This window comes from Halococcus sp. PRR34 (assembly GCF_028617175.1).
Classification (GTDB): Archaea; Halobacteriota; Halobacteria; order Halobacteriales; family Halococcaceae; genus Halococcus; species Halococcus salifodinae.
In genome coordinates this window covers 108,443-158,362 of the sequence record NZ_JAQJDA010000009.1, presented here as the reverse complement: position 1 = coordinate 158,362, position 49,920 = coordinate 108,443, and the positions used below count along the sequence as shown (strand labels likewise).

The window sequence follows — 49,920 nt, the reverse complement described above, 5'->3', positions numbered from 1 at the left end:
CTCACAAGAAGATACGCTGTACTGTTTCGGTCACAGTCACTGGAGGTGAAGTCTAAACGGTCTTGCGACGCGACCAACCAATTTGACCCTTCCTTACTCGATGATCTTGACGAAGCAGTAGACCAGTTCACAGTCGCCTGCTATGAGCAGATATTCAGTCATGCTGATGGAGTCGAATTTTCTGTGGATGAATATGATAGTCATATGGGGATTGAGAACGCTATATATGAGACGTTCGTGCTCTCTGAAGACGTCTACAACGCAGTAGAGAACCTAGAGACGTTAGCTGATAGGATCGACAATATTCAGACAGACGTTATCACAACTAGTTTCTCCTGATCCGTATGCAAATACCGATTTGTAAACTGTGATATTACGACAGTTTCGGCTGGGACGTTAGCTATCGGGACTGTAGTTCGGCGCTTCGTCGGTAATCACCACGTCGTGGGCGTGGCCCTCGGTCTGACCAGCCGACGAAACCCGGACGAACTCCGCGCGGCGCTTGAACTCGGGGATGGTTCCCGCGCCGACGTAGCCCATCCCGCTTTTCATCCCGCCGACGAGCTGGAAGAGCTCGCTCTCGACGCTGCCCTTGTACGGCGTCGCGGCCTCGACGCCCTCGGGGACGAAGTCCTCGTCCTCGTCGGCGTCTTTCAGGTATCGATCGCCGCCGCCGGACTGCATCGCGCCGACCGAGCCCATCCCGCGGTACTGCTTGTAGCGCTTGCCGTTCATCGTGACCACGCGACCGGGCGCTTCGTCGGTCCCGGCGAAATATGACCCGAGCATGACGGCGTCCGCACCCGCCGCGATCGCCTTGATCGCGTCGCCCGAGTAGCGGATACCGCCGTCGGCGATGACCGGTATATCGTGCTGGCTGGCGACGTCGGCGACCTGCGCGACCGCGGTGATCTGGGGCATCCCCGATCCCGTGACGACCCGGGTGGTGCAGATCGAACCGGGACCGATGCCGACCTTGATCCCGTCGGCGAACTCGACGAGCTCCTGGGCGGCCTCGCGAGTACCCACATTTCCGACTACGACGTCGGCCTCGACGCCGGCGGCGAGTTCGCGCGCGCTGTCGATCACGTTGCGATTGTGCGCGTGCGCGCAGTCGATGAACAGCACGTCGGCGTTGACCTCGTCGACCGCGGCGGCGCGGTCCTGCTCGAAAGGACCGACGGCGACCCCGACTCGCAGACGACCATCGGCGTCGCGCGCGGCGGTGTCGTACTCGCGGCGCTGGAGGATCCCCTGCATCGTCACGAGGCCAGTCAGACGATCCTCGGTGTCGACGACCGGAACGCGCTCGATCTTGTGTTCGTACATGAGTTCGAGCGCGTCGCGCGCGTCGACGTCCTGGGGTGCGGTGATGACCTCGTCGGTCATCGCCTCGCGAACCTCGTCACGGTCGCCGACCTCGAGGTACGGCCGGATGTCGGTCCCGGAGATGATCCCCAGCACCTCGCCGTCGTCGTCGACGACCGGCGCACCGCTCACGCCTTCCTCGTCCATCATCTCGTCGACCGCTCTGACAGTCTGATCGGGGCTCGCGGTCACGACCTCGCGGATGATGAGTTCGTCGGCGCGCTTGACGCGCTCGACTTCGTCGACGACTTCATCGATGTCCATGTTGCGGTGGAGCACGCCGAGCCCGCCCCGACGCGCCATCGCGATCGCGAGCGCGCTCTCGGTGACGGTGTCCATCGCGGCCGAGAGGACTGGGACTGTGAGTTCGACCGACGTCGAGACGCGCGTGGCCGTGTCGGCGTCGTCGGGCTCGACGCGACTCTCCTTCGGCCGGAGCAACACGTCGTCGAACGTCAGCGCTTCCGGAACGCGGAGTTTCTCGGAGAAAGGTTCTGCTCTGTCGCTTACCATGTAAACGGTCACCGTCCCGGCATGAAAAACGTTGCGAGACCGGGAGTCCCATTCGGTCCGTTCACGACGGAATGTGACGCGTGACTCGACCACCAGAGTCGTGTGGCCACGGCTCACGGAACGTTTATTCCCGTCTCTCGGCACGTTCCGGTATGGACGTCGCCAGTCCACTCACCGCGCGTAGCGCCAATCAGTCGACTCTCGACCTCGCGGACGGCACACTCTTTACACTCGCGCGCAAATTTATCGCTCTGGCGACGATTCCGGTCGGCAAAGCGTGGCAGCCGTGGATGGCTGCCAGCAGTTCCGACTCACACCATCCGTCCAACCCCTCAGCCATGGGAGACGGCCAGCCTGCCCCGTGAGCCACTCCCAACACCCGGTCGCACTCGGGCTCGAGCGTCGCGTCGGCGGCGCAGCCCGCCTGCTGGCGACCGTGATGGCGCTCCCGCTCGTCGACGGGATCTTCCCCGCGCTGGTGCTCGCCGGGGCGCTCGACGGCCCGCTGGGCATCCTGGAAGTCGGTCTCCTCGTGTTCGGTGGCAGCGCGACCGTCGCCGTGATCCTCGCCGAGATGGACGGCACGTGGCGCGCACAGGTCCGGACGACGCTCGGAGTCGGCGTCGTCGTGATCGCCCTCGCCGCGATCGAGTCCGCGCTCGCACCCACGATCGCGAGCCTGCTCGACCTCGCGATCTTCGAGCGGTTCGCGGCGGTGGTCATCCTCGCAGTCGCCGCCAAGACCGCGAGCGCGCGCGTCGGCGAGTATCTCCCACGTCCGGCGGTCATCATCGGGCTCGGGGCGCTCGCCAGTCTCGATCCCGCCGGCGCACGGCTCGTCTTGGTTCCTGACCCGACGTTGGTACTCAAGGGAACGCTCGCCGCCAGCGTTGGCGTGGCGTTCGCGCTCGGGGTCGCGGTCTGCGGGCCGTGGCTCCGGACCGCGGTCGACGTCGATCGGTTCCGGTTCGGTAGCGCGGTTGCGCTCGGCGTGCTCGCGCTCTCGGTGCTTGGACTCGTTCCGGACGACGCACCGCTCGCGCTCTCGGTGCTCGTGGTCACGGCGCTGCTCGCGTTCGATCCCGACAAGAGCGACGACGCTGAGACGGCGAGTCTGAACGGAGCGGACAGGAACGAAGCCCTCGGATCCGATCGAGCAAGCGGCACGATGGCCGACGGTGGCGAGTCGAGCGAAACGAGGCGAGTCTCGTCGGACTCGCTTCGCTCGTCCGACGGTGGCGACGCAGCCACCGATGCCACCGACCCCGACACCGCGACGGACGCGAGTACCGACACCGACGTGGGTTCCGACCGCGCGCCCTGGCTGTAAAGGTTTAGGGCCGTCGCCCCCCGCGTCTTGGTATGGCCGACAACCGCGTCGTCGAAGGGCGGATGGTCACGCCGAAAGCGCTCGCCGAACTCATCGAGGACGACGACGTGATGGACGCCGAACCCATCACCGACGCCGACCGCGAGTGTCCCGACTGTGGGGGCAACGTCCTCGAAGTCGGCTACATGCCTCAAATCACCGAGTTCGTCACCGGCCGGAAATGCCAGGACTGCGGGTGGAAAGAAACCGACGCGGACGAGGACTGACACGGACGAGGACTGACGCGAGTGAGCCGTCAACGACCGTTTTTGCGACACTACTGTGCGTGCGATGACTCGGATTCGGTCGGCAAAGTGAGGTCCATCCCGACGAGCTCGGGCGCACAGGTCGCGAAGTCGAACCCTTCGTAGAACCCCGGCTCGCTCGCGATCAGATTGATGAACGCCGACGGTGGTGCGTTCGCTTCGAGCCACGACACGAGTTCATTCATAATGCGGCTTCCGAGACCGCGGCCCTGGTGGTCCGGCGTGACGGCGATATCGACGATCTGAAAGACCGTCGCGCCGTCGCCGACGATGCGCCCCATCCCCACGAGGTCGCCGTCCGCACGGATCGTCACCGCTGTGCACTCGTTGCCGATCCCCGCTGCCGCGGCATCGAGTGATCGTTCGCGCATTCCTGCCGCCGATCGGAGTCGGACGAACTCGCGCGGCGTCGGTGGTTCCATGGCGATGTCGTACTCCATACGAAGCGCTCGACGGATGAGTGGATAAACGGCTCGGCGTCGTTCGAGGGGTGGGTCCGAGGACGACCGGACCGACCGCGGCGTGTCCGCTCGGTTTTGCCCGGTCGGGCCCGGCTGCGACGACCGATATCGACGCGAGACCGAAATCGGTTTACCCACGACGCCACTGGATTCGCTCGCGGGGTCGTGGCCAAGCCAGGTATGGCGACTGACTCCAGAGGCACCGCGCCCGGTGACGAGACTCCAGACTGATATACAGAGCGGGTGGCTGATCACCGCCCGCCGTGACGACCCTCTGGAGGACCGAGGCGCGCACCGGAGATATCAGTCGATCGGGGGTTCAAATCCCTCCGACCCCATAATTTCTGCGACGAGCGGACGCGAGGAGCGAAATCTGTACGTCGGTGGATTTGAACCAGGGAGTGAAGTGAGCGCAGCGAGCGAAATGACCGTGGTTCAAATCCCTCCGACCCCACTCCTCCTACGGCTGGTCGGTTTTCGACGAATGGAAAAACGAGGTAGGCACACCAAGACGAGCAAAAGCGAGTGACGATCCTCAAATCAAGTGGCGACCTGCCACCGCCGTCACCGCTTTTCCACCCACGCTGTATTGCTCTCCTCGGCCGTGTAACCGAGTCCCAACGCACACCTGAACCGTCGGAGGGTATTCGATATGGTGGTCATAACGTCTGACGCATGTCACACATTGACAGTATCTGTAATAAGCTTTGTCCTGCTGGGAGAGGTAGTGTTCAGATACGGCTGAACAGTGCGGCGCGGTGTGATTTCAGTGATCCATGCGGAAATCCACCGGCCTCGACGGTTGTTTGGACGAAATACAGTTGGATGTTGTGGAGCGAGAAGCAACGCCGCGGCTGTTGATGAAGCTGAGTATTCAGTTGCATCTCGCCGGCCTTTCGCTTTCGAATACTGTCTCGATTCTCGATGTGTTCGGCGTTAGTCGCGCTCGATCCACGATCCATAACTGGGTTCACAAGGCGGAGTTACAGCCAGAGTCCGGCAAGACGCCGGATCACGTCGCGGTCGACGAGACCGTGATCCGACTCGACGACGAGCGCTACTGGCTGTACGCTGCGGTTGATCCCGAGTCGAACGAACTGCTGCACACGAAGCTTGAAACGACCAGAAACACCGCTCTCGCTCATGGCTTCTTCGCCGAACTCCGTCAGAAGCACCACGTCGACGACGCCACGTTTCTCATCGACGGCGCAACACCGCTACACGAAGCCGGCCGCCGCCACGGCCTCGATTTCCGCGACGAACAGCATGGAAATCGTAACGCCGTCGAACGTGTCTTTGTGAGGGAAAACGACGCACCGCCTCGTTCTCGAACTGTTTCAGTCACGCCGATCCAGCAACTGCCGACGAGTGGTTGCGATCGTTCGCCGTCGCATGGAATCTGCGTATCTGAACACTACCGTCGGATCAAGGAACAACGTTTAATACAGTCTTTTCGCTATATACTGGGAGAGTTCACCATGGTACAAGCTATCTGGCTCGTCGCGTTCGTACTGACCACCTTCACCGTCGCGTACCTCGGCTACTCGCGCTACCTCGCGCAGTTCGTCGAGATCGACGATGAGAACGAGACACCGGCTCACAAGTACAACGATGGCCAAGAGTACGTCCCTTCGTCGAAGCCCGTACTTCTCGGTCATCACTACTCCTCGATCGCGGGCGGTGCACCAATCGTCGGCCCCATCACCGCGGGGGTCGTCTGGGGCTGGGTGCCCGCGTTCCTCTGGGTCGCGATCGGCAATCCCCTCTTCGGCTCGGTTCACGACTTCATGGCGCTCTCGTCCAGTATGCGCCACGAGGGCAAATCGATCGGCTACATCATCGGCCAATACGTCGGCGAGCGCGGCAAGGACATGATCCTCTGGTTCGCCTTCCTCACGATCATCCTCGTGGTCGCGGTGTTCGCGCTCGTGGTTTCGGTGGTTTTCAACGCCTACCCCCAGGCCGCCACGGCGAGTCTCATCTACATCGCGCTCGCGCTGACGTTCGGGGTGTACCTCTACCAGCTCGACCTGCCGTTCCTGCCGGGAACCGTGGCGTTCGTCGCCGCGGTCTTCGCGGGGATCTGGGTCGGTCTCCAGTTCCCGTTCGCGCTCGTTCCTGGCGACTATCCCGCAGGAACGATCGTGCTGCTCTCGTCGACCCCGCTCCCCCCGGTGCTCGACAGCGCCAACATCGCCATGTGGATCCCTGTCGTGATGATCTATGGATTCATCGCGAGCGTGCTCCCGGTCTGGATCCTGCTCCAGCCCCGGGACTTCCTCACCTCCAGCCTGCTCTACGCCGGCGTCGGGGGCGTGCTGCTCGCGGTGATCCTCGGGACGGTGCTAGGCGTCGGGAACACTCTCGAAATCGAGCTCCCCGCCTACGCGGGCTTCTGGGGCGGCGCGCTCGTCGATACGCGATTGCCCCTGTTCCCCTTACTGTTCGTGACGATCGCCTGTGGGACCATCAGCGGCTTTCACTCGCTCGTCTCCTCGGGGACGACGGCGAAACAGCTCGATAAGGAGTCCGACGCCCGTACCATCGGTTATGGTGGGATGCTCGGCGAGGGGCTTCTGGCGACGGTCGCGCTGATCTGCGTCTCGGTGTACGCGACCGCACCGGCGAGCGGCGGAATCGCGCTCGCGCTGCCGAACTTCGCGACCGGGGGCGGCGAGATCCTCAACGCCACCTCGGGCGCGCTCGGAGTCGCCATCCCCCAGACCGCCGCGGCGGCGTTCATGGGTCTCGTGCTCGTGAGTTTCCTTCTGACGAGCACCGATACCGCGGTGCGGCTCGGTCGATACATGCTCGAAGAGATCGTCGGGACGCCCGAGACGAGCACGCAGAAGGTCGCCACGAACCGCTACGTGACCTCGGCACTCCAGGTGATCCCGGCCTACATCCTCGTCTCCAGTGGCCGGTGGGCCGACCTCTGGCCGCTGTTCGGGGGCGCGAACCAGACCCTCGCTGCACTCGCGCTGCTGGTGGCGACGGTCTGGCTCGCGAACTGGTCGGATTCGAAACAGTTGCTCTCGACCGGCCTGCCGATGGCCGCGATGTTCGTCGTCACCACTACGGCGCTGCTCTATCTCGCGCTCTATCAGAACCTCTATCAGAAGTTCATCCTCGGTCAATGGGGTGAAGCGGGGCCGACCCTGCTCGCGCAGGGGTCGACGGTGGTGCAGATAGTCATCGCGCTGGTCCTCGTCTGGCTCGCGCTGTCGCTCGCGTACATGGGCCTGACGAACATCCGAGCGGCTCGCGAGACCGGTACGGTTGCCGCCGACGGGGGTGAGCCGAGCGACGACTGACGATCGAACTCCGTCTCACTTTTTCGGCGACGCCGTTCGAACTACGCACCAGTCACTATCGCGAGCACCCGATAGAACCCGAAACCGACGGCGGTCGAACCGACGAGCGTCACCAGCCACGCGGCGACCGTCACCCCGATCTTCCGGCCGGACACGCCGGCCGATCCCACGACCAGGCCGCTGCCGATCACGCTCGAGATGATGATGTTGTTGAACGAGATCGGGATGCCGAGCGCGATCGCTGCCTGGGCAATGATGAATCCAGGGATCAGTGCGGCGATCGATCGCCGAACGCCGAGCTGGGAGTACTCTCGCGAGACTGCCTGCAACAGCCGTGGTGATCCCATCCACGCCCCGAGAAGGATCCCGGTCGCACCGAGGCCAAGCAGGAGGATACTTGGCGTGCCAAGCGAGTCGAACAGGGGTTCGAGCGGGCCGGTGGCGAGCCCGACCTGGCTCCCGCCGCTCGAAAACGCCACGATCGCGCCGAGTCCGATCAGGAACTTCCTGATGCCGGCATCGACCGATGAGCGCATCTCGCGGCGGAGCGCGAGAAAGACGAGCGCACCGAAGGCGAGACTCGCGACAACTCCGACGAGATCGTACGACCCGACGAGATCGATGCCGCCACCCACCCGCCGCGAGACGAACCCCGCAAGCGTCCCCTGGCCGTCCGGACCGGGAAAGATCGCCAGTCGAACGTTGGCGAGAATGACGCCGACGATGCCCGCGAGCGCTGGGACGCCGATCTCGTCGGGAACGTCCTCACGTCGCAGCAGCGTCGCGGTCCCATAGGCGATCGACGCGGAGACGAACGGGACCGCGATCCAGAAAGTTCCGAGACGTTGGTACGTTCCAAAGGCGGGGTCACCCCCGAGGCCCAGCCCTGCCCCGACGATCGCGCCGGTCGTGGCGAACGCCGCCGGGATCGGGTATCCTGTACGGACGCCGACCGCGATGAACGCCGCCGCGGTGAGGAGGCCGGCGGCGGCCGCAAGCGGCGTGATCGAGACACCGTTGATGAGGTCCTGACCCACCGTCTCGGAGATACTTCCTCCCTGAGCGATCGCACCGAGCGCGGCGAACACGCCGATGAAGAAGGCCGCACGCATCGTCGGGAGCGCGTTCGCCCCCACCGCCGGGGCAAAGGGCGGCGAGTTCGACGATGCGCCGAGCGCCCACGCCATCCCGAGACTCGCGATCACCGCCACGACCACCACGAGCAGTGGTGCGGAGGTCTGCAAGACGGGGACGAACACCACTACCGCTCACCTCGGTGGCGATCGTCGTCGAACGGCGCGACCAACCGATCATCGCACAGTCGTTCCATGATTGTGAACAATATGCATGCTGAACGAAAGAACTGTCGCTTGCGGCTGGCGACCGATCGACGCAATCGCTGTCGCTCTCGGCGTTCGACACAAAAAGCCTATGCACGCGAGGCGGCCATCTCCTCTATGAGCCGGACGGATTCGGCCGCCGCCCCCGAACTCGATTTCGGTGCGAGCGGGTTGGTGCCGGTCGTTGCCCAGGACAGCGACAGCCGCGAGATCCTGATGCTGGCCTACGCCTCCCCCGAAGCGGTCGAACGCACCCGCGAGACCGGGCTGGCCCACTACTACTCGCGCAGCCGCGAGGAGCTCTGGCAGAAAGGCGCGACCAGCGGTCACGTCCAGAACGTCACGGAAGTGCGGGTCGACTGCGACGGCGACGCGCTGCTCTACCTCGTCGAACAGGAGGGTGGAGCCTGTCACACCGGCCACCGGAGCTGTTTCTACCGCACGCTCGACGGCGAGAACGTCGGCGACCGCGTCTTCGATCCCGACGCCGTCTATGAGTGAGAGTGTCGCCGAGTCCGACGACGTGGTCGCCGATCTCGAAGCCGCCCACACGGCCTACGAGGAGGTCGTCGACCGCATCGCCGATCACGGCGAGAGCGACGTTCGGGCGGTCGCGGCGGCCCACGACCGGGCGACGACGCTGCTTGATCGGTACGACGGACGCGCCACCGGAACGGGCGACTTCGAGGCGTTCATCGAGTTCGAGGAGGCCTACGAGTCGTTCGTCGACGACCTCACCGACGATCTCCCACACCGCGACGCGTTCGAGACGACCGCCGAGCGCTTCGACAAACGCCGACTCTCCGAGAGCGATTTCGCTGCCGCTCGCGAGACGCTCGCGCCCGCTGGCGATCTCGCCGGCCTCCTCGTCGAGCGCGACACACGGGCCACGGCGTACCGCGACGCCCGCCGGGCGGTCGACGACCGGCTTGCCGAGCTCGACGACCGTCTCGACGAACTGGAACGCATCCGTAAACTCGGCGACGCCGATCTCGACGCGCCCGTGGCCGACCTCCGCGACCCGATCGCCGCGTACGACGAGCGCGTCGCCGATGCGTTCGCGACGTTCGAGCGCGAGGCGAGCGCACGCGAGTTCCTCGACCTGATCGCCACGACCGAACGGTATCCCCTCGTGGCGTTCCCCTCGCCGCCCACGGAACTCCGTGAGTACGTCGAAGCCACCTCTGTTGGAGCTGAACCCGTCCCGACGCTGATCGAGTACGCCGATTACTCCCGCTCGAAGCTCTCTCACTACGTCGACGATCCACAGGAGCTCAAGCGCCACGTCGCCGTCCACCGAAGCTACCTCGAACGCCTCGACAGCGATCCGCTCGAAATCGGCTGGCCGCCGCCGTCCGCCGACGAACTCCGATGGCAGGCCCGCGAGCTCGTCTCCGTCGTCGGCCGGTTCGCGTCCGAGGAAGCAGTCGCGTCGCTCCGTGAGGTGCGCGCGCTCGCCAGCGAGGATCGGTACGAGCGCCTCCGCAACGCTGCGCGGGCACGCGCCGACCTCACGGCCGACGAGCGCGAGAAACTGTCGAGCGGCGCGATAGAGCGCGAACGCGATCGGGTTCGAACCGAGCGCGATCGGCTCGTCGCGGCGCTCGACGAGCATCAACCGCTCTGATCGCAGGTCGCACGAAACTCCGAGAAGGGAACCGAACGCTATGCGTCGGCTAGCGCGGCTTCGAGCGTCGTTTCGAGATCGTCGGCGAGATCGCGAGCGCGATCGGCCTCACGCGCCTCGGCGTAGATCCGCACGACGGGCTCGGTGCCGCTCTCGCGGGCGAGCACCCACGCGTCACCGAAGTCGAGTCGGTAGCCGTCGGTCGTATCGAGATCGCCCGAACTCGCTTCGGCGTGGCGCGCAACCGCGGCGAGCAACGCCTCGCGTCCGGCGTCCGACCCGTAGTCGACCGTGGTCCGGACGTTGTGGTAGTCGCCGACGTCGGCGACGACCTCGCTCGCCGGTCGTTCGGCGATGAGTTCGAGGAATCGGGCGGCGGTGTACGCGCCGTCGCGTGCGAGTCGGTAGTTCGGGAAGAGCACGCCGCCGTTGCCTTCCCCCGCGACTGGCACTGACGCGCCCTCGCTTTCGAGTTCGCGCACCCGCGAGATGATCCGTGTGCTCCCGACCGGGGTGCGTTCGAGCGTTGCACCCGCCTGCTCGGCGATGTCGACGAGGCGCTGTGAGGCCGTGACCGCCGAGACGGTCGTCGCGTCGCCGTCGAGTACGCCGGCGGCGAGCACCGCGAACGTGGCGTCGCCCTCGATGTACTCGCCGCGTTCGTCGAAGAAGATCGCCCGGTCGGCGTCGCCGTCGTGGGCGATCCCCACGTCGGCGTCGGCGGCGCGCACCAATCCGCCGAGATCGGTGAGGTTCTCGGGCACTGGCTCGGGGTCTCGCCCGGGAAAGTGGCTGTCCGCCTGAGCGTTCACCGTGACGACCGAACAGCCGAGCTCGCGGAAAATCTCCGGGCTTGTCAGCGCGCCAGCGCCGTGGCCCGGATCGAGCGCCACCGTCAGGTCCGCGTCAGCGATCCGATCGCGGTCGACCGCGTCCACGACCTCCTCGACGTACGCCTCGCGGACACCCTCGACCGACCGCGCGTCGCCGGTTTCGTCCCACCGTGCGCGGGCGCATCCGTCCTCGTCGAGCGCCGTTTCGATCCGCTCTAACTCCGCGACCGGGAGTTCGATCCCGTCCGCGCCGATCAGCTTGATCCCGTTGTACTCGGGTGGGTTGTGCGAGGCGGTGATCATCACCGCCGGCACGCTCTCGCGTTCAGCGTACAGCTGGACGCCCGGCGTCGGGAGCTCACCCAGCCGGTCGACGTCACAGCCGACGCTCTGGAGTCCGCTGACGACCGCGTTCGCGAACATCCCACCGGTCGCGCGCGTATCACGGCCCACCGCGACCCGTTCGCCGCCCACGACCGTGCCGACCGCCATCCCCACCCGGAGGCAAAACCTCGGCGTCACCGTCTCGTTCGCCACTCCACGGATACCACTCGACCCGAACAGTTCCATTCGGTCGACGCTCCGAACCCGAGTCACAAATCGCTTCCGGACCCCACCTTTTGCTGTCGTTCGGAAGGCGCGGAGCGCCTTCCGTGATGACGAGACGCCGAAGGCGTCTCGAACCACGCTCGTTCGCTCCCTTCGGTCGCTCACTCGCTGGCAAAATGTGGATCAAAAGCCAGCGTCACCCCACTCGCTACGCTCGGGGGTTCCTCGGCCCGCTCGCTCACTCCGTTCGCTCGCGGTTCGATCACTAGCGACTACCGCAACCGCCCCGCTCCGCACAGCTCCGTCGAAGCCCTCGGCGCGCGCTCACTCCGTTCGCTGCTCGCTTCGCTCGCGCGCCTCGCCCTTCATCCGCCAGGTACCGCAACCGTCCCACAAATCCTTCGAGTCAGCAGTCGCTCACACCACTTGCCGAAACACGGAAAATCGCCGCTTCACGGATCGAGAAATCGTCAAGCGGTCAGTCGCTGTTCGGGAGAACGTCCACGCAGGCCACGTGATCGCCGGCTTCGAGGTCCATTACCGTCACGCCCATCGTGTTCCGACCCACGGTCGAGATGTCGCCGACCCTGGTCCGCATGATCTGGCCACCCTCGCTCATCACGACGAGGTCGTCGTCGGCGGTGGCGGCTTCGACCGTGCAGACCCGACCGTTGCGATCGTTGGTCTTGATGTCCTTCAGCCCCTTGCCGTAGCGCGACTGGGTGCGGTACTCGCCCATCGGTGTACGTTTACCGTACCCGTTCTCGGTGACGGTCAGCAGGTCGGCGTCGTCGCCCGCGGCGACCAGGCCGGCGACTGCGTCGCCTTCGGTGAGTTTGATCCCGTTGACGCCACGCGCGCTCCGGCCCATCTCTCTGGCCTCTTCCTTCGGGAATCGGATCGCCATTCCCCGTTGGGTGGCGATCAGGAGATCGCCATCGTCGTCGGTGACTTCGACGTCGATGAGTTCGTCATCCTCCTCCAGCCGGGTGGCGATCAGCCCGTTGGAGTGGATGTTCTCGAAGTCCGTCGCGCAGGTGCGCTTCACGTACCCCTCGCGCGTGACCATCGTGAGGCACTCCTCTTCACCGAGGTCATCTGTCGCCACTACTGCGGTGATATCCTCGCCGTCCTCCAAGTCGACGAGGTTGATGGCCGATTTCCCGCGGGCGGTCCGGCCCATCTCGGGCACCTCGTAGACCTTCAGGCGATAGACGTACCCCTGATTGGTGAACGCGAGCAGGTAGTCGTGGGTGTTCGCCCGGAACACCGCCGAGACGCGATCGCCGTCTTTGAGTTTCGTCCCGATGATCCCCTTCCCGCCCCGGCCTTGGGCGTCGAATTCGCTTGCGGGCATCCGCTTGATGTAGTCGTTCTCGGTCATCACCACGATGACCTCCTCGTCGGGGATGAGGTCCTCGCGCGTGACAGTCCCATAATCCTCCACGATCCGCGTTCGGCGGCCGTCGGCGTACTCTGCTCTGACCTCGCGGAGTTCCTCCGTGATGACCCGGTCGAGCTCGGCGTCGCTACCGAGAATGGTTTCGAGGCGCTCGATCTCGGCCTCCACAGCCGCGTGTTCGTCCTCGATCTCCTCGGCTTCGAGCGCGGTCAGGCTGCCGAGCTGCATCCGGACGACGTGGTCCGCCTGGCGTTCGGAGAAGTCGTAGGCCTCGCGGAGCGCCGCCTTCGCCGCGTCGCGGTCTTCGGCGTCCCGGATGCGCTCGACGACGTCCTCGGCGTGTTCGAGTGCGGTCAGTCGTCCCTTCAGAATATGCGCGCGCTCCTCAGCCTCGTTGAGGTCGTGTTCGGAGCGCCGCCGGACGACCTCACGGCGGTGTTCGAGGTAGTGCGAGAGGAGTTCCTTCAGATCGAGCACCTGTGGCTCGCCGTCGACCAGCGCGAGGTTAATCACCCCAAAGGTCTTTTCGAGGCAGTGTTCGAGCAGCTGGTTCTCGACCACATCCGTTAGCGCGCCCCGCTTGAGATCGACCGCGATCCGGATGCCGTCCCGGTCGGACTCGTCCCGGAGATCCGAGACTCCTTCGAGCGTGCCGTCGTTGACGAGATCGGCGATGTGCTCGACGAGTTTGGCCTTGTTCTGCTGGTAGGGAAGTTCGGTGATGACGATCCGCTCGCGGTCCCCCATCTCCTCGATCTCGTAGCTCGCGCGCATCCGGACTCGCCCGCGACCGGTGGTGTACGCCGAGTGGATCGGCTCGCGTCCGACGATCTCCGCACCCGTCGGGAAGTCCGGGCCCTTGACGTACTCCATTAGGTCCTCGACTCCACAGTTCGGGTTCTCGATGAGGTGGATCGTGGCGTCGATCACTTCTCCCAAATTGTGTGGCGGGACGTTCGTGCTCATCCCGACGGCGATGCCCGACGAGCCGTTCACGAGGAGGTTCGGGTACGCCGAGGGGAGGACCGCCGGTTCTTCGAGGCGGTCGTCGTAGTTCGCCTGGAAGTCGACGGTGTCCTTGCCGAGATCCGCGAGCAGTTCCTCCGAAATCGGGCTCATCCGGGCCTCGGTGTACCGCATCGCGGCGGGCGGGTCGCCGTCGACGCTCCCGAAGTTACCCTGGCCGTCGACGAGCGGCGCGCGCATCGAGAAGTCCTGGGCCATCCGGGCGAGCGCGTCGTAGATCGCGCTGTCGCCGTGAGGGTGATAATCGCCCATCGTGTCGCCCACGACGGAGGAGGACTTTCGGTGGCCGGAGCCGCTGGTGACGCCCTCCTCGTGCATCGCGTAGAGGATGCGCCGGTGGACGGGTTTGAGGCCGTCGCGGACGTCGGGCAGCGCGCGGCCGGCGATGACGCTCATCGCGTAGTCGATGTACGACTGTTCCATCTCGTCCTCGATCCGGACGGCCTCGATGTCTGCGGCTGCGTCCGGATCGGGTTGGGGAATGTCTGAGCTCATGATTCAGTTTTCAGGGGGAGTTTCGAAACGACTGTTCGCGGCGACCAGCCGCTGCGGCGGTGCGGTTGCGGGGCTGTCCTGGTGGATGAAGGGCGAGGCGCGTGAACGAGCGAAGCGACTGAGTAGCGACCGTAGGGAGCGCGCGCCGAGGGCTTCGGCGGTGCTGTGCGGAGCGGAGCGGTTGCAGTAGTCGCTAGTGATCCCACCGCGAGCGACCGCAGGGAGCGAGCGGGCCGAGGAACCCCCGAGCGTAGCGAGTGGGGTGACGCTGGCTTTTGATCCACATTTTGCCAGCGAAGGAGCGAGCGCCAGCGAGCGACTGAGTGCAGCAAAAGGTGGGGGTGCATCGTTAGATATCCACCCAGTCGGCGTCGGTCGCGTGGCTCTTGATGAACTCCCGGCGTGGTTCGACGGAATCGCCCATCAGCACCGAGAACATCTTGTCGGCGGCGGCGGCGTCCTCCAGCGTGATCTGCTTCAGGATGCGGTTTTCGGGGTTCATCGTGGTCTCCCAGAGCTGATCGGGGTTCATCTCGCCGAGGCCCTTGAACCGCTGGACCTGATCCGGGCTCCCGCCACAGATCTCCTCGACGATCCGGTCGCGCTCGGCCTCGGTCATCGCGTCGTACGTCTCGCCGCCGTTCCGCACCCGGTAGAGCGGGGGTTGGGCGGCGTAGACGTAGCCGGCCTCGATCAACGGCGTGAGGTAGCGATAGAGCAGGGTGAGGTAGAGTGTCCTGATGTGTGCGCCGTCGACGTCGGCGTCGGTCATGATGACGATCTTCTGATAACGCACGTCCTCGATGTCGAACTCCTCACCGACGCCCGCACCGATCGCGGTGATGAGGTTCCGGATCTTGTCGTTTTCGAGAATCCGGTCTAACCTGTGCTTCTCGACGTTGAGTACCTTGCCAAAGAGTGGGAGAATCGCCTGGAACTCCCGATCACGACCCTGTTTTGCGCTGCCGCCCGCCGAGTCGCCCTCGACGATGAACAGTTCGGCCTCCTCGGGCTCGCGGGTCTGACAGTCGGCGAGCTTTCCAGGGAGGGCAGTGGATTCGAGCGCCGACTTTCGCCTGGTGAGCTCCTCCGCCTTTTTCGCCGCCCGGCGGGCCTTCGCGGCCTCGACAGCCTTGCCGATGGCGGCCTTCGCGGTGTCGGGGTGTTCCTCGAAGTAGGTGTCGAGATGTTCGTGGACCGCGCTCTCGACGATCCCGCGTACTTCGCCGTTACCGAGCTTGGTCTTGGTCTGGCCCTCGAACTGCGGATCGGGATGTTTGACCGAGATGACGGCAGTAAGCCCCTCGCGGATGTCGCTCCCCTTCAAATTCTCGCCGTCGAGTGGTCTGAGGAGACCGTTCTCGCCGGCGTAGTCGTTGACGACCCGCGTGAGCGCGGTCTTGAACCCGGTGAGGTGAGTACCTCCTTCACGGGTGTTGATGTTGTTGGCGAAGGCGTGGATCGACCCCTGGAGTTCGTCGGTGGTCTGCATCGCGACCTCGACGGCGACCTCGCCGTCGTCGACCGTGGCGGCGTCCTCGAAGTAGATGACGTCCTCGTGGAGCGCGCTTTTCGACTCGTTGAGATAGACCACGAACTCCCGGATCCCGCCGTCGTATCGGAACCGTTCGCGCGAGCCGTCGCGCTCGTCGTGGAGCTCGATCTCGACCCCGGAGTTGAGGAAGGCGAGCTCGCGCAGGCGATTGGCGAGCGTCGAGGCGTCGAACGACGTGGTGGAGAAGATGGCGTCGTCCGGCCAGAACTGGAGTTCGGTGCCGGTCTCTTCGTCGGGTTCGAGGTCACGGACGCGCTCGATCTCGCCCTCAGGTGCGCCGTGATCGAAACGCTGCTTCCAGACCGCACCGTCGCGTTTCACCGTCACCTCGACCCACTTCGAGAGCGCGTTCACCACCGAGACCCCGACGCCGTGGAGGCCCCCGGAGACCTGATAGGACTCCTTGTCGAACTTCCCGCCGGCGTGGAGCACGGTCATGATGACTTCGAGGGCGGATTTGCCGTCCTCGTGCTCGTCGACCGGGATACCACGACCGTCGTCGGTGACGCTGACCGAGGGGTCCTCGTCGTCGTGGATCGTGACCTCGATCGAGTCGCAGTGGCCAGCGAGCGCCTCGTCGATGGCGTTGTCGACCACCTCGTAGACCAGATGATGGAGACCGCGAGCGTCGGTCGAGCCGATGTACATCGCCGGGCGTTTCCTGACGGCCTGGAGCCCTTCGAGTACCTGAATCTGTCCGGCTCCGTACTCGTCGTGAGACATTGAATCTACCGTCGATAGGCTACCGGGAACAATAAAACCCTCGCACGCGCGCGAGCGCGCATGTCGCCGCAGTCGGTCGGTTTTCCGTAGTCGTTGGCGTGGTGTGGTGTCCTCTCGGATCGCTGTTCGTTCCGCAAACGTATAAGCGAACAGAGAGGCGTCGTCGGTGTCGTCACGAACGATTTCGTGCTCCGTTTCGCTGGTAGTATTTCCGTCATCTCATCGGATCGAAACCGCTTCAGTTTCACTTTCGGGGAGCTATCGCGGGGTTTTACACCTCCCGGCCCGCAGAGCGGGCAATGCCCTCGCTCCAGTCGACGCTCGACGAGGAGGGGGTCGCCGCCGAGCTCGCGGAGGGCCAGCGTGCGATCTCTATCGCCGAGTTCTTCGAGAAGAACAAGCACATGCTCGGGTTCGACAGCGGAGCCCGAGGACTCGTTACTGCGGTGAAGGAAGCCGTCGACAACGCTCTCGACGCCGCCGAGGAGGCCGGCCATCTCCCCGACATCTACATCGAGATCGAGGAGGTCGGCGACTACTACCGGCTGGTGGTCGAGGACAACGGTCCCGGGATCACCGCCGACGAACTCCCGAAGGTGTTCGGCAAACTCCTCTATGGTTCCCGGTTCCACAAGCGCGAGCAGGCCCGGGGCCAACAGGGGATCGGCATCTCGGCGGCGGTGCTCTACTCCCAGCTCACCAGCGGCAAGCCAGCGAAGATCACGAGTCGGACGCAGGGCAGCCAGGACGCCAAGTACTTCGAACTCATCATCGACACCGACACCAACGAGCCCGAGGTCTCGGTCGACGAGACGACGACGTGGGATCGGCCGCACGGCACCCGAATCGAACTCGAAATGGAGGCGAACATGCGCGCGCGCTCCCAACTCCGGGATTACGTGAAACACACCGCGGTCGTGAATCCCCATGCCCGGATCGAGCTCCGTGAGCCGAACGGCGAGTTCAAGGCCGAACGCGCGACCGACCAGCTCCCCGCCGAAACTGAAGAAATCCGCCCGCACCCCCACGGCGTGGAGCTCGGCACGCTGCTCAAGATGCTCGATTCGACCGACTCGTACAGCGTCTCCGGGTTCCTCCAGGGAGAGTTCACCCGTGTCGGGGCGAAGACCGCGACGAGCGTGATCGAGCGGTTCAACGACCATCACTACGGCCGCGAGATGGCGTGGCAAACCCCGAAATCCCACGACGACAGCGACATCGAAGCCGCCGTCACGGACGCGGTGTCGAACAAAGGCCGCGAGGCGACCGCTGCGTTCGCGGTGGCGGTCGCCGATCGGGTGGCCGAGTGCGAACGGCTCGCCCACCACGACATCGTGGAAATCGTTGCGAACGCGGCCGGCACCGCCGAAGCCGACACGGGGACCGTCTTCGGGGCCACAGTGCAGGAGAAGGCCGTCGGCGCAGCCTGGAACGCGGTCCGAACCAACCTGAACGCCGACCTCTACGCGCTGGTCGACGGCGCGACGAGCACGCGGAAAGACGATGCTGTCATCGAGTCGTTCGCCGAGCGCCTGGCGGCGAAGTTCGATACGGAAGACGAAGGCTGGAGCCGCGACCGCCTGACCCACGATACCCTCAGCGGATACGTCGATCGGGCCGCGGATATGACTGCCGAGCGCGACGACGTCTCCTTCGGCGAGACCGCCCGCGAGAACGTGGTCGACTCGATCTGGGAGGTCTGCAGCACCGTTCCGGACGACCCACCGAACGTACGAGCGGTCGCCGACGACCGCGACGTCGCGAGCGCGCTGCTCGACGCGATGCGCGAGACCGACATCATCGCGCCGCCGACGGGCTGTCTCTCACCCATTACGGCGGATCTCGTGCGGTCGGGGCTCGAAAAGGAGTTCGACGCCGATTTCTACGCGTCGGCAACGCGAGACGCCGGCGTCCATGGCGGCGATCCGTTCATCGTCGAGGCGGGGATCGCCTACGGCGGCGAACTCGCCGCGGAGGGCGGCGTCGAACTGCTGCGCTTTGCGAACCGTGTCCCGCTAGTCTATCAGCGCGGGGCGTGTGCGACCACCGACGTCCTGAAAGGGATCGGCTGGCGAAATTATGGACTGGACCAGCCGGGCGGCTCGGGCCTCCCCAACGGCCCCGCCGTCATCATGATCCACGTCGCCTCCACGAACGTCCCGTTCACGAGCGAATCGAAGGACGCGATCGCGAACGTCCCGGAGATCGAAGACGAGATCGAGCTCGCAGTCCGGGAGGCCGCCCGCGAGCTGAAGAGCTACCTCAACAAGCGCCAGTCGATGCAGCAACGCCGAGAGAAACAGGACGTGCTCTCGACGGTCCTGCCCGAAATGGCCGAAAAACTTGCTGACGTGACCGAGCGTGAGCAGTTGCAGATCGACGACTCGCTCGCGCGGATCATGAACAACGTCCTCGTCGAGCGCCACGTCGAGAACGGAACCGTGAAGCTCGTCGTCGAGAACCATTCGGGAACCAACGAGTCGCCTGACGTGACCGAGATCGTCTCGGCGGAACCGTCGGCAGTTTCGGACGGCGCACGCGTGGTCGAGATGGACGGCGAGTGGTTCATCAAGTGGTCGCCGGAGGTCAAAAGCGATGACGAGAGCGTCCTCGAATACGAGATCGACGGCGACGCGAGTTTCGACCTCGACGTTACCGGCGTCGAGCGCGAGAAATTCACGAACAACGCCTGAACACACCGATACCACCACTTCCATGAGCACCGAAACCCCACCCGAGATCGACGAGTCGGCGCGCGAACGGCTGATCGACCTCGCCGCCGACTTCTACGACCAGTTCGCCGCGGGCGAGATCCCCGAAATGGAGATCCCGACGCGAACGAAATCCAACATCGAGTACGACGAGGAGGGCGATGTCTGGGTGTACGGCGACCGCCAAAGCACTCGCAGCGCGAACTCGGTTCGCGGCGCGCGCAAGCTGCTGAAGGCGATCTACACCATCGACTTCCTCGCCGATCAGCTCGACGAAGACCGCTCGTCGACCCTGCGAGAGCTCTACTACCTCTCGGAAAGCTGGGACAACGAGGAGGCCCAGTTCAACGATCAAGACGAGTCGAACCAGCTGATCGAGGATTTGGAGATCGTCTCGGAGGTGACCCGCGAGGACTTCCATATGCGCCCGGAAGAGTCGGGTGCGAAGGTGATGGGGCCGCTACGGATCCGCGAGCAGACCAACCGCGGCGACCGCGAGATCCACTGTCAGGACGACGTCGGTCAGGGTGGCTACCAGATCCCGAACAACCCCGACACTATCGAGTTCCTCGACCACGACGCCGAGTTCGTCCTCTGTGTGGAGACCGGCGGGATGCGCGATCGACTCGTCGAGAACGGGTTCGACGAGGATTTCAACACCATTGTCGTCCACCTCGGCGGCCAACCTGCACGCGCGACCCGTCGGCTGACCAAACGTCTCCACGACGAACTCGATCTTCCCGTCGTGGTGTTCACTGACGGCGATCCATGGAGCTACCGCATTTATGGGTCGGTGGCCTACGGCTCGATCAAATCCGCCCACCTCTCGAACTATCTCGCCACGCCGGAGGCGCAGTTCATCGGGATCCAGCCCGAGGACATCGTGGAGTACGACTTGCCCACCGATCCGCTTGCGGATTCGGACGTGAACGCCCTCGAAAGCGAGCTCACCGACCCACGGTTCCAGACCGATTACTGGCGCGAGCAGATCGAACTCCAGCTCGACATCAACAAGAAGGCCGAACAGCAGTCCCTCGCCGCACGCGGGCTCGACTTCGTGACCGACACCTATCTGCCCGAGCGACTCGATGCGATGGGCGTGCTGTAAGTAGCGCTCGCTTTCGACGTGGCGCTACGGCGACCGGAAGCTTATGATTCGGGGACGACAATCACTACGTATGGCCACTATCGTGAAGACGGAGGGAGTGCTCGGTGGGAAGGCACGCCTCGACGGGCATCGAATAGCGGTCATCGATGTCGCCGAACGGGTTTTGGACCACGGCCAAGCGCCGGAGCACGTCGTCGACCAACTCGACATCACGCTTCCGGAGGTGTACTCAGCACTCGCGTACTACTACGAGAACATCGAAGAGATGAACGCCGTCCGCGAACGCCGGCGCGAACTCAACGAGACGTTGAAACGTGAGTCGAAGGCTCCCGAAACGGTAGAGCAGTAGCGGATGGACCCGCTTTCGTTTCGAGCCGACGAGCATGTCGACAGCGCGTTCGTCACCGCACTCAGGGCCGAAGGCTACGCTGTCTCGGCGGTGGACGAGGGCTACGAGCGCGGTATACTCGACGAGGAGCACCTCGTCGTGTGTCGGGAAACGGAACAGGTCATGCTCACAAACGACGATGACTTCGTCGAGTTGGCAGAGGACGTAGCACACGCCGGAATCATCCGATACACCGATCAGAGTCATTCTCCGGGCGAGTTCGTGCGGGCTATCAGACGTATCGACGCACACTTCTCGCCGGACGCAATGTACGACCACATCGAGTGGCTGGAACAGTGGCTCTGATCGACTACTGGCACGAGCAGATCGCACTCCAGCTCGACATCAACGAGAAGGCCGAACAGCAGTCCCTCGCCGCACGCGGGCTCGACTTCGTGACCGACACCTATCTGCCCGAGCGACTCGATGCGATGGGCGTGCTCTGACTGCGCGGCCGGCTTTACGGCTTCGCCCGCCGCACGATGGCCGAGTCACGACTACACCGTCCACACCCTCCCCAACCGACTCCTTCGCTCGGCGACCCTCGCTTCGTTCGCGCCACCTGTCGCTCAGTCATCCCTCGCACGATGTGTGCGTTCGGTGTTCGCTGTTGCTCACACCGAACGCGAGCGCGCGCCGGCCATGTTTGTCGAGCTGTCGAAACGGGCGACACCGACGATGGACGCCAGCCGCGGGGTTAAAGACGCTCGCTCGCACACGGCGAGGCATGTCAGGATCGGATCTCGCGGCACAGGTCGAGGACGTGCTCGCGGTCGATGCGAACGACTTCCGCAGCCGCGCCGAGGACGAAGCCGAGGTCATCAAGCGCGAACTCGACGCGGGAACGTTCGACAACCCCCAGGCGATCGTGGGGCTCGAATACGAGTTCTACGGCGTCAACCGCGAGACGAGCGAACTCGCGCGCGTTCCCCGTCGTCTGCTGGAGTTCATCGGGTTCGAGAAGGAACTCGGGCTTCACAACGCCGAGATGCGCACCAGTCCACAGCCGCTCAACTCACATGGGTTGGCGGCCCAGGAGGCGGAGGTGAGCGCCCGACTCCGGACTGCCCTCGACTGCGTGCGATCGTCGGGGCTCCGGCTCGTCAGCGACGGGATGTGGACGATTCCGCCCGAGGGCGAGCCCGCGGGCGAGTATCTCTCGCGAAGCGTCGAGGACCGTGGCGTCCGGATCGCCTCGAACATGAGCGATTCCGTCCGGTATCACGCGATGGCGAACACCGCGGGCGCGGACGCGGTCGGGATGAACCTCGACGCGCCCCACGTCTCGCTCTCGGCCAAAACCGTGATGCCCGAGAGCCTGATCACGTCGATCCAACCCCACTACCAGGTCTCACACGCCGCCGACCTCCCCGACTACTTCCGGTATGCACTCCGGATCGCGGGCCCGCTCCTCGCGCTCGGCGTCAACTCCCCGTTTTTCCCGCCGGAACTCTACGACGACGTGCCGGCCGAACGGATCGTCGAGGACGGCTGGATGAGCCACCGGATCCACGTCTTCGAGGCGATCTTGAACCCCAACAGCGGCACCGGGAAGGTCCGGTTCCCGCACGACCTCGACTCCACCGAACAGGCGGTGGATCGGATCGCGGCCGACGACACAATCGTCCCGATGCCGATCGAGGAGTCGAACCGCTTCGACGACGCGTTCGCCACCTTCCGGCAGAAACACGGCACCTACTGGCGGTGGGTGCGGCCGGTGTTCGAGGGATCGAGCAAGTCCTCGGCGAACGCCCGGATCGAGTTCCGCCCGATCGCGGGCCAGCCGACCGTGCGAGACACCATCGCGTTCCAGGCCGCCTTCGCGGGGCTGATGGAAAGCCTGACGCGCCGCGAACACCCGGTCGCGGGCCTCGACTGGCAGGCCGCCCACGAGAACTTCTACGCTGCGATGCACGACGGCCTCGACGCCGACCTGACGTGGGTGACGAACGACGGCCGCGAGACCACTGCCTACGACGAGATCTACACCGACATCTTCGATCACGCGAAGGACGGCCTCACCTCGCGCGGCCTCTCCGAGGACGAGGCCGCGAAGTACCTCTGGCCGCTCCGCCAGCGCGCCCGCCACGGGACGACGCCGGCGGACTGGAAACGCCACGAAGTCCGCCGCCGGCTCGACGACGGTGACGATCTCGCAGCGGCGATCCACGGGATGCAGCGTGCGTACATCGACCGCCAGACCGAGACCATCATCGGCGACAGCAGCTTCGCCGACTGGATCGCCGACTGAGTTGGCGATGACCGGGCTGGAACGTGGAACGGTCGCACTCGTCCCGCACGATCCCGGCTGGAAACGAGAGTACACGGCGGAAGTCGAACGCCTCGAACCGCTCGTCGACGAGCAGCTAATCGAGTTCGAACACGTCGGCAGCACCGCGATCGAGGGGCTGGCGGCGAAGCCGATCATCGACATGCTGGCGGTCGTCGAGGATCTCGACGGGGCGGCTGACCTCGTTCCGGTGCTCGAAACCCACGGCTACGAACACCGACCGAACGACGACGTGTCTGGCCGACTGTTCCTCGCGAAGGGACCCCGAACCGACCGCACACACTACCTCTCGGTCGTCGAACGCGAAAGCGATCGATACACCGAGCAGATCGCGTTCCGGAACTTCCTCCGATCCCACCCCGAAGTCGCGGCGGAGTACGAGGAACTGAAGCGGACGCTGGCCGACGCACATTCCGACGATCGGGACAGTTACACCGCGGCGAAAGCTGCGTTCATCGAGCGGGTCCTCGAACGAGCGACGGCCGAGCGGTAGCCCACCCGAACAACAGGCTTATTCGCGCGACGCGGCGATTCTCTACAACGACCCGATGAGCACCGAGACGACCGATCCAACCGAAAGCGAGGCGTTCGAGCGGACCTGCGAGGCGCTGATCGAGCAGATCCTCGACGGCGACCTCGAACGCGACGGCGTCGAGGCCGCAAAGCGCGAGGCGTGTGGCGAGTTCTCCTCGCCGAAAGTTCCCAAGAACTCCGAGCTCCTTGATCGCGCACCGGATGGGCAGCGCGAGGAGCTGGAGGAGGTGCTCCGGCGCAAACCTGTTCGAACTGCCTCGGGGGTTTCGCCCGTAGCGATCATGACCTCGCCGCAGGGCTGTCCCCACGGCAAGTGTCTCTACTGTCCCGGCGGCCCCGACTCGGAGTTTTCGAGCTCGCAGAGCTACACCGGCCACGAGCCCGCCGCGGCGCGCGGCGTCCAGAACGAGTACGATCCCTACGGCCAGGTCACACTCCGGCTCAATCAGCTCCGCGAGATCGGCCATCCGGTCGACAAAGTGGAGCTGATTCTGATGGGTGGAACCATGACCGCCCGGAGCCACGACTATCAGGAGTGGTTCGTCAAGCGCGCGCTCGCGGCGATGAACGATTTCGATCCCGACGCCGAGCCCCATCCCTCCGAGACCGAGAGCTTCGCGCAGGACCCCGAGGAGCGCGAGTTCGAATATCTGGAGGACGTGATCGCCGAAAACGAGCGCGGCCGGGTCCGGAACATCGGCACGACCTTCGAGACCAAACCCGACTGGTGTGACCCCGAGCAGATCGACCGGATGCTCGATCTCGGCGGGACGAAAGTCGAGGTCGGTGTCCAGACCACCTACGACGAGATCAACCGCGCGATGCACCGGGGCCACGGCACGCAGGCCTCCGTCGATGCGAACCGCCGACTCCGCGACGCGGGGTTCAAAGTCGGCTTCCACATGATGCCTGGCCAGCCCGGGATGGATCGGGAGATGTGCATCGAGGATTTCAGACGGCTGTTCGAGGAGTCCGAATGGCGGCCGGACTACCTCAAGATCTACCCGATGCTGATCGTTCGCGGCACGGCGACCTACGACATGTGGCAACGCGACGACTTCGAGCCGCTCGGCAACGAGGAGGCCGCCGAGCTGGTCGCCGAGATCAAGTCGATGATTCCGAAGTACGTTCGGCTCCAGCGGGTCCAGCGCGACATCCCGGCGGACTTCATCGATGCGGGCGTCTGGAAGTCGAACCTCCGACAGCTCGCCCGGAAGCGGATGGACGAGCACGGCTGGACGTGTGACTGCATCCGGTGTCGTGAGGTCGGGATGAACGACGAACCGCCCGCGAACGTCGAGCGCGACGTTCTCACGTACGAGTCGGGTGGCGGCACGGAACACTTCATCAGCTACGAGGACCCGGATCGCGATCTGCTGGTGGGCTTCTGTCGGCTTCGATTCCCGAACGACCCTGTGCGACGCGAGCTACAGAACGCGGCGATCGTGCGCGAACTCCACGTTTACGGATCGATGGTACAGGTCGGGGAGCGCGAGGCGCGAAGCGCCTCGGACGGGTCGAGCGGGCAAAGCCCGCGAGACGAGAGCGCGGACTGGCAACACCGAGGCTACGGCGAAAAGCTTCTCCACCATGCCGAGTCGATGGCCACCGACGCTGGTTTCGACAAACTCGGCGTCATCAGCGGTATCGGTGCGCGGGAATACTATCAGGATCGCGGCTACCATCAGGACGGCCCGTACGTCTCGAAGCGGTTGTGAAACGTGGCGGTAGGTCGCGCGTGACCGCCGGCGTGGAGGCGTTGCGGTGCGGTTCCTGGCGTCTCGACGAACAGAGCGAGTCGAGGCTCAGGAGAGCTTTGCTCTCCTGGCGTCTCGTGTGAGTGAAACGAGCACGAGGCTTGTCGGAGATTTCTCTGACAGCGGATGAAGGGCGAGCGACGGGCGGTGCGAACGAAGTGAGCACCGCCGAACGCACGAACGGGGAGGGACGACCCGTGAGCGAACGAAGCGACTGAGGGCTTCTACGGTGCTGTGCGGTCACGTGGTGGTGCACCAGTAGCCCTGCCCCGAGCGAACGGAGTGAGCGAGCGGGCCGAGGAACCCCCGTAGGGGGTGACGATGGCTTTTGATCGACCTTTTGTCAGTGAAGGAGCGGAGCGACTGAGCGCAGGAAAAGGTCGGTGTGAATACTACCACGATCGTGGCTACCACCTGGACGGCCCGTACGTTCGAAGCGGTTGTGAGAAGTTCCGACCGACATCTCCATCGAGCGGATCGACGACGGACCGATCAGATCGACCGACGGCGGGGCACCCGTCACGAAAAACGCCTGTGTGAGCAGTATACATACCCGAGATCGGCCAGTTCATTTATTATGATGGGGGGAAAGTACGGTAGTGGGGCAAGGTCATACGGGTGATGCCACGCAACGGACCGCAACCCCGTGGTGCGGAGTCGGTTTCACGATTCGGACACTGATTCTGGACGACTCGTCGTGATCGCTGAGCGCGGGACCAGAGCCATCGACCGACGGCGAGTTAAGCGATCCGTGCGTATCGATACTTCGATGACCGACCACGGGAACGGGCGGGGCGATTCGATCGCCATCGTCGGCGCGGGCGCGGCGGGCGCAGGGGCGGCGTACGCACTGCGGAACGCCGCGATAGACGTCACCGTTTTCGAGAAGAGTCGCGGGGTCTGCGGCCGCGCCGCGACCCGCCGCAAGAACGGCTGTCGGTACGATCACGGTGCGAACTACTTCAAGGACCAGGACGCCCGAGTGACCGAACTCGTCACCGAAACGCTCGATACCGACGGCCTGGCGGAGGCCGAGGGGCCGATCTGGACGTTCGACGCCGACGGCACGGTGAGTGAGGGCCGTGACACCGACGACCACAAGTGGACCTACCGCGCGGGGATCACCCAGCTCGCGAAACGGCTGTTCGATCGGACCGAGGCCACGATCGAGAAATCGACTCGCGTCGGCGCTGTTGAGCGCGTCGACGGTGGATGGACGATCGCGGACACCGACGGCACCGATCTCGGGCGATACGACGCGCTGCTCCTCACCCCGCCGGCACCGCAGACCGCCGACCTGCTTGCGGCCACCGAGTGGGACGACGACCTTCGTGGAGACCTCGAAACCGCCGTCCGGGACGTATCCTTCCGGCCGACGATCACCGCCGTTCTGCACTACCCCTTCGAACTCGATCGGCCGTACTACGCGCTGGTGAACACCGACAAGGACCACGCAATCGGATGGTGCTCTCGCGAGGAGTGCAAACCGGGCCACGTCCCCGACGGCGAGAGCCTCCTGATCGTCCAACTGGGGGCGGACTGGTCGGCCGACCGGATCGACGATCCGCCCACGGAGGTCATCCCAGACGCTGCCGATCTCACTGCCGATCTGCTCGACGACGATCGGCTCGCCGATCCGGACTGGACCGACTATCAGGGCTGGCGCTACGCACAGCCAGGCGACGCGGTCGCGGCCGAACCGCTCGACCGCGCCGCAGAGCACGGCGTGTTCTTCGCAGGCGACTGGGTGGCGGGCGAGGGACGGGTCCACCTCGCGCTCCGGAACGGGCTCGATACCGGTGATAGAATCGGCAAGCGACTGCTGTCGTGACCACTGGCTACCGGTACACGACGCCGGCTCCCGTCACAAATGAGAACCGCAGGCCACGTCCTCCCCAACCGATTCGCTCCGCTCATCCCTCGCACGAGTCGCGCGCTGACGGAGCAGCGCGCTCCCGCGCGCCACCGCAACCAAAATTGAGAGGCAAAAACGACGTTCCGATCGGCGGTGTGACCGTTCGAATCGATCGCCGATGGGGTTATGCTACTGGCGCACATGGTCCGACCGATGAGCGAAGAGACGCCGACTCGACAGGACCGGTTCGCAACCAGGCTCGGCCTCTTTCTCACGGCTGTCGGCGTCCGAGGACTCTCGCGCGAGCGCGTCTTCGGTCTCGTGGGAATGAACCGACTGCATGCGGCCGAGCACATCGCGGTCAGCGTCGGGGGCATCGCTGCGGGGGCGTCCCGGCGCGGACGGTCGTACTCGGGTATCGTGGCCGTCGCCCTCTTCGCCGAGGTCGCGCTCGGAGTTCTGCCGTGGACGAAGGAGTGGTTCCGGGACCTGTTCAACGCCGATCTCCGGACGACCGCCGTCCAGCTGGTGGTGGCGCTCGTCTCGCTCCGGGCGTTCCGAAGCGACGGCGAGTGAGGTTCGGCGAATCGACGCCGACGCCGACATCGACGTCCCGCGCGTAGCGACACCCATTTTTCCGGGCCGTCCGGAGGCCGGGTATGGACCCGAAGCGCGAGCTCACCAGCGTCGACCTCGCCGCCCTCGTCACCGAACTCGGGACGTACGCGGGCGCGAAGCTCGACAAGGCCTATCTCTACGGCGACGACCTTCTCCGGCTCAAACTCCGTGATTTCGACCGCGGCCGGGTCGAACTCCTGATCGAGGTCGGCGAGACCAAGCGCGCCCACGTCGTCGATCCCGACAACGTCCCCGACGCGCCTGGCCGTCCACCGGGGTTCGCGAAGATGCTCCGGAACCGACTCTCCGGTGCGGATTTCGCTGGCGTCTCGCAGTTCGGCTTCGACCGGGTTCTCACGTTCGAGTTCGAGCGCGAGGACCAGAACACGACGATCGTGGCCGAGCTGTTCGGTGAGGGCAATATCGCCGTGCTCGACGCGAACGACGAGGTGGTCGACTGCCTCAACACCGTCCGGCTCCAGTCGAGAACCGTCGCACCCGGCGCGACCTACGAGTTCCCCTCCTCGCGCTTCAACCCGCTCGCGGTCGATGGCGACGGGTTCGCCGCACGGATGGCCGAGTCGAACACCGACCTCGTGCGGACGCTCGCCACACAGTTGAATTTCGGCGGGCTGTACGCTGAAGAACTCTGCACCCGCGCGGGCGTCGAGAAAGAGCTCGCGATCGAGGACGCGGGCGAGGAGGAGTTCGACGCACTCTACGAGGCGACCGAACGTCTCACCGACCAACTGTCGAGCGGCGCGTTCGAACCACGGATCTACCACGAGGACGACGAGCCCGTGGACGTGACGCCGTTCCCCCTAGAGGAGCGCGCCGACCTCGACAGTGAAGGATTCGACTCGTTCACCGCGGCGCTCGACACGTACTTCGTGGCGCTCGACACCACGGAAGACGAGGAGAGCGGCGGTCGGGAGCGCCCCGATTTCGAGGACGATATCGAACGGCAAGAACGGATCATCCAACAACAGGAGAACGCGATCGAGGACTTCGAGGACCAGGCCGACGCCGAGCGCGCGAAGGCCGAGTCGCTGTACGCGAACTACGACCTCGTCGACGAGATCCTCTCGACGGTGCGGAACGCACGTGAAGAGGGCACCGGCTGGGAGGACATCGAGGACCGCTTCGTCGAGGGAGCCGATCGCGGAATCGCGGCCGCCGAGGCCGTTTCGGGCGTCACGCCGAGCGAGGGGACCGTCACGGTGGAGATCGACGACCGATCGGTCGAACTCGACCCCCGAGACGGGGTCGAGCAGAACGCGGACCGACTCTACACGGAGGCAAAGCGCGTCGTGGGCAAAAAGGAGGGTGCGGAGGAGGCGGTCGCCGAGACCCGTGCGGAACTCGAAACCCTCCAGCACCGCCGCGACGAGTGGGAGTCCGGCGACGAAAGCGGGACGGAAGCGGCCGACGCCAAGGAGGATCAAGAGGATGTCGACTGGCTCACCCGGCGGTCGATCTCCGTCAGGCAGAACGAGCAGTGGTACGAGCGATTCCGATGGTTCCGCACGAGCGACGACTTCCTCGTGCTCGGCGGGCGCAGCGCCGACCAGAACGAGGACCTCGTGAAGAAGTACCTCGAACGCGGCGATCGGTTCTTCCACACCCAGGCCCGCGGCGGCCCGGTCACGGTGTTGAAGGCAACGGGGCCGAGCGAGCCCACCCAAGAGATCGAGTTCTCCGAGTCGACCCTGGAGGAGACCGCCCAGTTCGCCGTCTCGTACTCGTCGGTCTGGAAAAACGGACGGTTCGCCGGCGACGCGTACATGGCGAGCCCGGACCAGGTCTCGAAAACGCCCGAGAGCGGCGAATACCTCGAAAAGGGCGGGTTCGCGGTGCGGGGCGATCGCACGTACTTCGAGGATACCCCCGTGGGCGTCGCGATCGGAATCGTCTGCGAGCCCGAGACCCGCGTGATCGGCGGGCCGCCGGCGGCGATCGAGCCGCGCGCCGAAACGTCGATCACTGTCGAACCGGGCCAGTACGCCCAGAACGACGCGGCGAAGCGCCTCTACCGCGAGTTTCGTGAACGGTTCGCCGACACGTCGTTCGTCCGGAAGGTGGCGAGCCCCGACCTGATCGCGGAGTTCCTCCCGCCCGGCGGCAGCCGAACGGTCGAAGACTGACTGAGGAGGGCCGCGTCGTCGCTACGGATTCAGCGCGATCGTTCCGCCTCGGCCGGCTCACGCCAGTGGTTTCCAGCCTCGTCTTCGCTTTCGAGCAGCCGTTCGAGCCGGCGTTCGAACTCCGCATCGCCGATCTCACCACGGGCGTAGCGCTCGCGGAGCGCCGCCACCGCGTCGGTTTCACCCGCTGTTTCCGTGTCGGTATCGTCCGAGAGCGAGCGGCTCGTTCCGTCCGGTCCGGATCAGTTCGCGTCGGTGGAACTCTTGTTTCGTCTTTGCCATCCGATCCGTCATCCACAACTGAATGCGACGGGAAGAACTGGCGATTCAGGGCCTGAAACGACCGATAACTATATCTCCTCGTCGGTCGTATGGTCTGGCAGAGATTGCACCGCCAGCGGCGAGTAGCGATCTCGGAAACACCATGATCAGCGACGCACTCAACTACCTCAGAAACAGCGACGACGCACTCGTCACCGTCCTCATCGGGGGACTGCTGTCCGTGTTCGGCTTCCTCCTGATTCCCGTTTTCTTCGTGAACGGGTATCTCGTCCGCGTCCTCCGTCGGACTGCTGCGGGCGATGAGACCGCACCGGTCTTCGACGACTGGGGACGGATGGGGATCGAGGGGCTGAAAGCCACCGTCATCGCGATCGTCTACGGGTTCGTCCCGTTCGTCGTCGGTGCGGTGCTGGTCGGCGGCTCGGCGGTCGCCATCGCCACCGGTGGCTCCGTCGACGGCGGATCGGCCGCAGTCGGCGCGGGCGTCCTCGGCCTCCTCGTCGGCCTCGCGATAACGTTCGTCCTCGGGCTCGCGGCGTGGTACGTCATCCCCGCCGCGACCGCGAACTTCGCCGAACGCGGGACGCTCGCCGCCGCGTTCGACTTCGGCACGCTCCGCCCGATCCTGTTCAGCGGGGCGTACGCGACCGGCTGGCTCCTCGCACTCGGCGTGATCGTCGGCGGCGGGATCATCGCCGGGGCGTTCAACGCCGTGATCCCGATTCTCGGCGCGGTGCCGGGACTGTTCGTGAGCTTCTACGCCTCGGTAGCGGCGTACTACGTCATCGGCCGGACGTGGGCCGACCTCCGGACGGTCGAGACTCGCGAGACTGCCGACGAACAGCCCGCCGTCTGAGCACTCAGCTCTGCCCAAGACTTTTTCACACCCAATCGGACGCCACCCCGACGAACGACAGCGCACTTACCCACCGAGCGCCCAGTCTCCGCATGCGCATCGACGGCCGCACCCGCATCGAGGGCGGGCGCGAGCGCTGGACGCTCGTGCCCGAGAGCCTCGACGACCTCTGGCATCTCTCCTACGTGCTCGAACCAGGCGACCTCGTTGCCGGCGATACTACCAGACGTATCCAGCGCGACGACGACCGGATGCGCGACACCGGCGGTGAGCGCGAGCCCATGTCCGTGACCATCACCGTCGATGAGAGCGAGTTCCACAAGTTCGCCAACCGACTCCGGGTGTCGGGCACCATCGAGTCGGCCTCCCGAGAAGATCAAGTGGGTCATCACCACACCCTGAACGTCGAGGAACGCGAGGAGATCGAGATCGAGAAGATCTGGCAGCCCGACCAGCGCGAACGGATCGAGGAGGCCGTCGAGGCCACCGAGAACGCCGACGTCGCGATCGCCACCGTCGAAGAGGGCGCGGCCTCGATCCACACCGTTGCGCAGTACGGGGCCGAGGAGTACGCCTCGATCACCGGCCCCACCGGAAAAGGCGAGTACGCCCGCGAGCGCTCCGAACTGTTCGGGGAGCTCGCGAGCGCGCTCTCACACATCGACGTCGACGCCATCCTGCTCGCAGGGCCTGGCTTCACGAAAGAAGACGCCCGAAAGTACATCGAGGAGAACAGTCCCGAGGTCGCGACCATGCTCGGCGCGACCGTCGACACCAGCGCGATCGGCGACCGCGGCGTTCACGAGGTCCTGAAGCGCGGCGCGGTCGAGGAGGTTCAGGCCGAAACCAGAATTGCCGAGGAAGCCGAGAAGATCGACGAACTCACCTCACGGATCGCCCAAGACGCTGCGGCGACCTACGGAATCGAGGCCGTCGCTGAGGCCGCCGACTACGGCGCGATCGAGGAGTTGCTGGTGCTCGACGACCGGCTCCGCGAGGAGCGTGCCGGCGAGGGCGAGTGGACGATCGACGTGAACGACGTCATCGAATCGGTTGAACAGCAGGGCGGTGCCGTCACGGTGTTTTCGAGCGAGTTCGCGCCTGGCGATCAGTTGGGCGCGCTCGGCGGGATCGCGGCGCTGTTGCGGTATCGGTTAGAGTGAACTCGCCGAATCACTCGATCTCGACGGTCAGCCCGTCGCGCGCGAACCGAACGTCGCCGTCGTAGCGCTCGCCGATGGATTCGAGCATCTCCTCGTGGCGGCCTTCGGTGTGGGGATAGAGATGCGTGAGGTAGACCCGACCAAGTTCGGTTCCCGAATCGGCCAGCGTCGTGCCCAACTGACTCGGCGTCGGGTGGTTCGAGACGTCGACCTCGTCGGGGAACGAGCAGTCGTGGGCGAGCACCGCGGAGCCGTCAGCGAAGTTCGCGAGCCCTTCGAACGCCTCGCTGTCGGCTCCGAAGGTGAACGCTGGCGGTTCGCTGTCGTCGTCCGCCTCGCTCTCGCCTTCGGCCCCGTTTTCGTGCGTGAACCGATAGGCGAGACAGTACATCGAGTGGCGCGTCTCGGTCGCGTCGACCGAAAACCCCGCAAGCTCGAACGACTCGGGGCCGACCTCGCGTACCCGGAGGTCGATCCGGCCGTCCATGTACTCGTGGACCGAAAGCAGCCCGTCGAGGAGTTCCTTGGTTCCCTGCGGGCCGACGACTTCGAGGTGCTCCTCGCCCGCGAGCCACCTGGCTTTCATCAGGGGCAGCAGGTCGGCGACGTGATCGAGATGGTGGTGAGTCAGGAGGACTGTGGAGACGCCCTCGTAGCCCGCGTCGGTCCGCGCGAGCGCGTTGAGGACGCCGCTACCACAGTCGACGAGCACGCGGTCGTCGCCTGATTCGACGAGAAGTCCGGTCTGGGCCCGCCGGCCGGTCGGCATCGCCGCGCCGGTTCCGAGGAAGGTCACGCGCATGGCGAAACCGGGGGAGGGGCGGTGAAAAGCGTTGTTCGCCGACCTCGAGATGTCGCTTTCAAGCCGAACCCTCATGAGCGTCACCGGCCCACCACCCAGCAATGAGTAGCTCGTCGGCCAAATCCCGTGGCTTTTTCGCGTACTACCGGGAGTACGCTCGCTCCGGGGTCCACGCGGCGAGCGCGGCGGCGCTCACCGCCTTCGGATTGCTCGCGACCTACACGGGTAATCGGGGGTTCATCCTGCTGGCGATCGCGGTCTACGTCCTTCCGCCGGCGTTTCTGTATCTCACCGGCGAAGGTGAGCGCGTCCCGACGGTCGTCGGCGACGGGGATCAGAGTGGCGGGAATCGTGGCGACGGAGCCACACGTGAAGTCGATCCGGGAGACGAGGATCGATCGTCGTCCGTGGACGCCGATGCTGAAGGCGGGACCGACGATCGACACCAAGTCGACGACACCGACACCGCACCGCCAGAGGCTGAAAACGGTGCGAACCGCGGCACCGACAGGCAAACCGGGGCCGACGCCACCGAACCGAACCATCACGAGGTATCCTCCAGTGGGGAGAGTCTCGCCGACGACATCGGCACGGACGATGCGTCCAGAGACGAGGACGGTTGGAGTACGGTCGAAACGCCGACTGACGAACCTCTCACCGGCGTGGTCGCGACCCACGATGGCGCGTTCGCGGTCGGCGAGAACGGTGTCGTGCTCGCTCGCGAGACCGACGGCTGGGAATTCGCACTTGAACATGGCCCGAGCGCCGACGGAGAGTCACTCCGCGGCGTCGACGCCACCGACGACGACCAAACGATCTGGTTCGCGGGCGACGGTGGCGCGCTCGGGCGCTATGATATCGAGGAGGGTCGCCTCACCGATCACTCGGCCCCGAAAGACCAAACGAGCACGTGGACCGCCGTCGCGGTCGTCGGTTCGGCAGGCGAGGAGCGGGTTCATCTCGCGAACGGCTCCGGAGAAGTCCTTCGAGGCGCGTACGACGGCGGCGCTGTCGACTGGGACGAAATCCGCAAACCAGGCAGCGGCTCCAGCATCACCGACCTCGCGTTCGACGACGCGGGCTACGCCTGTGACAGCAGCCAGGGCGTCTACGCCACGACCGACGGCGGCGCGAGCTACGAGACGATCGGGATCGAGGACGCAAACACCGACTTCGCCGCGCTCGCGGCCACCGACGCCGAACTCGTCGTGGCGGGTGGCGACGGCACGGTCTTTCGCTACGATGGCTCGGTCTGGACGACGCTCCGCGCCGGTGAAACCGCGCTTCGAGCCATCGATCTCGCGAACGAGATGGGGCTCGCAGCCGGCGACGCTGGGGGAATCTTCGAGCACGCCGACGGCGGGTGGGAGTCGGTCGAGACACCGACCGACGCCGATCTCTCGGGCGTCCTCGTCGGTGCCGGCGAACGCGATCGTCCGGATGTCGCTGTCGGGACGAGCGGGACGATCGTCGAGCGCGACCGCGACTGACGGCCCACCGTCAGGAGGGCGTTCACTTTCGCTCCGGTGGCCGAACCCACTTCCCGTCGCGGGTTCGAGGGAGAGTCGATGGACGGGCGCGAGCTGTTGGCCGAGACCGACGTCGATTTCGATCCTGAGTCGGTCGAGATCACCGACGGCGACGTGCTCGATTCGCTCGATCCCGTTGTACGGAAGTGGTGGGTCGAGCAGTTCGGCGAGTTCGTCCCCGAGAACGACGGGTTCTTCACGCCACCCCAGAAGGAGGCGATCCCCCACATCCAGGCCGGCCGGAACGCGCTCGTCTGCGCTCCCACGGGATCGGGAAAGACGCTCGCGAGCTTCACTGCGATCCTCGACGACCTGTTTCGTCAGGAGCGAGCCGGCGAGAGGGCGGACGAAGGGGGCGGTGACAGCGACCGCGACGCTGGCCTCGACAACTCGGTCTACTGTCTGTACGTCTCACCCCTGAAGTCGCTCGCCAACGACATCCACCGCAATCTCGATGTCCCGCTTTCGGAAATCACCGAGCGGCTCGAAGCCCGCGGCGAGGATGTGGAGGTGCGCCACGCGATCCGTCACGGCGACACCAGCAGTGCCGACCGCCAGCGGATGCTCGACGAGACGCCACACATACTGAACACCACTCCGGAGACGCTTGCCATCCTGCTCAACGCGCCGAAGTTCCGGGAGAAGCTCTCGACTGTCGAGTACGTGATCGTCGACGAGATCCACAGTATCGCAGGGGGAAAACGTGGAACGCACCTCGCGGTCTCGTTGGAGCGGCTCGAAGCCCTCACCGAGACTTCGCCGACGCGGATCGGCTGTTCAGCGACCGTCGAACCGCTCGACACTATCGCGGAGTTCCTCGTCGGGCGGCGAGCGAGCGGCGAGAGCCGCGCATACGAGATCGTCGACGCACGGTTCGCCCGCGAGTTCGACCTCGAACTCCGGTGTCCGACCGACGACCTCATCGACACGCCTCGCGGCGAGGTTCAGGGCCGCTTTTACGACGCGCTCGACGGGCTGATCGACGAGCACACCAACACGCTCGTGTTCACCAACACTCGATCGGGGGCCGAGCGCGTCCTCCACACTCTCCGAGAGAACTACGGCTTCGACGAGTCGGACTCGGGCTGTCACCACGGCAGCCTGTCGGCCGACCGTCGTCAGGCGGTTGAGGCAGGACTCAAAGCCGGCGAGCTCTCGGTGGTTACGACCTCCACCAGCCTCGAACTCGGCATCGACATGCCCCACGTCGATCTCGTCGTTCAGGTCGGCTCGCCCAAATCGGTCGCCGCCCTCCTCCAGCGCGTCGGCCGTGCGGGCCACCGGCTCGGCCGTGAGGTCAAAGGGCGGGTGTTCGCACTCGACCGCGACGAACTCGTCGAGTGTGCGGTGATGCTCCGGAAGGCCGAGCAGAACTTCGTCGACCGGGTCTTTGTACCGGAGCGCGCCCACGATGTCGCCGCACAACAGGTGTACGGGATGGCGATCACCGGGCCACACCCCGAGAGTGAGATCCGGGAAATCCTCGTGTGTGCGTACCCCTACCGGAACTACACCGACGAGGAGTGGGAGATCCTCATGCGATATCTCACCGCCGGTTACGCGGGGATGGAGGACCGCAACGTCTACGCGAAGATCTGGCGGGACGAAAACGATCCGCCCGACGGCGAGCACCACTACGACTTCCCGGTGGGCGAGCCCCTGATCGGCAAACGCGGCCGGCTCGCGCGGGTGATCTACATGACCAACATCGGGACGATCCCCGACAGCTTCTCGTGTGACGTCGTGGTTCGCGGCGGCGACGAGTGGGTGGGACAGCTCGACGAGAACTACCTCGACACCCTCGATACGGGTGACGTGTTCGTGCTCGGTGGGAGCCGATACGAGTACCGCTACCGACGCGGATCGAAGGTGTACGTCGATCCGACCGGCGCGCGCCCCACGGTGCCGTCGTGGTTCGCCGAGCGTCTCCCCCTCTCCTATGATCTCGGTCGCGAGATCCTCGACTTCCGGGGCGAGCTGCTCGATCGGCTCGACAGTCGGGGCGTGCGTGGCGTCCGATCGTGGCTTCGGGAGTTCCCGCTCGACGAGAACGCCGTCCGGGCGATCGCACGCACCTTCGACGAGCAGGTGCGCTACGCCGGCCCCGAAAGCGTGAGCACTCGATCCCGGCTCGCGATCGAGACCGAACTCGATCACAACGAGCGGGTCCGCCGATATCACGTTCATTCGAACTACGGACGACGGTTCAACGACGGCCTCTCGCGCGTGCTCGCCCATCGGTGTGCGGAGGCGACGAACGCGAACGTCACGGTGGCGGTCGCGGACAACGGGTTCAGTCTCGGGCTTCCGCTCAACCGGAAGGTCGATTTCGTGGGGCTGCTTCGGGATATTGAACCGGGCGACGTTCGCCACGACCTCCGGGCGAGCCTCGACGGGACCGATCTGCTGAAGCGGTATTTCAGAATTAACGCGACGCGCGCGCTCACCGTTCTGAAACGGTACAAGGGCTACGAGAAATCCGCGAGCCAGCAGCAGGTCTCCAGCGAAATGCTGCTCGGGTTCGTCGAGGATCTCGACGACTTTGCGGTACTCGAAGAGACCTATCGTGAACTCCTGGAGGACAAACTCGCGGTCGAAGCCATCGAGGACGTACTCGCGGCCGTCCAGGCGGACGAGATCGAGATCACGGTCGAGCGGGTTGACTCGCCGACGCCGATGGCGTTCGGGCTGGCGACGCTGCTGGCGAGCGATGTCGTCCTCGCGGAGGACGAGAGCGCTGTGCTCCAGGAGTTCCACCAGCGCGTGCTCGACGAGATCGGCGACGGCGAGGACGTCCTGGCCGACGACTGAGCAGCCGAAGCGGACGACGACGAAAAACGACTATCGGGTCCTGCGCCGAGGCGTCTCCGTTGGCTGTAGCGGGTCCAGCCGTCGAACTCAGTCCTCACCGGATGGCGCTGCCGGCCGTCCATTCGGGGTTTCGCGCTGGATGAGCAGGACGCCCGCCAGGACCAGCGTGCCGCCGGCGAGGATTCCGGGGGAGAGCCGTTCCCCGAGCACCAAAACGCCGAGGACGACGGTCACGACCGGTTCGGCGGTGGTGACGACGCTCGCACGACTCTCCTCCACGTATCAAAGCCCGTTGACGAACAGCAAGATCGGTGCCACCGTCCCGACGATCGCGAGCCCAGTGATGATCGCCCACTGCTCGACGGTTCTGGGGACGAACAGCCGGCCCGCGGCGACGCCGTAGGCAAGCATACAGACGCCAGTAGTGGCGATCGCGCCCGTCGCGAGCTGATCGGCGTTCATGTCGTCGACGGCGAGACGACTTCCCGTGGTGTAGGCGGCGTACCCGATCGCCGCGATCGACACGAGCGCGAGACCGGCCGGATCGATGCCGGCGGTGTCGAGGCTCACGATGAGCACGACTCCGGATAGCGCGAGGACGAGTGCGACGCCCTTCAGCGGAGTCAGCGATTCGTCGAGCACTACTGTGGAGACGGCATAGACGTACACTGGGTAGGTGTAGAGCGTGATGGTCGCGAGTCCCGCCGGGACGTACACGAGCCCCCAAAAGTACGCGCCGGTCAGCACCGCATACGCGATCCCGAGCCCGGTCATCGTCGCGAGTTGCCGCCGGTTCGGACGAGGAGCGTGATCGCGAACCGCAAGATAGCCCACGAGAAGCGCCGTCGCGACCGCGAACCGAACCGTGAGAAGCGTCGCGTTGTTGAGACCGGCGGCCGTCGCGAGCTTGCCGAAGATCCCGATCGTGCCGAACCCGACTGCGGCGAGAAACACCATCGGAACCCCTTTCTTCGCCGTCACGTCCGGAGTATTGCCAGCCCCGACATGGAGGTTTCGGTGGTCGGCCGTCGTCGCTCCCGCCGGCTTCGAACCAGTCGGCGAAGCGTGAGTCGAGTGGACGAACTCGACGGACGAACCGCAGGTCGCGTCACGCGACCCGCGGCCGGCCGCCGATCCGCGTGTCGACGCGTTCGAGGAAGTAATCAAAGACCGAGCCGAGGGTGAACCCGTACGCCCAGTGGGCGACGAGGCTACAGACGACGTAGCCCGCGAGCGCGAGACTGGACTGGCCGGTGTAAAAGGCTCCGACGAACCCCGTCCACGTGATCGTCGCGAACGAAACCCCTCGAAGCGCGAGCGTCGGGCCGGGGAGATACTCTTGGACCGAGACGAAGAGGAGGGGCCACGTCGTCATCCCGCCGCCGAAGAAGATGACGTAGCCGACGAGGTTGTCCGACCCCAACCCGATGAGCGCCGCGAGCCCGCCGAACGAACTGCTGTCGAACCAGCCGAGGTTGAGCGCCACAAATAGCACCGCCGACAACATCACGGTGCCGGCCGCGCCGGCGATCGCGCCGATCACGCCGTCCTTGAAAATCCCGACGAGATCGCCGGCAGCGTCGGTCGGCGACTCGTCCACGAGCGTGAACGCGTCGTCGGACTCGTCACTCGCACGATCGTCGACGTTCGTCGGGCCAGTGTCTGCCATGTGTTCACTTCACACGCTGGCGTCAAAACAGTACCGCCCGCACCGCGGACTACTCGGCCCACTCGACCATTCGGGCGTAGCGTTCGTCGGTGGCGAGCGCCGCCCGGTCGCCGACGAGCACGAGCCCCTTCTTCGCTCGCGTGAGCGCGACGTTCACTCGCCGGAAATCCTCGAAGATCGGTGAATCGAGGTCGCCCGTGGCGACGAACGAGACGATGATGATCTCCTTCGCCGAACCCTGAAACCGATCGACGGTGTCGACGGTCACGTCCGGTACTTCCCGCCGGATTGCGGCGGCCTGGGCGCGAAACGGCGCGATCACGCCGATATCCGTGCGCGCGACGCCTGCTGACGCGTACGCTTCGACGATCTCGGCGACCGCCTCGACCTCCGCCGGGTTGGTGTTGCCGCGCACTGTCCCATCCGGATCGACGAACGTGACGCGCTCTTGGAGGTGGTCGGGGAGCGCGTCGCTCGTGACACCCGGAAGGTCAGAGACGTGCTGGCCGGCGACGGCGGGCGAGGCTGGTCTGAGTCGGCCGTCATAGAACTCGTCGGAGGAAAACGCCTGGATGCGCTGGGCCATCCGATACTGGGTGTCGAGCAACACCGCCGCCTCGGGATGCGTCTCGATCAGCCGCTCGAACAGCGAGCGCGAGAGGTCGGCGATGCCCGAGGTTGCTCCGCCTGCCCCATCCATCGTCTTGGCTGCGGTCGCTCCCGAGCCGTCGGTCGCGGTCGTGGTTTCAACAGTCCCGGTGGCGTCGGCGGACTGGACCACTGGCGGGAGCTGCTGGTGGTCGCCCACCAAGACGAACCGGTCGGCGAGTGTGACTGCCGCGAGCGTCGCGGGCTCGGTGAGCTGGGAGGCTTCGTCGATCACCGCGACGTCGAACGATCCCTCGCGCATGATTCGTGAGCCACAGCTCGCGGTTGTCGCCGCCACCACCGGGGCATTCCGGAGTTCGGCCGCGCGCTCGTCGGGGTCGCCGCGGGATTCTAACCTGTGCTCCTGGATGTCCTCGCGCACGCCGTGTTCGGTACCCACCCGAACGAACTCCTCGAACCCCTGATCGCGGAGCGCGTCGAGCGCGTTGTCGACCGCGCGGTTCGTGAAGGCCGACAGTAGAACCCGTTCGCCACGCTCAACCAGTGCGCGGACCGTGCGCGCGATGGTATATGTCTTCCCGGTGCCTGGCGGCCCGTGGATCAGCGCGCAGTCCTCGGCCCCGACCGCGCGGCGCACCGCCCGGTCCTGGGCCGGGTTGTTGTCGATGAACGTCTCCTCGATGTCCTGAAACGCGGGATCGCGCCGGTCGAAGAGGACGTCCTTCTGCGATTCGTCGCCCGCGAGCAGCGCGTCGTGGAGTGCGGTCAACATTCGATCGGCCCCGATCTCGGAGGGATAGACGTCGAGTCGACGGAGTTCGACCGGCTCGTCGGCCGTGACGACGATCTCCTCGCCCATCGAAACGACGCGCGCCATCTCGGCGTTTCCTCGTACTGGGTGGCCGTCGCTCGCGAGCACCACGTCGCCCTCGCGGATCTTCGAAACCGGATCGTCACACCTCGCACGAAGTTCCCACCGCCCGTCGACCTCGATCTCTCCTGCGGGTTCGAGGTCGATCAGCGCGCGGTCGGCGTCGGCGCGCTCCGTCGCGGTCTGGGTCCAGAGCTTCGCGTACTCGTTGTGGACTGCGCCGCGCTCGGCTTCGATCGCGCGATAGAACCGATCGAAGTACGCCCGCTCTCCCTCAGGAATTGCTTCTCCGATTTGCCCAGCTTTCGACTCCTGATCGAGTCGGCCCGAAATGACCATGCAGGTGTCCTGCTCGAAACAGTAGTTACAGGTCGCGTTTGCCTCATACCCTGTCGGAATCTCGCCCGCAACCGCCATCGCGGCGAGGTGGTTGCGCTCGCGGAGAACGTAATCGAGCAGTCCGTCGTTCAGCGAGAAGTCCTTCGTTGGCGAGAGGTCGCCGCTCTCCTCGTTTCGATCGAGCGCGGCGTTTTTGGTGTAGAGCAGCGTCCCGGTATCGGGTGGTTCACCCCGCTCGTCGAGCAACAATGCGTAGCACGCGACCTGGACCTTGTCCTGGAATCGCGGCTCGCTGTTCGTATTCTTGCCCGTTTTGAGTTCGACCGGTGCGCCCCGGCGGACGGCGTCGGCCCGGCCCTTCAGCCCGTAGCGCTCGGAGATCAGGGTCTGCTCGGAGCGCCACTCGTCCCCGCCGTCGAGCGTGCCCTGGCTGAGCCACCCGTCGATCGCTCGGGCGTGATCGCTGACGTCTTCCCTCACTTCGTCGGCATCGCGGTCGAGCAGCCCGAGATCGAGCCCGACTTCCGCCACGCGGTCGTCGATCGCGGCCTCGACCTCGCCGCCCCGCAGGAGATCCGAGAACACCTCGTGGACGATCGTCCCCTTCACGACGGGGTAGTTCAGGGGAACGCCCGAGAGCGTGTTGAGGTAGTGCATCCGGGGGCACTGGACCCACGAGCGTACATCAGTAACGTTCACGAGGTAGTCGGGTTCGATCACGACCCGCGAATCGCCCGCGGTCGCGTACTGGATCTCGCCCCGGAACTCCTCGTGCTCGACGCCGAGCGCGAGCACCTCCATTCCTGTCTGTGCATACTCGGCGATCTCGCTCCACTTCCCCCAGAGGGTGAGCGTCACGGGCTCTGCCTGGCCCCGCTCGGGTCGGAGCGTGAGTTCCGCGAGATCGCGCTCGCCGTACTGGGTGCTCACGCTCCGTGTTTCGCCGACATCGACGATCGGCCCGCGTAGCTCCGCCACACCCGAGACGGGAGTGGCGAGCGAAAAACGCTGTCGGTGAACGGGGGCCGAACCGAAACGGGCTTTGCCGGCTCGGGGTTCGGTTCGGCGTGGATCGCCACGCCCTCCAGTTCTACCCGCTCTATCTCACCCGTTTCGCCGGTGGGTTCGGGTTCGTCACGCTCATCACGCTGTTGCCCGAGTACATCACCCTCTACGATCCGTCGGGGCTCGTCGTCGGACTCTTCACCACGGCGTTCACCCTCGCCCAGACCCTCGCGGTCGTCCCGCTCGCGTGGGCCGGCGATCGGTACGACAAACGGTACGTGCTCCTCGTCGGGCTCGCCATTGGGATCGCGGTGTATCTCGGCTTCACGCTCGTGGCGTCGAGCGCCGGGTTCGTCCTCGCGCGGGCGGCCCAGGGGATCACGGTCACCGCGACGAGCCTGATGGGGCTCGCCCTCGTCGGCGAGCTCGCGACCAAGAAGACTCGCGCGAACCACATCGGGAAGGCGAACGCCGCGCGCTTCGCCGCCGGGATCGCGGGCAGCCTCGGCGCGGGCGCGCTCTACTCCGCCGCCGGGTTCGGCGCGGTGTACGCCGTCGTCACCGGGCTGCTCGTCGTCGCGGGCGTGGGGGTAGTGGCGTTCGTCTCGCCCGACGAGACCCGCATTGAGGGATTCCCGTTCACCGATCTCGCGCTCAACCGTCGACTGTTGACGCTGTCGAGCTTTCGCGCCCAGTACGCGGTCGCGGTCACGCTCGTCCGGACGTGGGTGCCGATCTACGCCGGCGTCACGGCCGCGAGCGGCGGTCTCGGGATGGTCTCGATCGCCGTCGGCACCGTGGTCGCGGCCGAGAAGTTCACCAACATGCTCTGTCAGCCGTTCACCGGCCGGCTCTCCGATCGGTTCGGTCGCGCGCTGTTCGTCTTCGTCGGCGGCGGGTGCTACGGCCTGGTCGCGCTCGCGGTGCCGTTCACGCCGACGATCGCCGCCTGGCTCTCGCTGCCCGCGTCGCTGCCGGTGCTCGGGGCGACCCCGCCAGCATTCATCCCGCTCGTGATCTGTAACGGGCTGCTCGGGGTCGCGGACAGCATCCGCGAGCCCGCGAGCATGGCGCTGTTCGCCGACGAGGGGACCGACGACGGTGGCGTAGCGAGCAGCTTTGGCATCCGCGAACTCGTCTGGCGGCCCGGCTCGATCCTCGCTCCGCTGCTCGGCGGAGTGCTGATGGCGCAGGTCGGGATGGCGTCGGTGTTCTTCGTCGGCGGGACGGTGGCGTTCGCCGGTGTCGCGACCTTCCTCGGCGTGCTCTCGTACTCGCACGGCTCCGGCGCGCTCACGCAGTGGTGACCTCTCTGACGGGACTCGGTACGAGCCGATGTCTGCGGATCTACCGACCAGAAGTCACGGGCCTCGCGATCATCCATTCAGTATTGGAGTCGGGACGCTACGATCGTCGCCTTCGGTTTCTCACCAAGGTCCGGACGCGTACCCACCGCGGTGCTCCACGCCGTCACTCGGGAACGCCCTGATACTCGTAGTCGCCGAACCCGAGCAACGGGAAAAATATGAACGAGAGGAACCCCAGCCCGAGGCCGAATCCGATACCCTGACCGAAGGCTTTTGCGACATCGATCGGGATCTTGATTGCTGCAACTATGTTCACAACTGGGATGAGAAATACAATGAGCCACCACCACGCATTCCCACCGATCTTGACCATGACATAGAAGTTGTATACCGGAACGATCGCTGCCCATCCCGGCCGACTGGCCTTCTGGAACGTCCTCCACATGCCAGCGATCGTGAGGACTGCGAACGCTATGGCAACGAGCGAAAACACGATTCCCAGCACTGAACCGCCGCCACCGTTCTGGAGCGGAACGAGTGATAAGTTTGCGAGTGATGACATGAGATGACTCCACAGACCGCTTTGCATTAAAATTTTGTCTGTTTGTTTGATATGGTGTGGCACGAACGGCAAGGCCGGGCAGCAAATTCGCCTCAGCAAGAACGACTCAGCAGCGGTACTACTACCGCTGTCGACTCGTCATACCAGTCTCGACCCGGAACGGTAGGCCTATTTCACGCCGGCGAGTCGGCCCTGGTATGCAGACCGTCCTTCTCGCCGCCGGTGAAGGCACCCGGATGCGCCCGCTGACCGCCGGGCTCCCGAAACCCATGCTTCCCGTCGCGGATCGCCCATTGTGTGCCCACACCGCCGACGCTGCGATCGAAGCCGGCACCGACGAACTGATCCTCGTCGTCGGCTACGAGGCCGACGTCGTCCGCGAGCACTTCGGCGAGGAGTACCGCGGCGTGCCGGTCAAGTACGCCACTCAGGACGAACAGTTGGGCACCGCCCACGCCGTCCGGACGGCGCGCGAACATCTCGACGGACGATTCGCGGTGCTCTACGGCGACGACCTCTACGACCAGGCGAGCATCGAGGCGCTGTTCGCCGCCGGCCCCGGTATCACCGCCTATCGCGCCGAGAACCCCTCGAACTATGGGGTGCTCGACACCGACGGCGACCGGGTGACTGGCGTCACCGAGAAACCCGACGACCCCGACACGAACCTCGTGAGCGCCGGAGCCTGTGTGCTCCCGAGCGAGGCCCGCGAGTGGCTCGACGTCGAACAGAGCGAGCGCGGCGAGTACGAACTCACCGACGTCCTCGATCGGGTGTTCGCCGAGTACGAGGTCTCGTACACCGAACTCGGTCGCTGGATGGGCGTCGGCCGGCCGTGGGAGCTCTTGGCGGCCAACGAGTGGAAGCTCGCCGAGCTCGATGGGGCGATCCGAGGCGACGTCAGCGACGATGCCGACCTCCGTGGCCCGGTCGTGGTCGAGGAGGGCGCGGCGATCGAGCCAGGCGTCGTGATCGAGGGTCCGGCTCTGATTCGGTCTGGCGCGCACGTCGGCCCGAACGCCTACGTTCGGGGCGCGACCCTGCTCTGTGAGGACAGCGAGGTCGGCCACGCCGTCGAGATCAAAAACAGCGTGATCATGCGCGAGACCAACGTTCCCCACCTGTCCTACGTTGGCGACAGCCTGCTCGGCCGCGACGTCAACTTCGGTGCGGGCACCACCGTCGCGAACCTCCGCCACGACGACGAATCGGTAACACAGACCGTGAAGGGCGAGCGCGTCTCGACGGGCCGTCGGAAGTATGGCGTGGTGGTCGGCGACGGCGCGAAGACCGGGATCGAGACCACACTTTCGCCTGGCGTGGTGCTCTCGCCCGGCGCGCGCACCGAGCCGAACGAGTGGGTCTCGCGCGATCGGTAATCGCCGGAGAGACGATATTTATCCCGGCGGCCGATCCAAGGACATCATGATCGACCCGACATCAGACGTCGGCGAAACCACCGCCGAAACCGCACCGACGTGTGCGACCTGCGGCGATTCGATCGTCGACACGCCCGACCACCGCGTAGTGACCCGAATCGAGGACGACGAAGTCCGAACGAGACATTTCTGTGACGAGGCGTGTCTCGTGGTCGACGACTGAGTCCCCGCTCGTTTCGTTCGGACCTCCGGCCCTCGGAGGCGGTTTTCTCTGCGCCACTCGCTATCAAACAGGGTAAAGAATTAAGGATCACCTAACCGTCTATCTGGTGGGAGGAGCTACCAGATGTCAATGGAAGCCGTCGTGTTTCAGGGCGAGCACGACGTAGCGATCGAAGAAGTCGACGAACCGGCGATCGAACACCCGAACGACGTGCTGATCGACATCACGACGACGTGTATCTGTGGATCGGATCTCCACATGTACGAGGGCCGGACCGCCGCGGAACCGGGAATCGTTTTCGGCCACGAGAACATGGGAATCGTGACCGAGGTCGGCGAGGGAGTCAGTGATCTCGAAGAGGGCGACCGCGTCGTCGCGCCGTTCAACGTCGCCTGCGGGTTCTGTGAGAACTGTGAGAACGGCTACACCGGGTTCTGTACGAACGTGAATCCGGGGTTCGCCGGCGGTGCGTACGGCTACGTCGCGATGGGACCGTACAAGGGCGGACAGGCCGAAAAGCTCCGCATCCCGTATGCGGACTTCAACGCGCTCCAGCTCCCCGAGGGAGACGAACACGAGGACTCGTTCTCGCTGCTCGCGGACATCTTCCCGACCGGCTGGCACGGCACCGAGCTCGCGAACCTCCAGCCGGGCGAGTCGATCGCCGTGTACGGAGCGGGTCCCGTCGGGCTGATGGCCGCCTACAGCGCCAAGCTCAAGGGGGCCTCCAAGATCTACACTGTCGATCGCGTGCCGAGCCGGCTCGATCTCGCCGAGGAGTACTGTGACGCGACGCCGATCAACTTCGAGGAGAGCGATCCGGTCGAACAGATCAAAAGCGACCACGGTGGGGGCGTCGATCGTGGCGTCGACGCCGTCGGCTACCAGGCGATCGATCCGGACAAGCAGGCCGACGACGACTACGATCCCGCCCGGGAGAACCCGGCGATCGTTCTCAACAACCTCATCCGGACGGTGAAGCCGACGGGCGAACTCGGCATTCCCGGTCTGTACGTGCCCGACGACCCCGGCGCGCCCGACGAGATGGCCGCCGAGGGTCGGCTTGGGATCGACTTCGGACTGCTCTTCGAGAAGGGTCAGCGACTCGGCACCGGTCAGTGCAACGTCAAGGAGTACAACAGACAGCTCCGCGATATGATCATCGAGGGGCGTGCCGATCCGAGCTTCGTCGTCTCCCACCGCGTGGGACTCGATGAGGCTCCCGAGATGTACCAGCGCTTCGACGACCGTGAGGAGGGCGTCACCAAGGTCCTGCTCGAACCGTAGCGATCGTCATCGCGACGGCTACGATTTTCCGTGTCGTCCGCGACGACCCGCGATAGCAGTCGAGAGTACAGAGCGACAACTGACTGGGGGCGATCGCGGCCGGAGCGACAAAACACGTATTGTTCTTCCGGCAGTAGCCGTGGTGAGTAACGATGTGTCAGTACTGCACGTTCATGGCCGATGGCTGGACGGCGCTGCTCGAATACGACGACGTGTACCAGGCCACCAGCCGGAACGCCACCAGCGACGCGAACTACGGGTTCCACGAGTCGTGGGACGAACTCCGCGACCAGATCGCGCCGTAGTCGGTCGTCTCACGACGGAAACGGATCGTCGAACGCGTCCTGACTGTCGAGTTCGCTTTCGCTCACCAGACAGTCGTCGAGTGTAGCGGTGAGCGACTGCTCGTCGAGATCGCTGCCGATGAACACGAGCCGAGTCCGTCGGTCGTCCTCGGCGTCCCACTCGCCGATCGGCCCGGCCTGGACTGCTGGTCCGGCCTGGTCGAGCCCCATCACGGCCTCGCGGCCGGCGAGTTGGAACACCCCTTTCGCCCGGATCACGTTCCCGGTCCACGTGTCGAGCCAGGCGTCGAGTCGTTCGGGGTGGAACGGCCGCTCGCGGGTGTACACGAAGGAGGTGACCCCGTGTTCAGCGGCCGCCGACCGATCATCGGCGGCGGTGTGGTCATGGTCGCTGTGGCCATCACCGTCGTGGTCGTCGTCACCGTTCTCATCGGCGAGTGCGCGCTTCCAGCCGGCCGAGCGCGTGGCTGCCGCGAAGTCGAACCGTCCGGTGTCGAGCACCTTGGAGGGGTCGATGTCGGCGTACGTGGTGCGGACGATCTCGGCGCGAGATTGGAGCGTCCGGATTGTCGCCTCGATCTCCTGTAACTGTTCGTCGGGCACCATATCGGACTTGTTGCACAGCAGGACGTCACAGAACTCGATCGCCTGGATCAGCACGTCCGCGAGCGGGCGATCGGCGTCGGGTTCGGCCTCGTCGGGCAGCGACGCCCCCGCGTCGAACTCCTTCCAGAACCCGTAGGAATCGAGGACTGACACCATCGTATCGAGGTGGTAGTGATCGGTCGGGTCGATCTCCCCGTCGTCGGCTCCCTCCAGAAACGTTCGCGCGACCGGGATCGGTTCGCTGATACCCGACGATTCGACCACGAGGGCGTCGAACGATCGGGTTTCGGCGAGGCGGGTGGCCTCGGTCACGAGGTCATCCTGGAGCCGACAGCAGATACAGCCGTTCGAGAGGTCGACGATCCCTGGGTCGTCGACATCTTTGGCCGAGCGGGCGAGGCGCTCGGCGTCGACGTTGATCTCGCCCATGTCGTTGACGATCACGGCGACGTCGCGACTGCCGGGATCGTCGAGCACGCGGTTGAGAAGCGTCGTTTTGCCCGCACCGAGGGGTCCACTCACGACGGTGACCGGCAGCGTTTCGGCGTCCGGTTCGTGTACCATCGTGTGTCCCGATGGCACGGAGAAACTATAATCTTGCAGCCGTCGTGTCGTCTCGACTGATATTCGGGCGGCTGGGATTCGAAGACGGGACTACTCGATGAGCTCCTCGAATCGATCGATGCCGGCGCGTGCGACCGTCATGTCCTCGTCGACTTCCCCGCCGCTGGAGCCGATCGCCCCGACGATCTCGCCGTCGCGTTCGAGCGGGAACCCGCCGCCGAAGATCACGATCCGCCCCTCGTCCGTGGTCTGAAGTCCGTAGAGCGATTCGCCGGGTTCGCTCGCCTCGGCGAGTTCGTGCGTCGGCATCTCCAGTCCGGCAGCGGTGTACGCCTTGTTTCTGGAGATGTTCACGCTCGGCAGCCACGCACCGTCCATCCGGTGCTGGGCGATGAGATTCCCTTCGGCGTTTGTGACGGCGATCACCGACGGCACCCCGATCTCGTCGGCTTTCGCTTCGGCTGCTTCGATCAGTTCCGTCGCCGTATCGAGTTCGATCGTGCCGACCATTGCATTCGCTGCTCGGGCGTTCGGCATATGAATATGCAACCAGCGTTCGCAAGCCGCGAACTGACCCACCCGAGCTACGTTGGTCCGTCGCCAGCCCGTTCGATTTATTATGCCCGAATACGCCACTGTCGGCGGGTACGTTTGACTCGCCATGTCTCGAAACACGGGCTACGATCCCACATACGATGATTACACGTCCGAGGAGTATCCGCCGGACTGGGACGGTCGCCGAAAGGAGGTGCTGGCTCGCGATGGCTACACCTGCCGGGGCTGTGGCGTCGCGAACACACGCGTCGACGACGTCTATTTCGACGTCGATCACGTCGTTCCGAAGTCCGGTGGCGGCGGCCACGAACTCTCGAACCTCCAGACGCTGTGTCCGTCCTGTCACGCCGAGAAACACTCCGACAACGACGACCTCGCGAGCCGAGCCCGGAAATGGGAACAGCGGAACACGCGGTCGCTGGCGGTTCGGCTCCTGCGAGTCGTTCTCGTGGTGCCCGTTCTGTTCGGTCTTCTCTCGGGAAGATCTGGCGACTCGCGGACGATCGCCGACGATCACGGCCGCGAACTCGAACTCACGGCCGTCGAGTCCGTCCCGGACCTACCGGCCGATCGCGGCGTTACCGTCGATGTGCGGGTCGCAACGCTGTGGGATTCCTCCGCGGAATCGATCCAGCAGGTCGGTCTCCTCGCGCCGGCCGACAGCACCCGTGAGGACGACGTTACGCTCGTGAAGTTCGTCGTCTGGACGGGCAACGCGCTCCCCCAACTGCGGGCCAACGAGAGCTACCGGCTCGTCGGCGCGCTCACCGACGAGTACGACGGCGACGTCCAACTCGTGCTCGACGGCCAAAGCGAGATCCGGCCACTGGCCTGAACATATCGTTCCGCTCAGTAGGGGATCGTGTCGAGCCAAGTAACGTCACGTATCGAGACGTTCGGCAAGTTTTTCAATCCTCGTCGACGCTTCGGTAGCGAGCTCTGCGACGATG

43 protein-coding genes, 1 tRNA gene and 2 pseudogenes (1 of these 46 running past the window's edge) are annotated in these 49,920 nt (G+C 65.3%); 30 read left to right on the top strand and 16 right to left on the bottom strand.

The window, feature by feature from the left end; all coding sequences use genetic code 11:
- A partial coding sequence (locus PHA81_RS12690) for a hypothetical protein (protein WP_273836980.1) occupies positions 1 to 339 on the top strand: 339 nt, incomplete at its 5' end.
- A 57-nt stretch (positions 340 to 396) separates the two neighbouring features.
- Here PHA81_RS12690 and guaB read toward each other — a convergent pair.
- Entirely contained in the window at positions 397 to 1,881 is a 1,485-nt protein-coding gene (gene guaB / locus PHA81_RS12685; RefSeq protein ID WP_273836979.1) for an IMP dehydrogenase, read from the bottom strand.
- 152 nt (positions 1,882 to 2,033) lie between these two features.
- On the opposite strand from guaB, the gene PHA81_RS12680 reads away from it, so the two are divergent.
- From PHA81_RS12680 to PHA81_RS12670, 3 genes are read left to right on the top strand one after another with little or no spacing between them, the layout of a single operon-like run.
- Positions 2,034 to 2,246, top strand: a complete 213-nt coding sequence (locus tag PHA81_RS12680; protein WP_005043174.1) for a hypothetical protein — start codon at positions 2,034 to 2,036, stop codon at positions 2,244 to 2,246.
- Entirely contained in the window at positions 2,243 to 3,211 is a 969-nt protein-coding gene (locus tag PHA81_RS12675; RefSeq protein WP_005043172.1) for a DUF5794 domain-containing protein, read from the top strand. The genes PHA81_RS12680 and PHA81_RS12675 overlap by 4 nt, the downstream gene beginning before the upstream one ends.
- 32 nt (positions 3,212 to 3,243) lie before the next feature.
- Positions 3,244 to 3,477 (top strand): DUF5795 family protein, encoded by a 234-nt coding sequence (locus tag PHA81_RS12670; protein ID WP_005043170.1) that lies wholly within the window; start codon positions 3,244 to 3,246, stop codon positions 3,475 to 3,477.
- A 50-nt stretch (positions 3,478 to 3,527) separates the two neighbouring features.
- Here PHA81_RS12670 and PHA81_RS12665 read toward each other — a convergent pair whose 3' ends face one another.
- Positions 3,528 to 3,956, bottom strand: a complete 429-nt coding sequence (locus tag PHA81_RS12665) for a GNAT family N-acetyltransferase (protein ID WP_005043169.1) — start codon at positions 3,954 to 3,956, stop codon at positions 3,528 to 3,530.
- A gap of 180 nt (positions 3,957 to 4,136) precedes the next feature.
- On the opposite strand from PHA81_RS12665, the gene PHA81_RS12660 reads away from it, so the two are divergent.
- The 3 genes and pseudogenes from PHA81_RS12660 (at position 4,137) to PHA81_RS12650 (ending at position 7,291) form a co-directional block, all read left to right on the top strand.
- Positions 4,137 to 4,315 (top strand) — tRNA-Trp (locus PHA81_RS12660).
- A gap of 438 nt (positions 4,316 to 4,753) precedes the next feature.
- Positions 4,754 to 5,388 (top strand): annotated as a pseudogene (locus PHA81_RS12655) (IS6 family transposase).
- A gap of 67 nt (positions 5,389 to 5,455) precedes the next feature.
- Positions 5,456 to 7,291 carry a carbon starvation CstA family protein gene (locus PHA81_RS12650; protein ID WP_049910085.1) on the top strand — a complete coding sequence of 612 codons (1,836 nt, stop codon included), beginning with the start codon at positions 5,456 to 5,458 and terminating at the stop codon, positions 7,289 to 7,291.
- A gap of 41 nt (positions 7,292 to 7,332) precedes the next feature.
- On the opposite strand, the gene PHA81_RS12645 is transcribed toward PHA81_RS12650, so the two are convergent.
- Positions 7,333 to 8,478: an inorganic phosphate transporter gene (locus PHA81_RS12645; RefSeq protein ID WP_049910084.1), complete on the bottom strand. Its 1,146-nt coding sequence runs from the start codon at positions 8,476 to 8,478 to the stop codon at positions 7,333 to 7,335.
- Positions 8,479 to 8,748: 270 nt separating this feature from the next.
- On the opposite strand from PHA81_RS12645, the gene hisI reads away from it, so the two are divergent.
- Together hisI and PHA81_RS12635 are read left to right on the top strand one after the other, a co-directional pair.
- A complete protein-coding gene (gene hisI, locus PHA81_RS12640) occupies positions 8,749 to 9,132 on the top strand; it encodes a phosphoribosyl-AMP cyclohydrolase (RefSeq protein ID WP_005043166.1) in 384 nt (127 codons plus the stop codon).
- On the top strand, positions 9,125 to 10,258 hold the full coding sequence (locus PHA81_RS12635; RefSeq protein ID WP_005043165.1) for a hypothetical protein: 1,134 nt from the start codon (positions 9,125 to 9,127) through the stop codon (positions 10,256 to 10,258). The genes hisI and PHA81_RS12635 overlap by 8 nt, the downstream gene beginning before the upstream one ends.
- A gap of 38 nt (positions 10,259 to 10,296) precedes the next feature.
- On the opposite strand, the gene glmM is transcribed toward PHA81_RS12635, so the two are convergent.
- From glmM to gyrB, 3 genes are all read right to left on the bottom strand, one after another.
- Complete coding sequence (gene glmM, locus PHA81_RS12630) at positions 10,297 to 11,661, bottom strand: phosphoglucosamine mutase (protein ID WP_005043163.1); 1,365 nt, start codon at positions 11,659 to 11,661, stop codon at positions 10,297 to 10,299.
- A 457-nt stretch (positions 11,662 to 12,118) separates the two neighbouring features.
- A complete protein-coding gene (gene gyrA / locus PHA81_RS12625) occupies positions 12,119 to 14,563 on the bottom strand; it encodes a DNA gyrase subunit A (RefSeq protein WP_005043162.1) in 2,445 nt (814 codons plus the stop codon).
- A gap of 349 nt (positions 14,564 to 14,912) precedes the next feature.
- Positions 14,913 to 16,841, bottom strand: a complete 1,929-nt coding sequence (gene gyrB / locus PHA81_RS12620) for a DNA topoisomerase (ATP-hydrolyzing) subunit B (RefSeq protein WP_005043159.1) — start codon at positions 16,839 to 16,841, stop codon at positions 14,913 to 14,915.
- A 299-nt stretch (positions 16,842 to 17,140) separates the two neighbouring features.
- On the opposite strand from gyrB, the gene PHA81_RS12615 reads away from it, so the two are divergent.
- The 11 genes and pseudogenes from PHA81_RS12615 to rqcH all read left to right on the top strand — a co-directional run bounded on the left by PHA81_RS12615 (position 17,141) and on the right by rqcH (position 30,246).
- Positions 17,141 to 19,534: a DNA topoisomerase VI subunit B gene (locus tag PHA81_RS12615; protein WP_005043157.1), complete on the top strand. Its 2,394-nt coding sequence runs from the start codon at positions 17,141 to 17,143 to the stop codon at positions 19,532 to 19,534.
- Positions 19,535 to 19,556: 22 nt separating this feature from the next.
- Entirely contained in the window at positions 19,557 to 20,660 is a 1,104-nt protein-coding gene (locus PHA81_RS12610; protein WP_273836977.1) for a DNA topoisomerase IV subunit A, read from the top strand.
- A gap of 70 nt (positions 20,661 to 20,730) precedes the next feature.
- Complete coding sequence (locus PHA81_RS12605) at positions 20,731 to 21,009, top strand: DUF433 domain-containing protein (RefSeq protein WP_273836976.1); 279 nt, start codon at positions 20,731 to 20,733, stop codon at positions 21,007 to 21,009.
- Between the two features lie 3 nt (positions 21,010 to 21,012).
- Complete coding sequence (locus PHA81_RS12600; protein WP_005043154.1) at positions 21,013 to 21,354, top strand: DUF5615 family PIN-like protein; 342 nt, start codon at positions 21,013 to 21,015, stop codon at positions 21,352 to 21,354.
- Positions 21,355 to 21,356: 2 nt separating this feature from the next.
- A pseudogene (locus tag PHA81_RS12595) lies at positions 21,357 to 21,494 on the top strand (DNA topoisomerase VI); the annotation flags it as partial.
- 281 nt (positions 21,495 to 21,775) lie between these two features.
- A complete protein-coding gene (locus PHA81_RS12590; protein WP_005043152.1) occupies positions 21,776 to 23,299 on the top strand; it encodes a hypothetical protein in 1,524 nt (507 codons plus the stop codon).
- A 7-nt stretch (positions 23,300 to 23,306) separates the two neighbouring features.
- A complete protein-coding gene (locus PHA81_RS12585; protein WP_005043151.1) occupies positions 23,307 to 23,831 on the top strand; it encodes a GrpB family protein in 525 nt (174 codons plus the stop codon).
- 55 nt (positions 23,832 to 23,886) lie between these two features.
- Positions 23,887 to 25,590: a tRNA uridine(34) 5-carboxymethylaminomethyl modification radical SAM/GNAT enzyme Elp3 gene (locus tag PHA81_RS12580; protein ID WP_005043150.1), complete on the top strand. Its 1,704-nt coding sequence runs from the start codon at positions 23,887 to 23,889 to the stop codon at positions 25,588 to 25,590.
- 808 nt (positions 25,591 to 26,398) lie between these two features.
- Positions 26,399 to 27,460 carry an FAD-dependent oxidoreductase gene (locus tag PHA81_RS12575; RefSeq protein ID WP_005043149.1) on the top strand — a complete coding sequence of 354 codons (1,062 nt, stop codon included), beginning with the start codon at positions 26,399 to 26,401 and terminating at the stop codon, positions 27,458 to 27,460.
- A 237-nt stretch (positions 27,461 to 27,697) separates the two neighbouring features.
- The gene (locus tag PHA81_RS12570; RefSeq protein ID WP_241430332.1) at positions 27,698 to 28,060 is read left to right on the top strand and encodes a hypothetical protein; all 363 of its coding nucleotides are present in this window, start codon (positions 27,698 to 27,700) and stop codon (positions 28,058 to 28,060) included.
- A gap of 83 nt (positions 28,061 to 28,143) precedes the next feature.
- Positions 28,144 to 30,246, top strand: a complete 2,103-nt coding sequence (rqcH, locus tag PHA81_RS12565) for a ribosome rescue protein RqcH (protein WP_273836975.1) — start codon at positions 28,144 to 28,146, stop codon at positions 30,244 to 30,246.
- Between the two features lie 29 nt (positions 30,247 to 30,275).
- Here the strand turns inward: rqcH and PHA81_RS12560 are convergent, their stop codons facing one another.
- Positions 30,276 to 30,416, bottom strand: coding sequence for an SHOCT domain-containing protein (locus PHA81_RS12560; protein ID WP_005043147.1), 141 nt, complete (start codon positions 30,414 to 30,416; stop codon positions 30,276 to 30,278).
- A gap of 254 nt (positions 30,417 to 30,670) precedes the next feature.
- Between PHA81_RS12560 and PHA81_RS12555 the strand changes: the two genes are divergently transcribed.
- Both PHA81_RS12555 and PHA81_RS12550 read left to right on the top strand, forming a co-directional pair.
- Complete coding sequence (locus PHA81_RS12555) at positions 30,671 to 31,384, top strand: DUF4013 domain-containing protein (protein WP_005043146.1); 714 nt, start codon at positions 30,671 to 30,673, stop codon at positions 31,382 to 31,384.
- Positions 31,385 to 31,476: 92 nt separating this feature from the next.
- Positions 31,477 to 32,547 carry an mRNA surveillance protein pelota gene (locus tag PHA81_RS12550; RefSeq protein ID WP_005043145.1) on the top strand — a complete coding sequence of 357 codons (1,071 nt, stop codon included), beginning with the start codon at positions 31,477 to 31,479 and terminating at the stop codon, positions 32,545 to 32,547.
- A gap of 10 nt (positions 32,548 to 32,557) precedes the next feature.
- Here the strand turns inward: PHA81_RS12550 and PHA81_RS12545 are convergent, their stop codons facing one another.
- Positions 32,558 to 33,349, bottom strand: coding sequence for an MBL fold metallo-hydrolase (locus PHA81_RS12545; RefSeq protein ID WP_005043144.1), 792 nt, complete (start codon positions 33,347 to 33,349; stop codon positions 32,558 to 32,560).
- 101 nt (positions 33,350 to 33,450) lie between these two features.
- Between PHA81_RS12545 and PHA81_RS12540 the strand changes: the two genes are divergently transcribed.
- Positions 33,451 to 34,839, top strand: a complete 1,389-nt coding sequence (locus PHA81_RS12540) for a hypothetical protein (RefSeq protein WP_005043143.1) — start codon at positions 33,451 to 33,453, stop codon at positions 34,837 to 34,839.
- A 78-nt stretch (positions 34,840 to 34,917) separates the two neighbouring features.
- Positions 34,918 to 37,689: an ATP-dependent helicase gene (locus PHA81_RS12535; protein ID WP_005043142.1), complete on the top strand. Its 2,772-nt coding sequence runs from the start codon at positions 34,918 to 34,920 to the stop codon at positions 37,687 to 37,689.
- 87 nt (positions 37,690 to 37,776) lie between these two features.
- Here PHA81_RS12535 and PHA81_RS12530 read toward each other — a convergent pair whose 3' ends face one another.
- The 4 genes from PHA81_RS12530 to PHA81_RS12515 form a co-directional block, all read right to left on the bottom strand.
- Positions 37,777 to 37,968 carry an EamA family transporter gene (locus tag PHA81_RS12530; protein ID WP_049910057.1) on the bottom strand — a complete coding sequence of 64 codons (192 nt, stop codon included), beginning with the start codon at positions 37,966 to 37,968 and terminating at the stop codon, positions 37,777 to 37,779.
- Positions 37,969 to 37,971: 3 nt separating this feature from the next.
- Positions 37,972 to 38,670 carry a DMT family transporter gene (locus PHA81_RS12525; RefSeq protein ID WP_049910055.1) on the bottom strand — a complete coding sequence of 233 codons (699 nt, stop codon included), beginning with the start codon at positions 38,668 to 38,670 and terminating at the stop codon, positions 37,972 to 37,974.
- 127 nt (positions 38,671 to 38,797) lie between these two features.
- Entirely contained in the window at positions 38,798 to 39,358 is a 561-nt protein-coding gene (locus PHA81_RS12520) for a DUF6789 family protein (RefSeq protein ID WP_273836973.1), read from the bottom strand.
- A 49-nt stretch (positions 39,359 to 39,407) separates the two neighbouring features.
- On the bottom strand, positions 39,408 to 42,155 hold the full coding sequence (locus PHA81_RS12515; protein ID WP_005043140.1) for an AAA domain-containing protein: 2,748 nt from the start codon (positions 42,153 to 42,155) through the stop codon (positions 39,408 to 39,410).
- Between the two features lie 89 nt (positions 42,156 to 42,244).
- On the opposite strand from PHA81_RS12515, the gene PHA81_RS12510 reads away from it, so the two are divergent.
- Positions 42,245 to 43,489, top strand: coding sequence for an MFS transporter (locus tag PHA81_RS12510; protein WP_273836972.1), 1,245 nt, complete (start codon positions 42,245 to 42,247; stop codon positions 43,487 to 43,489).
- 163 nt (positions 43,490 to 43,652) lie between these two features.
- Here the strand turns inward: PHA81_RS12510 and PHA81_RS12505 are convergent, their stop codons facing one another.
- Entirely contained in the window at positions 43,653 to 44,051 is a 399-nt protein-coding gene (locus PHA81_RS12505; protein ID WP_049910083.1) for a DUF5684 domain-containing protein, read from the bottom strand.
- A 197-nt stretch (positions 44,052 to 44,248) separates the two neighbouring features.
- Between PHA81_RS12505 and glmU the strand changes: the two genes are divergently transcribed.
- The 4 genes from glmU (at position 44,249) to PHA81_RS12485 (ending at position 47,245) form a co-directional block, all read left to right on the top strand.
- On the top strand, positions 44,249 to 45,430 hold the full coding sequence (glmU, locus tag PHA81_RS12500) for a bifunctional sugar-1-phosphate nucleotidylyltransferase/acetyltransferase (protein WP_005043137.1): 1,182 nt from the start codon (positions 44,249 to 44,251) through the stop codon (positions 45,428 to 45,430).
- A 46-nt stretch (positions 45,431 to 45,476) separates the two neighbouring features.
- Positions 45,477 to 45,653, top strand: coding sequence for a hypothetical protein (locus PHA81_RS12495; RefSeq protein ID WP_005043136.1), 177 nt, complete (start codon positions 45,477 to 45,479; stop codon positions 45,651 to 45,653).
- A 129-nt stretch (positions 45,654 to 45,782) separates the two neighbouring features.
- Positions 45,783 to 46,940, top strand: a complete 1,158-nt coding sequence (locus PHA81_RS12490) for a glutathione-independent formaldehyde dehydrogenase (protein WP_005043135.1) — start codon at positions 45,783 to 45,785, stop codon at positions 46,938 to 46,940.
- A 152-nt stretch (positions 46,941 to 47,092) separates the two neighbouring features.
- Positions 47,093 to 47,245, top strand: a complete 153-nt coding sequence (locus PHA81_RS12485; RefSeq protein ID WP_169317816.1) for a hypothetical protein — start codon at positions 47,093 to 47,095, stop codon at positions 47,243 to 47,245.
- A 9-nt stretch (positions 47,246 to 47,254) separates the two neighbouring features.
- Here the strand turns inward: PHA81_RS12485 and PHA81_RS12480 are convergent, their stop codons facing one another.
- Both PHA81_RS12480 and PHA81_RS12475 read right to left on the bottom strand, forming a co-directional pair.
- A complete protein-coding gene (locus PHA81_RS12480) occupies positions 47,255 to 48,415 on the bottom strand; it encodes a GTP-binding protein (RefSeq protein WP_005043132.1) in 1,161 nt (386 codons plus the stop codon).
- Between the two features lie 90 nt (positions 48,416 to 48,505).
- The gene (locus PHA81_RS12475) at positions 48,506 to 48,925 is read right to left on the bottom strand and encodes a heme-binding protein (RefSeq protein ID WP_005043131.1); all 420 of its coding nucleotides are present in this window, start codon (positions 48,923 to 48,925) and stop codon (positions 48,506 to 48,508) included.
- A 151-nt stretch (positions 48,926 to 49,076) separates the two neighbouring features.
- Here PHA81_RS12475 and PHA81_RS12470 point away from each other — a divergent pair, with 151 nt between their 5' ends.
- On the top strand, positions 49,077 to 49,805 hold the full coding sequence (locus PHA81_RS12470; protein ID WP_005043129.1) for an HNH endonuclease: 729 nt from the start codon (positions 49,077 to 49,079) through the stop codon (positions 49,803 to 49,805).
- A 45-nt stretch (positions 49,806 to 49,850) separates the two neighbouring features.
- Here PHA81_RS12470 and PHA81_RS12465 read toward each other — a convergent pair whose 3' ends face one another.
- A protein-coding gene (locus tag PHA81_RS12465) for a nitronate monooxygenase (protein ID WP_005043127.1) crosses the window boundary here: on the bottom strand, positions 49,851 to 49,920 show its final stretch. 947 nt of this gene lie beyond the right edge of the window; the window shows 70 of its 1,017 coding nt (coding positions 948-1,017); its start codon lies off the right edge, out of view; its stop codon occupies positions 49,851 to 49,853.

Excerpts from the sequence above, each read along its gene's own strand:
- guaB (WP_273836979.1), bottom strand. The coding sequence starts at position 1,881 with ATGGTAAGCGACAGAGCAGAACCTTTCTCCGAGAAACTCCGCGTTCCG.
- PHA81_RS12680 (WP_005043174.1), top strand. The coding sequence starts at position 2,034 with ATGGACGTCGCCAGTCCACTCACCGCGCGTAGCGCCAATCAGTCGACT.
- PHA81_RS12670 (WP_005043170.1), top strand. The coding sequence starts at position 3,244 with ATGGCCGACAACCGCGTCGTCGAAGGGCGGATGGTCACGCCGAAAGCG.
- PHA81_RS12665 (WP_005043169.1), bottom strand. The coding sequence starts at position 3,956 with ATGGAGTACGACATCGCCATGGAACCACCGACGCCGCGCGAGTTCGTC.
- PHA81_RS12650 (WP_049910085.1), top strand. The coding sequence starts at position 5,456 with ATGGTACAAGCTATCTGGCTCGTCGCGTTCGTACTGACCACCTTCACC.
- PHA81_RS12645 (WP_049910084.1), bottom strand. The coding sequence starts at position 8,478 with ATGGCGTGGGCGCTCGGCGCATCGTCGAACTCGCCGCCCTTTGCCCCG.
- hisI (WP_005043166.1), top strand. The coding sequence starts at position 8,749 with ATGAGCCGGACGGATTCGGCCGCCGCCCCCGAACTCGATTTCGGTGCG.
- PHA81_RS12635 (WP_005043165.1), top strand. The coding sequence starts at position 9,125 with ATGAGTGAGAGTGTCGCCGAGTCCGACGACGTGGTCGCCGATCTCGAA.
- glmM (WP_005043163.1), bottom strand. The coding sequence starts at position 11,661 with ATGGAACTGTTCGGGTCGAGTGGTATCCGTGGAGTGGCGAACGAGACG.
- gyrA (WP_005043162.1), bottom strand. The coding sequence starts at position 14,563 with ATGAGCTCAGACATTCCCCAACCCGATCCGGACGCAGCCGCAGACATC.
- gyrB (WP_005043159.1), bottom strand. The coding sequence starts at position 16,841 with ATGTCTCACGACGAGTACGGAGCCGGACAGATTCAGGTACTCGAAGGG.
- PHA81_RS12615 (WP_005043157.1), top strand. The coding sequence starts at position 17,141 with ATGCCCTCGCTCCAGTCGACGCTCGACGAGGAGGGGGTCGCCGCCGAG.
- PHA81_RS12610 (WP_273836977.1), top strand. The coding sequence starts at position 19,557 with ATGAGCACCGAAACCCCACCCGAGATCGACGAGTCGGCGCGCGAACGG.
- PHA81_RS12605 (WP_273836976.1), top strand. The coding sequence starts at position 20,731 with ATGGCCACTATCGTGAAGACGGAGGGAGTGCTCGGTGGGAAGGCACGC.
- PHA81_RS12600 (WP_005043154.1), top strand. The coding sequence starts at position 21,013 with ATGGACCCGCTTTCGTTTCGAGCCGACGAGCATGTCGACAGCGCGTTC.
- PHA81_RS12590 (WP_005043152.1), top strand. The coding sequence starts at position 21,776 with ATGTCAGGATCGGATCTCGCGGCACAGGTCGAGGACGTGCTCGCGGTC.
- PHA81_RS12585 (WP_005043151.1), top strand. The coding sequence starts at position 23,307 with ATGACCGGGCTGGAACGTGGAACGGTCGCACTCGTCCCGCACGATCCC.
- PHA81_RS12580 (WP_005043150.1), top strand. The coding sequence starts at position 23,887 with ATGAGCACCGAGACGACCGATCCAACCGAAAGCGAGGCGTTCGAGCGG.
- PHA81_RS12575 (WP_005043149.1), top strand. The coding sequence starts at position 26,399 with ATGACCGACCACGGGAACGGGCGGGGCGATTCGATCGCCATCGTCGGC.
- PHA81_RS12570 (WP_241430332.1), top strand. The coding sequence starts at position 27,698 with ATGAGCGAAGAGACGCCGACTCGACAGGACCGGTTCGCAACCAGGCTC.
- rqcH (WP_273836975.1), top strand. The coding sequence starts at position 28,144 with ATGGACCCGAAGCGCGAGCTCACCAGCGTCGACCTCGCCGCCCTCGTC.
- PHA81_RS12555 (WP_005043146.1), top strand. The coding sequence starts at position 30,671 with ATGATCAGCGACGCACTCAACTACCTCAGAAACAGCGACGACGCACTC.
- PHA81_RS12550 (WP_005043145.1), top strand. The coding sequence starts at position 31,477 with ATGCGCATCGACGGCCGCACCCGCATCGAGGGCGGGCGCGAGCGCTGG.
- PHA81_RS12545 (WP_005043144.1), bottom strand. The coding sequence starts at position 33,349 with ATGCGCGTGACCTTCCTCGGAACCGGCGCGGCGATGCCGACCGGCCGG.
- PHA81_RS12540 (WP_005043143.1), top strand. The coding sequence starts at position 33,451 with ATGAGTAGCTCGTCGGCCAAATCCCGTGGCTTTTTCGCGTACTACCGG.
- PHA81_RS12535 (WP_005043142.1), top strand. The coding sequence starts at position 34,918 with ATGGACGGGCGCGAGCTGTTGGCCGAGACCGACGTCGATTTCGATCCT.
- PHA81_RS12520 (WP_273836973.1), bottom strand. The coding sequence starts at position 39,358 with ATGGCAGACACTGGCCCGACGAACGTCGACGATCGTGCGAGTGACGAG.
- PHA81_RS12505 (WP_049910083.1), bottom strand. The coding sequence starts at position 44,051 with ATGTCATCACTCGCAAACTTATCACTCGTTCCGCTCCAGAACGGTGGC.
- glmU (WP_005043137.1), top strand. The coding sequence starts at position 44,249 with ATGCAGACCGTCCTTCTCGCCGCCGGTGAAGGCACCCGGATGCGCCCG.
- PHA81_RS12495 (WP_005043136.1), top strand. The coding sequence starts at position 45,477 with ATGATCGACCCGACATCAGACGTCGGCGAAACCACCGCCGAAACCGCA.
- PHA81_RS12490 (WP_005043135.1), top strand. The coding sequence starts at position 45,783 with ATGGAAGCCGTCGTGTTTCAGGGCGAGCACGACGTAGCGATCGAAGAA.
- PHA81_RS12485 (WP_169317816.1), top strand. The coding sequence starts at position 47,093 with ATGTGTCAGTACTGCACGTTCATGGCCGATGGCTGGACGGCGCTGCTC.
- PHA81_RS12480 (WP_005043132.1), bottom strand. The coding sequence starts at position 48,415 with ATGGTACACGAACCGGACGCCGAAACGCTGCCGGTCACCGTCGTGAGT.
- PHA81_RS12475 (WP_005043131.1), bottom strand. The coding sequence starts at position 48,925 with ATGGTCGGCACGATCGAACTCGATACGGCGACGGAACTGATCGAAGCA.
- PHA81_RS12470 (WP_005043129.1), top strand. The coding sequence starts at position 49,077 with ATGTCTCGAAACACGGGCTACGATCCCACATACGATGATTACACGTCC.